The sequence below is a fragment of the Thiolinea disciformis DSM 14473 genome, from assembly GCF_000371925.1.
In the GTDB taxonomy this organism is placed as follows: domain Bacteria; phylum Pseudomonadota; class Gammaproteobacteria; order Thiotrichales; family Thiotrichaceae; genus Thiolinea; species Thiolinea disciformis.
In genome coordinates this window covers 1-56,783 of record NZ_AQVE01000010.1, presented here as the reverse complement: position 1 = coordinate 56,783, position 56,783 = coordinate 1, and the positions used below count along the sequence as shown (strand labels likewise).

The following is a 56,783-nucleotide window of genomic DNA, read 5'->3' as shown; positions in this document are numbered from 1 at the left end:
GTTGGCTAACGAATGTATCAGTGAATAACAAAAATGCTAAATTGATTGCTCGTACCCCAAAATTCAAAAACTCAACGCGTCGTGAGCCAACCACTAATTACAACGAAAATCTTTCAGCGCGTGGTATTCGCGTCAATAGTTGTATGCGTCTGAATCATAATCAAGTGGAAGAGCGTACCGCACCTCATTTAGATACGATTAGAAAGTATGCTACTCAATATGGTGTCGAAGAAAGTTTAGTCCGCGCTATTATTCGCCAAGAGTCTTGTTTTAATCAGCGTGCACGCTCTCACGTAGGTGCCACCGGCTTAATGCAATTAATGCCCGGCACAGCGGATTTATTGGGTGTGAATATACACGATTCACAGCAGAATATTCGCGGTGGCGTAAAGTATATTGCGCAAATGTTGCGTAAATTTGATGGCGATAAGCGTTTGGCTTTAGCCGCTTATAATGCAGGTCCTGGTGCAGTTATTAAATACGGTGGCGTTCCACCGTATCGTGAGACGCAAGATTATGTTGTTAAAGTAATGGCTGAATATAAACGCCTAGAAAAAACCAATCAGGTTGCAACAGTAAATTATGCACGTAGCTCGTATCAGACCGTCGGTTTACGTCGCCATCAAGGCGGTTTTCAAGCGGGTGGCGCTGATCAGTATCAATAGATAGTTCTAGGTTCTTTTTCCGTGTAACGCTAGTCTCATTTTCGGACAACATGGTATCCTTGTTGTCCTTTATTAGTTTAGGCGTTACCGGAGTTTGCAATGTCAATGAGTGATCGCGATGGCCTAATTTGGCTAGATGGCGAAATGGTGCCTTGGCGTGAGGCAAAAGTTCACGTTTTAACCCACACCTTACATTATGGCATGGGCGTATTTGAAGGCGTGCGCGCTTATAATAGTGAGCTTGGCACGGCGATTTTCCGTCTGAAAGAACATACTGATCGCTTATTCAATTCTGCCAAAATCATGCGTATGCCAATGCCATTCAGCAAAGAAGTACTGAATGAGGCACAGCGTCAAGTCGTGCGCGAAAATAATTTAAAAACCGCATATCTGCGCCCTATGTGTTTCTATGGTTCAGAGGGTATGGGTTTGCGTGCGGACAACCTGAAAGTTCACTGTATGGTTGCTGCATGGGAGTGGGGTGCTTATTTAGGTACCGATGGTTTGACCAAAGGTATTCGCATTAAAACTTCTTCCTTCACACGCCATCATGTCAATATTGCGATGTGTAAAGCTAAGGCCAATGGCAATTACATCAATTCAATGCTCGCGCTGCGCGATGCGTTGGATGATGGGTATGACGAAGCTTTATTATTAGACACGGATGGTTTCGTGGCGGAAGGCAGTGGTGAAAACTTCTTTCTCGTAAAAGATGGTGTCATTTATACGCCTGACTTAACGTCGGCTTTAGATGGTATTACGCGCCGTACTTTATTAGCAATGGCGAGTGATTTGGGTATCGAAGTACGTGAAAAACGCATCACGCGCGACGAGGTCTATATCGGGGACGAGGCATTCTTTACTGGTACTGCTGCGGAAGTAACACCCATTCGTGAATTGGATAGACGCCCAATTGGTGAGGGTAAACGGGGCCCGATTACTGAAAAATTACAAAATCTATTTTTTGATATTGTGAATGGTCGCAATGAAAAATATCACGATTGGCTAACGGTGGTGTAATGATGGCAACAACCAGCACAAAAGATTATGAACGTTTGGGCACGAGCCGCGAAGTAATCGTCACCCGCAAAGATTTACCTTTACATTGCCCCACTGATACAACAGCCCTGTGGTGTTCACATCCACGCGTATTTTTGCCAATTGATTCCAACGATGGTGCGAGTTATCGCTGTCCTTACTGTGGTACTTTGTATCGTGTTTTAGGCTAAGTTGCGCATTCTCAAGGCTTTTGTCCTATTATTCAGTAGGATAATGGTTTTTGAAAGGATGCCAAACAATGCGAAAAACACTCTTAATGGCGGCTATCTGTCTCAGCATGGCCGCTTGTGGCGGTAAAGAAAATACGGCCGCAACCTTTCCTTCTGAGCTTATTCCACAGGCCCTCGCTGCTAGTGACGCAAATCATGCGGCTATTGTGACGAATGATGCGGAACGTGCAGTCTTAGTAAAGCAGGCCATGCAGGCGGGTCAAGCCTTTAGCGCACAACTGCGTAATGAATTACAAATGGCGATGAAATCTGGCGGCCCTTTAGCAGCGATTAATGTGTGCCACACTAAAGCGCCTGAAATCGCTCAAGCCGTTTCCGCAGAGAAAAATGTCCAAGTCTCACGCGTCAGCTTAAAAAATCGCAATCCTGACCAAGGTCAGCCGCTTGCGTGGCAAAAGGCCGTTTTAGAGGGCTTCGATCAGCGTAAAGCGGCAGGCGAGGCTGCGGACGGCTTACTTTATGCTGAAATTAATGGCTCAGAATTCCGCTTTATGAAAGCCATTGCGACGGACAAAGTTTGTTTAACCTGTCATGGCACCGATATTAAGCCCGAAGTATCAGCGTTAATTAACAAGCTCTACCCAGCTGATAAAGCCACTGGTTATCAAGAGGGCGAGTTACGCGGTGCTTTGGTGGTCATTAAGAATTTAGCGCAATAACACATAGCCCTGTTGGCATAACTGTTGTATTCGTGCGTCTTCTGATATATAGCATCATGGGATTATTGGAATCAGATTTACGAGCGAGGCAGCAGTTATGTCACATATTCAAGGCAGGGGGCAGTGTCGTACTTGTCATATTCGCCATCTGAGTATTTTTGCACGTTTACCTGAAGCGCGCTTTGAGCAAATTCAAGGTTTTCATCCTGCCGTATTGTCGTTTCAAACCGATGAGACAATTTATCATCAAGGCACTATAGCCGCCCATGCTTATACCCTACGTAAGGGTATTGTGAAACTGACTAAAATGTTACCCAATGGTCGCACGCAAATTCTACGTGTGCTACAAAGTGGTGATTTATTTGGTTTTGAAGGCTTTGCCGATCAGCCTTATAATCAAACGGCTATTGCTTTAACGGCTTGTGAAGTTTGCCGTTTACCTTTAAGTGAACTGAATGATTTAAAGCGTCAGCATATTGAAATTGAACAGGCCATGACCAATCGTTGGCTGCAACATTTGCGCGAAGCGGAAGATATGATGCTGGAATTGGGCGCGAAAAAAGCAGGCGAGCGACTAGCCTCATTTTTAATGCGCTGGTGTGAACACGGCCCTGTCCATAATGGCTGGGTAGACTTGCCGTTATCGCGTGCAGAAATTGGTGAGCTATTAGGTTTAACCATTGAAACAGTGAGTCGGTTTTTATCCGATTGGAAGCGCCAAGGTATGATTGGTGAACAGCGCGGTATGATACAAATTCAGGATGTGACTGGTTTACGCGAGCTGGTTTGCTCTAGTGGTAGTTGTTAGGTAAGTACGATGACGGCAGATGCATTAGAACTGTATATTACGGCTGCGCATGAGTGTCCTTATTTACCTGAGCGTCGTGCTACTAATCTCCTAGTTGATCCTGCTTTTAATATGTCTGCGCCTGTTTATAGTCAGTTATTGGACAAAGGGTTTAGACGCAGCGGTGGGGATGTTTATCGGCCTTGTTGCCAACGTTGCCAATTATGCGTTTCCACTCGTATTGCGGTGAATGCTTTTAAAGCGTCGCGCAGCCAAAAGCGCACTTGGAAGCAAAATCAAGATTTGACGGTACGAGTTAATGAGAATGGCTATCGACGTGACTATACTGCCTTGTATTTAAGCTATGTAAAAGCACGTCATGCGGGGGGGGGTATGGACGATGATACCCCTTCATCATTTGCACGTTTTATTTTAGCGCCATGGTGCAAAACGGTTTTGCTGGAATTTTGGCTGGGCGAGCGCTTGATGGCGGTGGCCGCTACCGATTGGCTTAAACAGGGTTTATCTTCTGTTTATACATTTTATGATCCTTCGGAAGGGAGTGCGCGTGGACTAGGGACTTTTGCCTTGTTGTGGCAGATAGAATGGGCTAGATCCTTAGGTTTGGCTTATGTTTATCCAGGTTATTGGATCGCAGAATCGCCGAAAATGCGCTATAAAATTAATTTTCAGCCGATTGAAGGTTTGGTTGATGGACAGTGGGTGAGTCTTCCCAAGCCTACATGACTATAAGTGTCAAGGACAAAAAAGGCGGGTGATAAAACCCGCCCAGTGTTTGAGGAAGCTGGTTGCTAAAACACAACTCTTGTTATTATCTGAGTGCCTTCATGAGACTTTAGTATCATGAGGCAAGTGCTGATCATTATAAGTGGGCTAAATTAACAACGCTTGAATCTATTAGATTTATTTATTGTTAGACTAGACGAAGACTTATTGACTAGAGCAAGGCCGTATTGTACGTGCGCGACTGTGCTAAGCTGAATAAATCAGAGTCCTACTAAAAGTGTCCTATGTGTTAATATAGATAACTTGTGTTTAGCTTCCGGGAGGCAGCAATGGGTAATTTATCACCATTACGTTCAAGTAAAAAAGCTGCGGTAGCTTGTAATAATTGTAGTTTAAGTGAGCTATGCTTACCTCGCGGCTTAACCCAAGAGGAGCTAAACCGCTTAGAAGCCGCTATTGAAAAAACTATTAAAATTACTAAGAAAGATTACTTGTATCGGCGTGATGATGCACATCAAGCGATTTATGCCGTTAAATCAGGCGCTATTAAAACCTGTCTTTCGACTTCAGATGGGGAAGAGCAAATCTTAGGGTTTTATCTACCGGGCGACTTAATAGGTTTTGATGCGTTGGCGCATAATCATCATACCTGTGATGCTCAGGCCTTAGAGGACACCTTGGTTTGTGAGCTAAAAATGGATGCGTTTCAGGATTTATGTGGCAGTTTGGCAAGTTTAAGGTTAGGGATGATGCGCCAAGTTGGGATAGAGATTGAGCGTGAGCATCATATGCTACTCACCTTAGGACAGATGCGTACCGAAGAGCGTTTAGCGACCTTTTTGATTGGTATTTCTGAGAGAAATCAAGCACGTGGTTTCTCCCGTAAAGAGTTTTATTTACCGATGGCGCGGCATGATTTGGCCAATTATTTAGGCATGGCCGTTGAAACCTTGAGCCGCATGTTCTCACGTTTACAAGAAGACAATATTATCACGGTGCGCCATCGCCTCATCGATATTTTGGATATGGATAAGCTTAAGGAATTAGCACATTACAACTGTCGTAATACCTAGACCTTTGGCTAAATGACTCGTGAAAAATGTTGCTCAGGGACTTTTTTTCGTAAACTAACGTCAAATACCATACAAATATTGCGAATTAAGAAGCGTCCGCGTGCCGTAACACGGAGGTAGCTCGGCTCTAAAATGACCAAATTATCGTCTGCCATAGTGCGAAGCAGAGCTATTTCACGCTGGAAATAGTCGGCAAAAGGAATGTTAAAAGTATGCTCAAATTGCCCAATATCCAGTTCGAATTGGCAAGTGAGTTTCTGAATGAGTGTACGGCGAATTTGATCATCTTCATTGAGGATCAGTCCTTTGCAGACTGGCAATTTCCCTTGGTCGAGTGCTGCATAATAAGTGTCTAGCTGTTTTTCATTTTGACTATAGCATTCGCCAACACTACTAATCGCACTCACGCCCATGGCCACCAAATCACAATCCGCGTGTGTGGTATAGCCTTGGAAGTTGCGATGCAGACTACCGTTTTGTTGTGCTAAGGCCAGCTCATCATCCGGCTTGGCAAAATGATCCATGCCAATATACACATAACCCGCTGCGCTTAAACGCTCTACCGAGCGCTGTAGAATTTGTAGCTTTTCATCAGATGAAGGTAAGTCTTCCACATTAATGCGACGCTGTGGTTTGAAGAGATGGGGTAGGTGCGCATAATTAAAGAGTGATAAGCGATCCGGTGCTAAAGCAATCACGGTATCGAGCGTACGCATAAAGCGCTCAACCGTTTGCAAGGGCAGGCCATAAATCAGATCAATACTAATCGACTTAGCTTGCTGTGCGCGGCAAGCTTGGATAATTTCCATGGTTTTGCCAATCGGCTGAATGCGATTTACCGCGCGTTGTACGCTCTCATCAATATCTTGTACGCCCAAGCTGAAACGATTGAAACCGACTTCTTTTAATAGGGCAATAGTTTCACTACTAACAGAACGCGGGTCGATCTCAATAGAGAAATCGCGTGAGTCAGAGTTATCGAGCGTAAAATGACTGCGTAATTCAGCCATGAGGGCGCGAATTTGATCATGATTCAAAAACGTGGGAGTGCCGCCGCCCCAGTGTAATTGTTCTACTATCCGGTCACGATCATATAACTTTGCTTGTAGGGCTATTTCGCGAAACAAATACGTTAAGTACGTTTCTGCTTGCCCATACTGTTTCGTCACCACTTTATTGCAGGCGCAATAAAAACAGACGGTGTCACAAAAAGGGATGTGCACGTACAAGGATAAAGGCAATGGAATGAGATCTTCATTGCTCAAATGCGCTTGGGTTTGATACTGCTCGGGAGTAAAGGCTTGAAAAGCCAGCGCGCTGGGGTAGGAAGTATAGCGAGGCCCCGTGGTATCGTATCGACGAATCAAATCGGCATCAAATTGGATATTATTCATGGCTATTGATACTCAGACTATTGGCAAGTACAGGGTGCTTAGTCCATGTTACAATAGCGTGTTTGCTCTGCTGCGTCTTAATCTAAATCAAGATTTAGCCGCTTCTTAGGCACTGCTCAGGCGTTTGTCGGATGATTTTAATCTGGGTCAAAAAATCTAGGATCAAACATTTCGATAAAACGCTTCGCTTGAGGCGTAAAAAACTTGCCCTTACGTACAATCAGACCATACTGACGTGAAGGAAAGTAAGCATCCATTAAAATAGCGACAATATTTTCTTTGCCGGTTAAGCAGACATCGGTGACGATAGACACGCCCAGCCCCATTTCCACATATTGCTTCACGATTTCCCAGCCCCCAGCCTCCATACTCACTTTATAAGGCACATTATGTTGTCGGAATACGGTATCTACCATGCGCCAAGTACTTTGCTGTTTGGGCGGCAGGATCAAACCGTAAGGGCTAATATCTTGAAGGGTCACCGTCGAGTGGCGGGTCAATGGGTGGTTTTGGGGTACTATTAATATAGAATGAAAAGTGGCAAAGGGGCGATAAATAATATGTTCAGGCACTTGCAATAAAGGACCAATCGCCAAATCGACTTGATCTTCTAATAATAGTTTCATACCGCTTTGGCCTTCGACAGTATGCAAATGTATTCGAATCCCGGGATAGGATTTTTTAAAGCGCTTTATAAAATCGGGGAGAATATAAAGTGAAGTCGACTGACCCGCCGCAATATGTAATTCACCCATTTCCATTTTGCCAAGACTCGCCGCAAAGGTTTCGCGCAGATTATCAATGCCCGAGGTAAGTGGCTGTACTAATTGATAAAGTATTTTTCCTTCGGGCGTTAAGCGTACGCTAGGGCCACGCCTTTCTAATAGTGCCACCCCCATTTCGCGTTCTAACGCTTGTACTTGTAAAGAAACAGTGGGTTGGCTGATATGCAATGCCTCTGCCGCATAAGTAATATTTTCTTTTTGCGCCACGATTGAAAAAGTTTTAAGTAATTTGTAAGGGGCTTGTTTGTAATAGTGTGTGGCCATGCCTAATACTTAAATTAACTTGGGATATTCAAGTATTGTGTCATTCAATAGTAAAAATTAAAACAATTGATTTTAAAATTATGGTTATTTGTTGTTAAGCTTCGCGCACTAAACATCGACACAACGGTGTTTATCTCATGCTAACTGTGGTGCTTGCGGCGTTCTTTCGGATGCCGCTCTTTTTTTACCTACCTATTTGACGCGTATCGATGCAGACTTGCTGATTTTTCGATACTCTACCTGCCTAAATACTTCTTCTAAATCCGGTTTCGACGGAGGAAACTTCACGATGGCTGATTATATTTTGTGGTTCGACCAACTGAGAATGCATGACGTGGGCATTGTCGGCGGTAAAAACTCGTCTTTGGGTGAAATGATTAGCAATTTATCCAGCAAGGGCGTCAGTGTGCCCAATGGCTTTGCGACAACCACACAGGCTTATCGTGACTTTATTCAAGCGGATGGTTTAGACACGCGTATTAATAAATTACTAAAAAGTTTGAATGTGGATGATATTCAGGCTTTGGCTGACGCTGGTAAAACGATTCGTGGCTGGTTAATGAATGCCGCTTTGCCACCCGCTTTATTGAGTGCTGTCAAACAGGCTTATGAAAAATTAGCAGCTGGTTCAGGTGATGCGGCTTCTTTTGCAGTACGCTCCTCTGCTACCGCTGAAGATTTGCCCGATGCCTCTTTTGCAGGCCAGCAAGAAACGTTTTTGAATGTACGTGGATTGGATAATGTCATTGCCGCGATTAAGGAAGTGTTTGCTTCTTTGTATAATGATCGTGCCATCGCTTATCGTGTGCATCAGCACTTTGATCACGAAAAGGTGTTTTTATCCGCCGGTGTGCAAAAAATGGCACGCAGTGATCTCGGTGCCAGTGGTGTAATGTTCACGCTTGATACGGAGTCGGGTTTCCGTGATGCGGTATTTATCACGGGGGCTTATGGCTTGGGTGAAACGGTGGTGCAGGGCGCGGTCAATCCCGATGAATTTTATGTTTACAAGCCCAATTTAGTCGCCCAGCGCCCTGCTATTTTATCACGTCGCTTGGGTGCAAAAGCGATTGAAATGATCTATGCAGCCAGTGAAGGAGCGCACAATCGCGCCACTTTAACCCGCGAGGTAGAGGCTGAGCGTCGTAATCGTTTTTGTTTAACGGATGCACAGGTTGAGTCCTTAGCCAGTCAAGCGCTGATTATTGAAAAGCATTATGGTCGCCCAATGGATATTGAGTGGGCACTGGATGGAGCCGATGGCAAGCTTTACATCGTTCAGGCTCGTCCGGAGACGGTAGAAAGTCGTGCGAGTAGCACAACGGTAGAACGTTATGAATTAGCCAGCAAAAGCCAAGTCTTGGTAGAAGGTCGGGCAATTGGTCAGAAGATAGGCAGAGGCAAAGCACGCATTATTCATAGCATTAGCCAAATGCACGAAGTACAGCCCGGCGATGTTTTAGTGACTGATATGACCGATCCCGATTGGGAACCCATTATGAAACGTGCCTCAGCGATTGTGACTAATCGTGGCGGACGTACTTGCCACGCAGCCATTATCGCACGTGAAATGGGTATTCCGGCGGTCGTGGGTTGCGGTGATGCTACCGAGCGCATTAAAAATGGCGATGAAATTACCGTTTCTTGTGCAGAAGGTGATACGGGCTTTATTTATGCCGGTTTATTGAATTTTGAGCGCCTTAGCGCCGATACAGGCAATTTACCTAAACTACCCGTCAAAATTATGATGAATGTCGGCAATCCTTCGCGTGCGTTTGCTTTCTCACGTTTGCCGAATGCGGGTGTTGGCTTAGCGCGTCTTGAATTCATCATTAATAATATTATTGGCATTCATCCCAAAGCCTTATTGGGCTTTAGTGATTTGCCGGATGAACTAAAACAAGAAATCCAACAGCGCACGGCTGGCTATGCTGATCCAGTGAGCTTTTATGTAGAGAAGCTGGCGGAAGGTATTGCGACTTTAGCGGCTGCTTTTCATCCTGCGCCTGTCATCGTGCGCATGTCTGACTTTAAATCGAATGAATATGCCAATCTTTTAGCCGGTAAGCGTTATGAGCCGCACGAAGAAAATCCGATGATTGGTTATCGGGGAGTATCGCGTTATTTGTCTGAATCTTTCCGCGATTGCTTTGAGCTAGAGTGCCGTGCCTTACGTTATGTGCGTGAAACCATGGGCTTAACGAATGTTGAAGTCATGTTGCCTTTCTGCCGTACCTTGGAAGAAGCACAGCAAGTCGTGAATTTATTAGCCACTCAAGGTTTAGAGCGCGGTAAAAATGGTTTACGGCTAATTATGATGTGCGAGTTGCCCTCTAATGCAGTCTTGGCGGACGAGTTTCTTGAGTATTTTGACGGCTTCTCCATTGGCTCGAACGATATGACGCAATTATCCTTAGGTTTGGATCGTGACTCGGGTTTAATCGCGCATTTGTTCGATGAACGTAATCTGGCAGTGAAAAAATTATTAGGCATGGCGATTAAGGCTTGTCAGAAGCAGGGCAAATATGTCGGGATTTGTGGACAAGGACCCTCCGATTACCCTGATTTCGCCGCTTGGTTATTGGAGCAGGGTATTGATAGTATTTCACTCAACCCTGATACCGTAGTGAGTACATGGTTGCATTTGGCCAGTATGTCTAAATCGGCTTGAGGTAAGCGATGAGTCGTCAGCAGCGTTCGGTATTTTATTTGTCGGATAGAACCGGTATTACCGCTGAAATGCTCGGGCATAGTCTGCTGACGCAATTCGACGGCATCGACTGGGTTAAAAACAGCGTGCCGTTTTTAGATACCGTCGAAAAAGCGCAGGAAGTCGCGCAAAATATCAATCAATTAGCGGAACAAGAAGGGGTGAGGCCTTTGGTATTTAGTACCTTGGTGCAGCCCGAAATTTTGGAAGTGATTAAGCAATCTAATTGCGTGGTATACGATTTCTTCAGCACCTTTTTGGGGTCGATGGAGACGGAGTTAGGTCAGCCTTCGGCGCATGTGGTCGGGCGTTCGCATGGTATGCAAAATACGCCTTCTTATTTCAGCCGGATTAATGCGGTTAATTTCACCCTAACCAATGACGATGGTGTCAGTACCAAACAATTTGGTGATGCGGATATTATCTTGATAGGGGTATCGCGCTCTGGAAAGACGCCGACTTGCTTATATTTGGCGCTCCAGTATGGCATTGCGGCTGCAAATTATCCTTTGACCGAGGAGGATATGGAGCAGCTTAGCTTGCCTAAAGTTTTAGACGCGTATCGTAATAAATTATTTGGCCTAACCCTTAGTCCGGAGCAGTTGCAACGTATTCGCCAAGAACGTCGTCCGAACAGCCCTTATGCGTCCCTAGAGCGCTGCCGCCAAGAATTACAATGGCAGGATGCTTTATACAGAGCTTGTCAAATTCCTTATATTGATACCACCAATATCTCGATTGAGGAAATCAGTACCACTATTCTGAAACGTAGTGGTTTGAAACGTCAATTATATGGACGGTGACAGGCGCTAGCTTGCGTGCCAAAATTGCCATCTATTCGATAAACGAAGGATGGCGCATGACAGCAAAGATTATTGATGGCAAAAAAGTTGCCGCAACGGTACGCGAACAAGTGAAGGCTGCGGTCGATGCGCGTTTGGCTCAAGGTAAACGTCCCCCTGGTTTAGCGGTGATTCTCATTGGTAGTGAACCTGCCTCCCAAGTCTATGTGCGTAACAAGCGTAATGCTTGTCATGAAGTGGGGATTGAATCACGTTCTTATGATTTACCCGCCGAGACCACGCAATTCGAATTATTAAAAATCGTTGATAAATTAAATGCGGATCATACCGTTGACGGCATCTTAATTCAGTTGCCTTTACCCGCCCATATTGATGCTTCTTTAGTCATTGAGCGTATTGATGCAGGCAAGGATGTCGATGGTTTTCACCCTACTAATGTTGGCAAATTAGCGTTACGTATTCCGGGTTTGCGGCCTTGTACGCCTTATGGTGTGATGAAGCTTATTGAGTCCGAAGGCATTGCTGTTAAGGGTAAACATGCCGTGATTGTGGGTGCTTCAAATATTGTCGGTCGTCCAATGGCACTAGAACTATTATTACGTGGTGCTACGGTTACGGTTTGTCATCGTTTTACAAAAGATAGTGCTGCTTTAGCACGCCAAGCGGATATTGTGGTAGCCGCTGCCGGTAAACCGGGCTTAGTGAACGCAGATTGGGTAAAAGAGGGAGCCTTGGTTCTGGATGTAGGGATTAATCGTCTCGCCACGGGTAGATTAGTCGGTGATGTGGACTATGAGTCCGTCAAAGAGAAAGCCGCTTGGATTACGCCTGTGCCGGGCGGCGTAGGGCCCATGACGGTCGCTATGCTAATGTATAATACGCTGCAGGCGTGTGAGAAAAACCCATTCTAATTAGCAAAAAGGCATCGCAAGGATGCCTTTTTATGTTATGCGTACCGCCTATTTATTGTTTTGATTAATTATTTGGGTTGCTGAGCTAATTTACGCAATACATCTTCGCTTAATGCACCACTTTCACGTAAACGGCGAATGACAGAGGCGGGTAAGCAGACAACATCTGATTGTGCGGCTGGTAATAATTCTTTACCACCGCTGCAACGACGACGTTTTTCATCGCCTTCTTTTGTTTTCTCAGGGTCAAGTACTAAATATTCATTATTGACCCAGCCGTTTTGACCAGCCCAACGCACCAGTTCGAACTCAACTTTGCCACCTTTAGCGACTTTGCCTAATTTAGTGACCCAAGTGCCATTGTGTGGAATCTCAACGGCAATCGCTGAATCCGCTTGTTCTTTGTACATAATTAAGCTTTGACCGGCGTTCAATTGCTTAACAGAATAGATAGGCACAGAGCGGAAGGGTACACCTTTCGCCGTTTCTGGATAACCACAGCACATTTTGTCGGTAACAGCTGGGTTATTTAAGCATTCGCGGCGTGCGCGTGCGATTTCAGTGGCTTCAGGGTCATACTTTAAAGAGCTAGAGTCCACCCAACCTGTCTGATTATCCCAACTTACTTTTTCCCAAACCGTGCCATTAGCTTCTTGTTGCGCATTGCGACGCACTAGCCATGTGGCATTGTGAGGAATATTGACCACGATGTCAGAACCCGGCTTCGCATACATTTTGAGCACATCGCCCGGCTTGCGGCCAGAAACTTGGTAAATCTTCGAGCTATCGGCCGGTAAAGTCAGCGGCGCTGCACTCACTAAAGCGCTAGCAAATAAGCATAGGCTGGTTAATGCAGCGGGTAATATGATTTTCAATAAGGGGTTTTTCATGAAAATTTCCTCAGGGATTTGGCTAAAGACCGCATTAACGGGCGTCCATTTTCAAACAGCAACAAGCAATGAAACATTGGGGGGAGTTTAACATTTCATTAACGACTTGCCTTTCCCTCTAAAGTGTAGTCAGGAATTGCACAACTTGTATCGGTCGCCACGATAATTTCACAACAAATAGCATACTATATGTTGTAAAAAACTCACACCAAAACCAGCGATAGGGATAATTATTTAATCGTTAAGCGGTAATAAACATGGCATCACCGTAACTAAAAAAGCGGTAGCGCTGATGAATGGCATGAATATAAGCAGATTTAATAAGGTCGATTCCGGCAAAAGCGGAAACTAGCATGAGTAACGTTGATTGAGGTAAGTGAAAATTCGTCACCATGGCATCAACGACCTTGAACGTATAACCAGGTGTAATAAAAAGACGCGTGTCACCCGCGAAGGCTTGTAGTGATCCTGATTGGGCAGCGCTTTCTAAACTGCGTACTGAGGTCGTACCGACTGCAATGACTCGGCCTTGTCGTTCGCGACAGGCAGCAACCGCATTACATGTGGCGGGTGATACTTCGGCGTATTCAGCGTGCATAATATGTTCGGCTAAATTAGCGACTCGTACTGGCTGAAAAGTGCCCGCACCTACATGTAAGGTCACATGAGCGCTTTGTACGCCTTTTGCCGCCAAGGCATTCAGTAGCGCTTGATCAAAATGCAAACCCGCCGTTGGTGCCGCTACGGCTCCAAGGTGTTGGGCATATACGGTTTGATAGCGTTCGCGGTCTGCTAATACATCAGGCCGTTGAATATAAGGCGGCAGAGGGATATGCCCATAACGCTCCAAGGCTTGTAAAACTGGGTAGTCACTGTGAAAGCGTAATTTGAATAAATCGTCATGGCGTGCGATAACTTCTGCATCAAGTTGCTGTTCTAAGACGAGGCAAGTGCCGATTTTGGGGGATTTGCTAGCACGAATATGCGCTAACACATGGTGCTCATCTAGAATACGCTCTACTAATATTTCAAGTTTTCCGCCGCTAGCTTTTTGCCCATACAAACGTGCTGGAATGACGCGTGTGTTATTAAATACTAATAAATCCTCTGGCTGGATTAAGTCCAGTAAGTCAGTAAAGCTCTGATCTTTCAAGGATTTTTTACTTGCACTGACTGAGAGCAAGCGGCTGGCTGAGCGTTCGGCAAGCGGCTCATGAGCAATAAGTTCAGGCGGTAATACGTAATCGAAGTCAGATAATTGCATAGGTGCGCATCATAGCACGCTAGAAAAAATCGCGGAATGCGTTGTAAAAGACTTTTCAAATGCAAAAAAAACGGTAGAATGGCGGCCTTCACACCTTGCCGGGGTGGCGGAATTGGTAGACGCAGCGGATTCAAAATCCGCCGCTGGTAACAGTGTGCGAGTTCGAGTCTCGCCCTCGGCACATCTTTCAAAGCCTTGAATGTAAAATCGTTCAAGGCTTTTTTGTATTAAGCGAACTGCACGAATGATAGTGCGTCACGTTCCTTAGTGGGTGCTTGACTAGGGGCTGGATTAACAGCACGGTTGTAGGGTGACTTTTCCAACCAATGTTTAACCAAATGCAGTAATTCTTCTTTTTTCACCGGCTTTGGCAAGTAGTCATTCATGCCTAGCTTAATACACTTCTCAAAATCTCCCTGTAAAGCATTGGCCGTGAGGGCCAAAATAGGCACTTGACTTAAGCCATTCCCTTTTTCCCATTCACGTATAGCCTCAGTCGCCATATAACCATTCATTTCTGGCATATTAATATCCATCAGAATCAAGTGATAAGGATATTGGGTCATTGCATCAAAGGCTTGTTTGCCATTCACGACATGATCAATGCGATATTTTAAACCTTCAAGCATCGTGGTAGCGATTAAGGCATTCACCGGATTATCTTCGGCTAACAAAATCGCGGGTTCGTGCGTTGGGATTATGGGCTTCGTAATCAGCTCAAACTCTGGCAAATCGGATTGCTTACCTAAATTCTGCAGGAGTAATTTTTTTAAGGCTGAGGTACGCACGGGTTTGGAAATCGTGGCTTGGACGCCGGTGCTGTCAGAGTGTTGATAAGTAGGTGGTGCCATTAAAATAATCGGCATGTGATCATAATGATGATCAGAGCGCACACTTCTAGCCCACGTCAGCCCATCCATGTCAGGCATCGACCAATCGAGTAAAATTGCATAAAACGGTTCATTTAACGTAATGCTATTGCGCATCATTTGCAGGGCTTCAAGTCCGCTGCCGGCTATAATCGGATTAGCTTTCCACGATTTTAAATAGTTGCGCAGAATAAATTGGTGCGTTTTATTGTCATCCACCACCAAAATATAACGTCCTTTAATAGCCTGAAGATCTTCATTGGGTTCGGTATAGTGCTCAATCGTATTCAGTTTGAGATCGAACCAGAAATGGCTACCCACGTTCGGCGTGCTTTCAAATTTGATCGTGCTATGCATCATTTCGGTGAGTTCTTTAGCGATTGCTAAGCCCAAACCAGCACCGCCATTTTTGCGACCTATAGCATCGTCAGTATGCATGAAGAATTCAAAAATCTTGTCATGCTGCTGCACAGGAATACCACAACCACTGTCGCGCACCTCAAAGCGTAGGGTGACTTGATGATCAATAATATCAAGAATTTCCAACCCCACAAAAACTTCACCCTTTTGGGTAAATTGAACCGCATTACTGCATAAATTCAGCAGAATTTGTCGAATGCGGGCGGGATCACCGCTAACTTTTTCCGGAATGTCTTCAGGGATAAAACATAGAACTTCAATAGCTTTATCACGCGCCAACGTGGTCATTAACTGGCTAATATTTTCCAGCATTTCGCGCGGCGAAAATTCGCTATTCTCTAGGACTAAACTGCCAGAGCGAATCCGCGTGAAGTCGAGAATATTCTTGACGAGATCGAGCATGGCTTCGCACGACGAATAAGCGGTATCAACGAATAAGCGTTGATGCTCGGTCAAACTGGTTTCGCGTAAGACTTCAAGAGAGCCTAAAATGCCATGAATCGGCGTGCGTAATTCATGACTCATATTGGTCATGAAGCGAGTTTTTTGCTCAGTCTGATGCAGAGCTTCAATGCGTTGCTCGCTTTCACGGCGTAGATTTTCGTGCACTTCATTCATTTCGCGCGACGAAATTTCTAGCGATCGCTCCAACAAGCTTTGCGCCTCGGTATTACTTTCGTAAGTCCGATTAACGATATGTAAAAAATGACGCCAATTTTCAAGATTATCCGGTAGTCGTTCGCAAGATACCTGTGATTTGCGACATTGTACCTGTAAACGTTTGTGGAGTTCGCGTTGCGTCACGGGCGTTTCAGCGCTGTTGGCAAGCTCAGAATCACTGCTCATAGAGTACCGTTAGTGTCATTGTTTGATTATGTAGAGCACTTACGCCAGTTTCAGAGCGCGGTGAGATTTCGCCATGCGAATAAAAGCCAACTTGGCTTGTATTGGGCGGGAAGGCTTCAATCGTATTCGTTAATTCCGCTTCAGTATCTTCTGCTAAAATTACACGCCGAGCGCCACAACTGACTGCGAGTAATAATAAAGTCTTAGGCGTCGGATTGGGCAAACGAGCCGCTAAACGGATAGCTGCTTCCTCAGCACCATCGAGTAAATTATCCACGCCCCCATACATCAGCTGCACGGTGCTGTTATTCGATAGGTCACCAGCAAAAATAATAGTTTTTGTTTGGCGGTCAACGGCTAAGGGTGTGCGAATAACCGGTTCAGTACTGTCCTGCTCTTGCATGAGTAATGGAAATTTGACGCATTCATGTTCGAAAATTTTGGCTTGTTCTGCCAAATATTCTTCATAGATATCTAACGCGGAAGTCCCATCCATCTCAAATAATTTATTGTTGTGTGCATAGGTGATGGTGCGTTGTGGGCCAAAAGGGCGTGCGCCATGGCGTGCTTGGCTTAAAAAGCCTATCTGTTTGCCATAAAATCCAATGGCACAAGCGGCTTTTTCATGTGGAATGCCTTGTTTGATGACCCATGTCGAAGCATGAGTAGGAAAGCCTCCGGATAAACCCCCTGCAATTGGAATAGTGCGTCCGAGTGCAGCATAAAGGCCATTGGTTAAATCGGTGCCATTCGTCGACCAACCGTCACTTAAGACGAAAATAGCGCTGAGGTCTTTTTCATCCAAGTCACTGGCTAGGCGATAGCCCATGCGCCATGACTCTTGGCGATTATCAAAACTACTTTGTGCAAGTCGTAGCTGCGTTTTTTCAAAGCGCGTAATGGAAACCACAAGGGCTTGATCATGTAAGGCATGATGCAGAATTTGCCCATTACCGGAACAGCCCGCGACAATGGCTTTAGGAAAATGTTGTTTTATATCAAAGAAGGCGTTTTGATAGTCATTCCACTCAGCAGGACCGAAAACCAATACGAGGGTTTGTTCAGAATCCAGCGCGGAAGGTAGGGCTGGTTGCCAGCCAGTACTGTGAGTGTAGCAGGATACTAAAGTTTCCATGCTGTGCTTAACCTATTGTTATTTTTATCATAAATGAGTTAACAAAAACTTAGCACAAGACTAGGTTTTAATGAACTATTATTTCACACTCCACTAAAATAAGTAGTTCCTTTTATCGGTTATTACTTACTGGGAGCTGTGGCTAAGAAAGTCTGTGCTAGTCAGTTTCTTTCTTCGACCTAGAACATGGTCTATACTGAAATAATAGCTTATAGGAATTGTAAATCAATTTGACTACTGTTGAAAAACCGCTGGCAGCAACTGACAGAACGACTGTCCAGTTTGAATTAACGCCTGTCGACACTGAGCGCCTGATGAATTTAAGCGGGCAATTCGATAAACATCTACGCCAAATTGAAGATCGTTTAGGTATTGAAATCCACAATCGTGGTCATCAATTTAGCGTGAAAGGTAAGCCTGATACGGTACAAACCGCCATTAATTTATTGCGTGATTTGTATGAAGAAACGCGGACTGCCATTCTTGCTCCCGAACATATTCATTTGTTCATGCAAGAAGCTAATCTTGATAAAAAGCCCAACGCTGCCAAGTACGATGACATTCGGATTCGCACGCGCAAGGGTTATATTAAGCCCAAAGGCGATATGCAGGCGCAATATATTCACCACATTCGCACCCATGATGTGAGTTTCGGTATTGGCCCTGCTGGCACGGGTAAAACATGGTTAGCGGTGGCGTGTGCGGTCGAAGCACTAGAACGCGATGAAGTAAGGCGTTTGGTGTTAGTCAGACCTGCGGTTGAAGCGGGCGAGAAATTAGGTTTTCTACCTGGTGATTTAAGCCAAAAAATTGATCCTTATTTGCGCCCTATGTATGACGCTTTATATGAAATGTTGGGCATTGAGAAGGTTAATAAATTAATTGAGCGCAATGTGATTGAAGTGGCACCACTGGCTTATATGCGCGGTCGTACCTTAAATGATGCCTTTATTCTATTAGATGAGGCGCAAAATACGACGGTTGAGCAAATGAAAATGTTCCTCACACGTTTAGGTTTTGGTTCGACAGCGGTAGTCACAGGAGACATTACGCAAATTGATCTACCACGCCAGCAGTTATCGGGCTTAAAGCATGTTATGACGATTCTAAAAGATGTGCCTGGCATTAGTTTTAGCCATTTCGAAGGGCGTGATGTGGTACGCCATGCTTTGGTGCAGCGGATTGTCGCGGCTTATGAAAAACATCAAACGAACGAGCCTAACACATGACCTTATTGGTGCAAGTGCAAAATCCCTATGATTTTACAGCGCTTCCTTCAGAGCAACATTTTACGCACTGGGCGCGTGCTGCTTGGTTGGATGAAAGTGATGCAGGGGTGGTCATTCGGATTGTGAATGAAGAAGATAGCCAGCAACTAAATTTACAATTTCGCGGCAAAGATTATCCTACCAATGTACTATCGTTTCCCTATGAGCCGGACTTTGATTTGCAGGATGTACAAGAAGAAGACGAGCTAGAAATTGATTATTTAGGGGATATGGTACTTTGCAAAGCCGTGGTTGAGCGTGAAGCTAAAGAGCAGGGCAAAGTACTCGAACAGCATTGGGCACATTTAGTGGTGCATGGCCTCTTGCATTTGCAGGGGTATGATCATATTAATGAGACGGAACGGGAGTTGATGGAGTTGCGTGAACTCGATATTTTGCGCGACCTCAATATTCCTAATCCTTATTTGATTGATTGATATTTTATTTTTAATTGAGTTAATAATTTAAACAAGCGCATGAAAACAAGTGAGCCTCCTAGGTCGCAGCCACGACCGCGTTGGAAACAGTGGCTGATTGATAATTTGGATCTTTATTCACAAAACCAAACCGAATTATTAGACGATTTACAGCGAGCGAATGATAAAAAAATTCTCGATGAACATGCAGTCGACATGATTCAAGGTATTTTAGCCTTTGATTCACTCAAAGTGCATGACATTATGATTCCGCGCTCGCGCATTAACTTCCTCCGTCATACGGATGATTTTTCTACAGTCTTAGAGAGAATTGCCGAAACCGAACATTCACGTTATCCCGTGTTTAATGAGGATCGTGATCAGTTGGTCGGTGTATTACTCGCGAAGGATTTGCTGAAATATATCGGGCATGAGCAAGACTTCGTATTAGCCGATGCGATTCGTCCAGCCTTAATCGTTCCCGAAACTCAGCCCTTAAATCGCCTTTTAACCGAATTTCGTGATAATCGTAGTCATATGGCGGTGGTCGTTGATGAATATGCAGCCGTAGCGGGTTTGGTGACGTTTGAGGATGTGCTGGAGCAAATTATTGGTGATATTGATGATGAGCATGATGATGAAAAATCCGAAGTGTTAATCAAATCGATTGGCGACCAACACTTCTTGGTCAATGCGACCACTCCGATTGAAGACTTTAATGAAACATTTGCTACCGATTTTCCAGACGATGAATTTGATACCATTGCGGGTTTGATTATTAATGAGTTGGGTAAGATTCCACGTGAAGGTGAGGAGCTAGAATTGGAGGGATGGTTATTCCGTGTGAGCCAATGTGATTCTCGGCGCATTTTACAATTGGAAGTACAGCAGGCTGCGAATCAGAATAACTATGCAAACGCCGTGGGTGTCTGACAAAGACGTTAGGTTCAGGCACACTCTGTGAAAATGTGAATGAACAGGCCACTTATTAGAAATTATTGGAAAGGAGAGCACTATGGATTTAACAGGTTTATTAAATCAAATGTTAGCGGGTCAAAGTCAAGGACAGGCTAATCAAACTACGCAGCAACAAACCCCTGCATTGAGCCAAGGCGCGGGGTCTGGCTTGTTAACAGGTGCGGCCGCCGCTGGTGTGATGGCTTTGTTATTAGGTACAAAAAGAGGCCGCTCAGTTGCAGGTGCGGGTGTCAAGTTAGGGAGTTTAGCGGCTTTAGGTACTTTGGCTTATCAAATGTATAACCAATGGCAAAAGAAAGATGCTAGCGCAGATACGTCTTTACTAGCTGCACCGGCTGCTCAAGAGCCTAGCTTAGATAGTACTGCTATTTTAAAAGCGATGGTCGCTGCAGCAAAAGCAGATGGTCATGTGGATCAGCAAGAAATTGCTGCGATTCGCACGAAGTTAGCTGAATTCCAGTTGGATGAAGATGTGAATTCGATGTTGCTGAAAGAATTAACCACGCCAACTAATGCACAAGATGTTGCCGCTTTAGCGAAAGGTGATGGTAAGGCAGCCGTTGAGTTGTATCTGCTTTCTTCGATGTTAGTGGATCCGAATAATGCGGCCGAGAAGGCTTACTTGGCTGATTTACAAGCGGCCTTAGGTTTGCCAGATCACGCGGTACAGTTAAGCTAATTTAATTGAAAAGGCGTGGCGTGTGAGGGTGGCTGGGTTATAATCCAGATTTTTGTGAATCTGGCTAACCCATGTTGTCTTTTAGCGCCTCGTCTTTTTCCCGTTGGGATTATTTGATTGCCCTGCTTGCAGGTTTATCACTGGTCTTCGCCTTTGCCCCTTTCGGCTTTTATCCGATTACGTGGTTAGCCACCGCCGTATTCTTCTGGCTCAATCTCAAAATTATGACTCGCTGGCAGCGCGTGCGGCTCGCTTGGGTATTTGGCATTGGTTTATTTGCCGGTGGAGCGCACTGGATCTTTTATAGCATCTATTTCTTCGGTGGTGCGAATGGCTTTGTCGCCGTCTTAATGACCAGCTTGTTCGTACTCGGTATTGCTTTAACGCTTATGCTATTTGGCTGGCTATTAAGCTGGTTTGCTACACAGTCCCATCTGTTAAAACTCTTGGTTATTTTTCCGGCTGCTTGGGGCCTAACCGAGTGGTTTCGTAGTTGGTTTTTGACCGGCTTTCCATGGTTGCAATTGGGACATGCGCAAAGTGAAAACTGGTTTGCGCACTATGCTCCTATTATTGGCTCTTTAGGTATTAGTTGGGTGGTGGCTTTGGGCGCGGGCGCAGTAGTACTGTTAGCGCTTGGTACACAGCGTGAGCGGATGATTGCTGTAAGCTTATTGCTAGTCAGTGTGGCGCTCGGTTTTGGTTTAGGCTGGATTCAATGGACTAAGCCGGTGGGTGATAAATTATATGTGAGTATGATTCAAGCGAATATCAAACAAGAAGAAAAGTGGGATCAAAGCTTAAATGTGACCCATGTGCAAAAGCATCTCGATATGATGGAAAGGCATATGGAAAACTCGCATGTGATTATTTGGCCCGAAACGGCCATTGCCGATACCTTTCAGCAGTCGATGAATGATTTAATTTTGCCCCTACAACAAAACTTTGCCACGCAAGAAAATGATTTATTAGTAGGCGGTTTTGAATACGATAAAGACACAGGCGCCATGTATAACGCGATTATGCGCATTGGCAAAGAGCTTGATGTCTATGGTAAGCGCCATCTGGTGCCATTTAGCGAATATATTCCCTTTTTGAAATACCTGCGTTTTTTGGAAAAGATTGTTATTTTGCCCTATGACAATGTGACGCCATGGAAAGGAAAGGTTAACTTGATGGTCGCCGGTCAACCGATGCGTATGTCGGTATGCTATGAAGATGCCTATGGCGAAGAAATGCGCGATGGTTTACCAGAAGCGACCATGCTAGTCAATGTCAGTAATGATGGTTGGTTCACAGGGTCGATTGAAGCCCAACAACATGCGCAGATTGCACGGTTTCGAGCGATGGAGACGGGGCGTTATTTATTACGTTCTACTAATAATGGTGTAACTGAAATTATTAATCCTCAGGGCAAGAACGTTGCTGATCATGTGTATGATGCGGAAGGCAAACCTTTACAAGGTTCGACACAATATAAAGAAGCGGTTATTGCCGGTTGGGCACAACCCATGCAAGGTTCAACGCCTTATATTTTCTGGGGTAATGGGTTTATCGTGATACTGCTATCTCTTATGCTAGGTGTTAGTGCTTGGCTCGGACGCGGTACAGTGCGTGAAACATTCATTTGAGGATTTAACCATGAAAGCTGTACTTGCCTTGACCTTCATTGCTGCTAGTGGTTTCGCTGCTTTACCGGCTTGGTCGGATGAAGTTTGGGATACTAAAAGTGGGCGTGTAGTCTACGAGGATGAAATTGGCCCTACGGCGGTTTGGACTTATGGTTCGGCAGATAATCCTGGCGTAATTTATCTGTTGGGCTTAGCGAAAGTTTATGAAAATCGTGCTAGTTACACTGGGTATTGGGCAAAAAATCAGTCGAAAAAAGCATGTGACACACAACGACCCGGGATTCAGGGCAAAATGACCTCGTATTGGGGGCGTTTCAATGTCAAATTCTTAGATAAAAATTTTCCTTCACGTTGGGAGGCGACTTGGAGTTATTGTGATGATGCTGATGAAGCTGAAAAATTGATGGCGACCCCTGTGTTTGGTAATACACAGGCCGCACCGACCGCTGCTGTGCCGCCACTCAGAAAGTAAAAGTAACAGTCTATCAATAAAAAAGGTTAATACATTATGGCAGGTGCTGGTCTTCTCGCGTTATTGGATGATATTACCACCGTTTTAGATGATGTGGCGGTGCTGACCAAGGTGGCTGCCAAGAAAACCGCGGGTGTATTAGGTGATGATTTAGCCCTCAATGCGCAACAAGTTTCTGGTATCCGTGCTGAGCGTGAAATTCCTGTGGTTTGGGCCGTTGGCAAGGGTTCGTTTATTAATAAACTGATTCTTGTGCCAGCCGCCTTGGCGATTAGCGCTTTTTTGCCGTGGTTGATTACTCCTTTATTAATGGTGGGCGGCGCTTATTTATGTTTTGAAGGATTCGAAAAAGTTTTACATAAAGTGCTTCATGAAGATGAGCACGATGAGGAACAAGCTGTCACGGAGGCATTGCTAGATCCTGATGTGAATATGGCTGATTTTGAGCGAGATAAAATTAAAGGTGCGATACGTACTGATTTTATTTTATCCGCCGAAATTATCGTGATCGCTTTAGGGTCGGTCAAGGATCAGCCTTTTATGACGCAAGCGGTGGTAGTGGCTGGCATTGCGATCTTAATGACTTTTGGTGTCTATGGTTTAGTGGCTGGCATCGTCAAAATGGATGACCTGGGCATGTATCTGGTACGCAAGGCGGAAGAGCAGGGCAGTGCAGGTTTTAAAATGAGTTTGGGTAAATTCTTACTCGCTTTTGCCCCCAAGCTGATGAAGTTTTTGTCAATTGCCGGCACGATTGCGATGTTTATGGTGGGCGGTGGTATTGTGCTGCATGGTTTGCCGCTGGGTCATCACATTACCGAAGGTGCAGTCGCTTTTGTGCACCAGATTCAAGGCTGGTTTGGTAATTTACTCGCAGCTATTACCCCTAGTTTACTAACGATTGTCTTAGGTTTACTCATTGGTGCTGTGGTGTTTATAGTGGTCGAGCCGATTATCAAAATCGTTGGCAAATTCCGCGCCAAAAAAGACCTAGATGTTTCAGTCTAAATCCGTTTTGACAGGTTGGATGCTTAAGCAGGGTTGAGTGGTGGTTTTGGCATCTTGCTAGGGTCTCACTAGCTGGCAAGGTGCTAAAATTAATAAGCTGCTAAACTATTGATTTTAATGGTGGCTCCAACAGGACCACAGTTAAATAGTAACTCATTAATAAAATTGACATATTTAAAAAGAAGTCTGTAAAAAAATGGAAAAACAACCAAAAATTCCATGCTTTTAAAATAACTAATAAATTTGATGGGTTGTATAAAGATTAATCATATTTTTAGGATGAATCCTAAATTTTGTTCCATGATTGTGACCTGTACGTGCATCAAAATCTATATAAATTAGTCCAGCCTCTAGCGCATCAATTGTCTTATCCAGAGATAAATCCTTCAGCATTAGAATGTCTTCATATTTGAAAAAGTTTTTGCCGTTTTCCTTCTTCTCAATAGCAGTAACATAAAAACAATTATGTAGCTTAGAGCCTAGCTTATGAAAGAAGTCGTTAAAGCCCCAATAGGGCGCTGGATCAAGTTCTAATTTGCCGCTAGTTCTGATCGATGTTAGCCAGTCGCCCTGAATAGATAGATCAACTTTGGTAGGGTCAAAATGCACTTCTATTTTTTGCTCTGCTTTATTGACTCTTATTGAAAATCCTCTATTCGAATATACTCCAGCACGTATAGTTTGTCGAAAACTTTTTTCATTTATTGTGTAATTGATACCAGCATCTTGATGTGTCCAACCATAATGGGGCAATAGGATTTTAGGAACAAATTTTAGAGCTCTGGGAGAGGGCTCCATATGAAAAAGGGTTAGTAAAGAGTTACTAGCCTTGCGTTGAGTTTTTAACTCCCATTCTGTTGCATTGGGTATGGGTAAGTTGTTTTCATCGATGCCCAGAAGGTCCTCTAATAAATTTCCCACATTTCCATCATTAAGAGGTCTTGTTGTCTCGATCCAGCCCTGACCACGTATTTTTTGCAGCTCTTGGATTAATCCTTCTTTAGTAAAGGTTTTGTCACTCATAGCAATTTACCCTGCTGAGCTGTAGATGCTGGTTCCCTGTAGATGCTTGATGGGTCAATCAAACGAAGTTTTGCCATTTCGCAATATTCTGGAGATATTTCTATTCCTATAAACTGTCTCCCCAGCTGTTTAGCAACGTAAGCTGTTGTACCCGAGCCCATAAAGGGATCCAGAATAATTTGTGCAGAAGTTGATGATATAATTCTTTCAACTAATTCTACGGGGAAGGGGGCCGGATGTTGATTATTTAGGTCTTGACCAAACTCCCATACATCTCCATAAGCGTTTGCTTTAGGTGCTAATTTAAAGTCTTTTTTTGCTATTAAATAAATTACTTCATAGGTAGGTAAGAAGTATCCAGCATTAAAGTTGATACCACCTTTTCTTCTCCAGATAATAATTTGGCGAACAGGAAGGCCAGCAACTATATCACTACGGTCTTGTAGTAACCCATTTTGCACACGCCATTTATGATTGTAGAAAATCGCACCATCATCTTTTAGAACCCTCATCATCTCTTTTAAGCAAGTCTGCTGCCAAGCTACATATTCTGCATGAGGCATATTATCATGATGGTGTGAGTAGCCTTGTATTAGAGCAGCTTTGGACCACTTACCTCCTCTACCATCTTTCATTCCATTGCCAGTAGAGTTTTTAAGATTATAGGGTGGTGAGGTAACTACTAGGTCTACGCTTTTATCAGGTAATTGAGCCATGACTTGCTCTGAGCTACCACATATAAATTGGTCAATAAAATCATTCGGGTAATTCATAGCAGTTAGGACTTAGAGTTTAAATCTTTCAAACATGGTTAAGTGTACCGGTCAAGCCAAATCTCATATTTCTATTTCAGACTGTTTAGCTGTGCTCTTATCTTGCTCACAGACACCTTGACAAAATTATGATTCTGTTGTGATGTGTTTAGCTCTATTAGACTACAACATTATATGGTGGCCCCAACAGGAATCGAACCTGTAGCTATCCCTTAGGAGGGGCATGTTATAGCTTGTAAAATATTGTTTTCGTTGATTTTTTTGGTTTTTCCTGTGTCAATACCAACGCAATTGACACAGATTCTACTCTGATCTAGATATATCTGGATATACAAGATTAAGTATTTTATTTCCCAACTCATTACGCACTCGTTGAGTAGCGATGAGTGTATTCAAATCGCTGGCCTGTGGTTGCACGCTCAGCACACCCTTAAATTGAGATATAGCCACAATCAATACCTCCACATCCTCTTTGCGCATATCCTTTTCAAAAACAACCGTTAAAGCACTATAACTATCACTCACGATTCGCTCCTTTATTTCGGCTTGCGCGCGTACTTAATAACATAGTCCGGTGCATTCATGCCCTGACTATACTCCCACAATTGCTGTGGCCAAATATGAAACTCCCCTACCTCCGTCGTTCCCACTTTAAAACCGTCGATCCACTCATCAAGTTGGCTTTCATCGGGCCACGGCTGGTACTGCTGATATTTGCCCAGCAACCAGCCCGCGCCCCAAGCGTCATAATCACTCATCTTTAAACACTCCCAAGACTGGAACGATTTCTTGTGGCGCGCGTCCAGTCATAATCAGGAACCTACGCCAAATACCATAAGGCACTTTGTATTCACCGCTGCGCCACTCTCTAACACGTCGATCCGACTTAATACCCAATAGATAGGCCATTTTCTGATCACTGTCATAAGCAGGAAATTGCTGCTTGAAGTTATCAAAGTAAAGTCGCACGACATCAGCACTTGGTGCTTGCCAGCCTTCTTGCTCCCTGAGCAAATGACTAGTGTCGGTTATTTTCACACCAGATTTAAGGGGAGCGGTCACCGTCGCTTGAATTTGTTGAATAGCTTCCTCGTTCGCTTTTTGCAAGATAAAAGCCTGCTGTTGAGCAATGGAAGGCAATTTAATTTCCATAATGCACCTTTAAGTTTTAAGGGTTGGGGGTCGAAAGACCCCCTTCCGTTACGACGGTGACAGCTCTATGTTTTTGACATCAGAGACTGTGATGTGAACCAGGCTCAGTGTGCCCCTTGCTCTCACCTTCCAAGCGCCGATGCTGTGTAAGTGCATCATCACATAGTAAAGGTAGTCAGGAAGCAGAATCTCAGTTCGGTGGACTTTTATCCCAATGTGATACGGTGAATATTCCCGTGTCACTTGCCCAACTGAATCCTCTGAGCCTCGACGGACTAACCAAAAATCGGCTTCTGGGTAGTCTGTCTTAACGGTTGCAGCATCTTTCAGCTTCATATCTGTCTCCAACGATGGCGACTAGCCTTCTCGGAAACAAGCGGCTTTCTGCGCCACCGTTGAAAGCAATTATAGGCGGATTCCGCCTATTAAGCAATAGTTTTAAATAAAATAATTAATTATTTTTTAAATAAAAACCTATGGGAATAATCAATCATATCTTTTAAAGTGTCCGTATCTGTAGCTGGTTCAAGATGCCCAATCTGCGCCTTAATCGCGTTAAACTTTGCCGCATAATCCTTTTCTAACAACACCTGCACCAGTTTTCCATCATCTTCAAGAATCCGCTTACGCCGCTGTTTAGAGGTCTCATTGCGCAGGTTGCGGCTATGTTCCGTCATGCTATTCGGCATTAATTTCCCTTCGTTTATATTTATGTCATGACATAATAGTATAAGTATACCTAAGCTATTAGTCCAATAATTACTTTTAGTAAAATACTGTTTTTAATCTGTAAATAACGAAATTATAGACAGTTACTAAAATATTTCTGCACTGTCTATAATATTAAGAGTTTATAGACAGAACAGGCACAAAAAAGCCGCGACGTGCGCGGCTCTTGGTTTATTTTGTACCAAGCCAACTATCGATCTCACTACCCCACCAATCGACCAGTCGTTGCCGCTCGCCAAGGTATATGGATTTATTATAAATACCGCGCACGCCGGATATTTCGTGCGACAACTGTGTCTCTATGGCATCCACTGACCACAGCCCGCTTTCATGGGCGTGGGTGCTAAATATTTTTCTCACACCGTGCAGAGTCATTTTGCCGGTGTAGCCGGTGCGGCGGATTGACTGCCAAATCATCCACCGATTCATGGGTCGATCCTCCCGCGAGGCGTGCGGGAATATGTATTGATTGCGGCGCTGCTCATTGCGGCGCTGGAGCACTCTTATAGCCGATGGTGATAAGGGGCAAGCATGAGGCTTGCCTGTTTTAGTGCGCTCAGCAGGGATTTGCCAAAGCGATTTTGCAAAGTCAATCTCACTCCACTCGGCAAATGCTACCTCGCTACGGCGCTTGGCTGTATAAACAATTAATAGCCAGGCATCGTAGTGTATTTCGTTTAGCTTGCCTCCATCCCGTACCGCTCGTAAAAATTTTTTAAAGGCGGTGGTGTCAGCATTTAAAAACGCATGCCCTTTTACCTTATGAGGTTGCAACGCATCAACTAGCCCGCAGGCTGGATTGTAGGCGGTGTATCCGCAGGCAATGGCGTAGCGGTACACTTGATCGATGCGTGCCCGTGTGCGTCGGGCGGTATTGATGTTGCCCCTGCCCTCTATTTTGCGCAAGAGCGCAATTAGGATCGGAGGTGTAATTTCGTTGATGTCCATCCGACCAATCACCGGATAAACATCGTTATTATATTGACTTACTAAGTCAGTATAGGTTTCTGGGCCCCAAAGTGAGCGCTTCACTTTGAGGAACTCGTTCATAAGTTCCTCATATTTCATTTTTTACGACTCCGCTTTAACTAAGTCGTAAAAGCATTGATCCTCATCCGACCAGACTTCTTTTTCCGCCAGAATATTTTTGATGGCTTCGCGCTTGCTTTGGTGATAGTAATTGTCCATTACTTCTATCACCGCCTCCAACTGCTTAGAGGTAAGCATATCCACTAAAGTATCAGGGATAGCCTTGCTTAAATGTGCGTGTTTGGAGGGTAAGTAGTTTTTATTTTTGAAGGCGCGGTTGCGCTTTATGTTGCTCATGCTCTTTTCCTCTAAGTATTAGTGGACTGACAGAATTAATTTACTGTCCCAGTGTGTTGATTAGTTTTCAGCAATAGCCCGCTGAATTTTTTTCAATAAAACTAAGTAATTTGCATCATCTGAGCCATAACCGTCGATGAATGTAAACTCATCGCGTTCTATTTGGTACAGCACACCGTTTAAATACGGTTCTGTAGAAAATGCCTTTTCAACAACGTTCTTAGCTGCGTTATATTGTTTGTCGGATACAGTGTGAGCAATATTGATTGTGATCATGTTACTTTCCTCTAAAAATTAGTGGTCTGGTTTCAGGCTTGCGCTTTTCGCTACCTGATGAAATATATAATATACCCGTTTTGGGTATATGTAAAGAATTAAATATTACTTTTATTAAAAATTTCTGCCCATTTAGCGGCGGGCATATCCCGCCAGTTGCTGGGGTCAATGCCATCGTGGCACCACTTATTAAGTGTCGCCGGTGGTATGTTGTGGAGCTTGGCAAATACTTCGCGTCCGCCTGCTAGCTTACACTCGTGACGGAGGTTGGCAGGGGTATATCCATATTCACGATTTGTGAGCATGACTAATTCGCTGAGTGCCTCCATCTCCACTCCCAAGCGCTCATACTCTCCAGCATCCACTATTTTCTGGGCTAGGAAAATTATAAGCGGGGATTTAGAGTGAGTTTGCACCCGTTTTAAAAATAAAGTGAGTGCCTCCTCCGGCATTTCAGCGTAGTTTTTCCCCCTGCTGCCCCACGCCACCACTTTTGATTTAGATACCGAATATCCTGCCTCGGTCATAAAACTTACTCGCTCATCGGTGCTGAGCTGCATAGCAGCACACAGGCGATTAAAGATTTCGTTAGTTTTTTGCACGTTGTGGGTCTTTGTTGTCATAAGAGCATCCTTTTTATCGTAACGTGATAAAAAAAGCAGCCCCCACTGGAGCTGCCGTTTTGTTTAGAAGAAGGTGTCAGATTCGGCAATTGCCCCATAACCCTCTTTTATTGCTTGGGTAGAACTATCGTAAATGGCTTTTGAGGTGCCAACGGCATCGCTGCCGTTGTATATAATGTATCCCCACAGCCCGCTATCCTCGTCCTGATAAGTGTCGACACTCATATTAAACTCCTTTACTTTTGTAGTATTCGTAGGCAGCTTTTTTATCAACTGATTGCAGCTCACCATTGCTACCTACGATGTACCACTCATTGTAGGTGTTGTTGCTGCGGTTATCTTTGCGACCAAACGCCACAATGTCACCGGCCATGCACTCAATAACAACATCGCCCGCATCGCCAGCCTTTCCCATGTAAGTTCCGACAAAATCATATTTGGCTTTTGTGCCATCAAACGTGATAACAGCGCCCCAAGGCTTGCCATAGCGACGCTCGTTATAAGCTGGGAAAGAGTCAGATACAGTTACTTTAGTTGCAGTCATTTTCTTAGCTCCATTGATAATAATTTTTAGAGCCACTGAAAAGGTAACATGGTAGCAATCGCCTGTTTGGTGGACAGATTTTGCTAACTGATGAGCCATTTTGAAGATAGTTGACTTGTTCATTTTTGTTACCTCTAAATATTAGTGGTCTGGTTTCAGGCTTGCGCTTTTCGCTACCTGATGAGATTAATATTATACCCGTTTTGGGTATATGTAAAGAAAATAATAAACAAATTTAGAAGTTAAACTTCGGCAACTTCCCCACCACCGCCGCCCGACCTTCCGGCGACAAATGCGCATAACGCTCTGTGGTCTTCACTGAACTATGGTTGAGTAAATCCCCAACTTGCAACAATGGCACACCGTCCTGCACCAACCAACTGGCGACCGTGTGCCGTGTGGTATGCACCCGCACACCCTGCACCCCTAACGCTTTATTAGTAATCGGAATACCCGCCCGCACACACGCGCGCCGAAACTGTGGATAGATCGTGCGAATGTGCCCCGCTTTGGGTGACGGAAATAGCCATTGGTTATTGCTCAGCGCCAAACACCGCTGCACCGCCGCCACCACACCTTGCGTCATGGGTATACTGTGCGGCTTATCGCTTTTTGAAGTTGATAGCCGAATCACTTGCTGCACTAAATCCACATCCGTGCGCTGCAATTTCAGAATTTCCGACATGCGCATTCCCGTGCCTAAGGCAATACACAGCCAATTATATAATGTTGGTTTTTGATGATGCGCGAATTTGCGCTGATTGAATCGCGCTGCCTCCAACAAAGCCAACGCTTGATCCTGCGTAATAAAAATCGGGTCAGGCTCAAAAACCTTCAGCTTTTGCCGCGTCAAATAGTTTTTAATCGCAAACTGCTGATCAATCGCCACATTCGCCGCTGCTGATAAAATGCCGATCTCAATATTGACAGTAGCAGGGCTAACTTGCTGCGACCGCTCCTTAATAAACTGCTTAAAGCTGCGTGGGTGGCGTACATCGCCCAACTCTTCCCACAACATCCCCGAAAAATACGCTAACAACAGCCGCCGTGCGGACAAATACCCACCCCGCTTTGACGATTGACCCCGCTCAAAATGATACAAATCCAACACATCCGCCACGCTGGGCTTATCACGCCTAGCAGGTGGCTGCTTAGCCGCAAATCGCTCCAACGCAATCGCGTGTTGTGTGGTGTCCAGCGATTCACGCTGCAATTTATTGTTTTGATCATAATAGCGACACCACCAAATAGCACCCCGCAAATACAGCCCTTCCTTGCGCTGCTTAGCCATTACTCGCTATTAACCTCCCGCGCCAAACTTAAGCCAAACTGCTCCAGCTTTTCCATGCTGAGCGCCAATAATCCCGTGACCCGACCCATACCAATGCGCTTTTCGCAATTTTCACGCAAAATAATCCCGCATGAGTTCATTTGTTCCTTAAATGTTTTTGCCTGACGAATTGGTAACGCTTCCAGCCGCTGCTTTAAATGATTCGAATGGCGAATATGCTCCATCATCTGCGTATGCCGAATCATTAAAACCCGCGCTGGCTGCCCTTGATGAATGATCTCATCGACTGAAAACGGAAACGGATAGCGCCGCGCATCAATCTCACTGAATATAATCTCCGCAATCCATACCCAGGGCTGGCGACTCGCTTCCGTTTCCTTCAGAAAACTATTCATCTCTCGAATCAAATCCTGTAAAAACTCGCCCTGTGTGGTTTGGATTGCTGCAAACTCACACAAATACGCCCACGCCAAATAAATCGCCGCAAAGTTCTTCACAATCCGCCGCGCATTCGCATCGCCTTCCCGCGTCATGGCTTGGCTCATCAAATACTTGACGCACCGTTCTAGGCTTTCTTCAACGTCACTGCGCTTTAACTTGGCCAAAAACTCCAACCATTCTTTAAGCGGAAACACCGGCAAATCGCCGGAAATTGGCACGCCCTGCAAATGCGCTTTAATCGACGTGCGTGTCAACTTGCCAATCAGTGAGTTCATATCCACTTCTTCGCCACCTAAAAGCACGGGTGCAGACGAAAGATAGGTCGTTTTGCCGCGCAAGGCTTGGCGGTAGTTATACGCCTCCTGCAAGCGATCATTGCCCGACTTAATTGCCTCTGGTGAATTGGTCCCAATCTCCTCCCACATCACCGGATGACCCGTGTAGCTCACGCTGTGCTGCGTGCGATACGACGTTTTGAGCATATCCGCACCAAAAATCTGCATCTGTAGCGTTCTGGCCAGCGCATCCATCAACGTGGATTTCCCCGACCCCTTTTCCGCTTCCATTTGCATATGCGGCCACCATCCCAGAAACACCTTTAAATGTGCACCTAATGCCCACACCACCGGCAGCGCCGCCGCATTTTGCTTAAACGTCGCTTGGTACGCCTGAATAATCGTGGCTGCATTCTCACGAGTTCCCGCATTAAAAATCAGCGCATGGTAGGGACACTGCACTTCTGCATCCTGAAAATAGCAATCCGGGCCATTATTAATCACCGGCTTACCTGCCTTATAAGCCAAGCCGACAAAATTCACCGCCAATTGCTCCGACTCATCCAATGTTTTTGAATAAATCGCCGTCAAGCGCATAAATTCCGCCGGTTTGTAAATATAGCCAAACTTCGCCCAGGTCTGCGGATTCGCAAATTGTTCGCTAGTCATGGTCATGCGTGTGAGGCTACGCCCTTGGTGTGCGGTTTGGCATGACACCTTAAACATGGTATCCGGCTGCCCATCCGGTGCATTCAACACCGTCGCCTGCCAGCTTTGAATCTTCATCCGGTCAACCTTAGCCACGCGAAACGCCGCCAAATCCACATATTCCGGCTGTTTGATTTCGCCATCATCCCCGCGCTCAAACTTGTCCAGATAGCGCGTAAAATCCGACTCTACCCGATAACGCCAATACCGCTGCCAATCATGCTCCGGCAAATAAAAGCGTGGCTTCCCTAAATTCTCTTTGCTCCAAAGCCCAGGGATAGCGTTATGCTCAACACTCGACAAACGCGCTTTGCAGCCCTGCACCCCTTCCTTTTTCAGAATGTCATTTATGTCCGTGCCTAATTCCCACTCCGACGTATCCACGATCTGGCACGGAATCCCCGCATGACTCAGCCGGTCATACAACAACCACGCCGCCGTTGCACCAGGTCGAATCCCAGCCAACTTGTGCCCTTTTTCGAAGGGAGCATCATGGTCTGGGCAAATCAGCACCTGCTTACCCTCGAATAGCGACTCAGACAAATTCGCCGCATTCGCCGTGCCACGTAATGCCAGCGCACTGACACCCTTTTTGACACAACTCAAAATACTCAACGCATTAATGGGTGACTCTGTAATATAAACCGTGTGCGCCTTGCGAAAATCTGCCCAACCCACCACCCACGGCGCATCGTTCTTTTCGCCTTGCGAATTAGTTTTGATTCCGCCATTCAGCTCCGGTGCTTGGTAACGTGTATCCACCCCAATCACCCGATTGCTTAACCGATCCCGCACCACAAACGCCACACCCTTGCCACCATGCCCCACTTCGCCCTCCGGCTTAGTTTGGCTGGTGTAGCTATTCCAGCCAATCGCTTTGGCATTCCAAGCCTGTTGTATAACCGGCTCAACAATGCCACGACTCACCAGATACGCGGTCGCGTCCGCCAAACCTTGCGGCTTTAATACTTGATCCGCGATATATTCAATGCGTGACTTTTCCACTGGTGCAGCTGGCGGCATATCCTTTTGCACCCCATACCACCCTGCTAAGGTATCGACCGCATCCAAAAACGGCAGCCCTTTGGTATATTTCACCAGCTCAATTGCATCGCCCGCATCATTCGTGCTGTGATCCTTCCACGCCAGCTCCCCATCTCTGGCTTTGAAAATAGACAGCGACGGTGTTTTATCAGGATGCGCCGGTGAGTGATAAAGCCGATTTTCCCCAGCTTGCCCCTTGCCCTGTTGTAACCCCAATTTGTTGGCCACATCGTGCAAATCCGATGCAGCTTTTTTTACGGCTGTTATATAGGCTGTTATATAGTTGTCCGTAGCCACTGCCTGCCCCTTTTATTAATGTATGGTGTTATTGCCAATCTGATGTATCTGCCAGCGACTCATAAAATCCGCCAGCGTTGACTGCAAGGCCCCCACCAACACCGGCAGGTCCTCATTACTCGCCACTAGCATCTCCACTGGCTCCGTGCCGCGTGTCAAAATCAGTGTGATGTGATAATCCGCGTAAAGCTTATCCACCACCGCCTGCACCTGTTGCAGCGTATCCTGATCAATCATCCGTTAGCTCCTTTAATTCCCTTGTCGTTATTAACCATTCCGCCCCAAACTCCTGTTGTAGTGCCAACACAAACGGGTCTTTAAACAATGCCGCTTTGGCTGGCTTGCGCTCCTTCATCCGTTGCCAGACCTTGCCCTTTAGTTCCGGCGTCAGCGTTTTTAGCGCAATAAAATCCTCAGATGCTGGCGCATCCACTTCATCAACTATTCGCCACCACCAGCGGTATGATTCGGGCTTACGCAATTCGCGCAGATTTAACTGCTCAACAAATCGCTTTGCCTCCGCCATCGGGCCATCAATCACCCGCTCCATCGGCGCCGCACCCGCTTTTTCCCCAACCACACTAAACGCCATGCTATGGCTCAAACATATCGATAGTTTTGCCACAACGTGCATTGCGTACACGGTTTGCGCGGTGATGCGGTTCGTCATACTGCAAATGACACCGACCGCACAAGACCCGCAAATTGCTGGGATCATTGTTGGTTGGATCGTGATCTAGGTGTGCCACCGTTAGCACAATAATGATTAATTTGTTTGGATAGTCACACCACTGTTCTAGGTGTTGCTTTGCTGCTATCGCGCTTTTATAGCTTTCTGTATATTCCAATTGATCATAAAAGCGGTTCCCCTTAATAAGCTGATAACGCCCCAAGCCTTCATCCCAAAAAGCTAGTCCATACTGTGGCATCCCACACCCTTGGCACTCCCAACCGGCCTTTGCTTTTAAATCAGTGCTTAATTGCTTCCAATTCGCCGGATAAAGCGGTTTTAAGTCTTTTCGGATTGGCATAGCCTACTTCCTAGTCAACTTGCATAAATTGCCGCATGGAATGACATACACAACTCCAGCGACGATAACACCGTGGTTTCTGGGCTTGCCCAGACCTACTACCGAAATAACTCCTTCCATACCCTGCAATGGCATAGATTTGTTCTTGTAATTAATCCGAACGGGCTGCCCAATTTTTGGATTTGCTAACATATTATCTTCCAATAGTTTGGGCAGGACGTGTGCCCTGCCCGTGATTGCTTACGCAATGATGTAAAGCGGCTTGCCCTTTGAGTAGTTAGGATCAAGCTGTACCAGCCCTTGCGCTTCCAAAGCGTGGCAGCCTAACTTGATGAGCTTTTTGAGACTATCTGAACTGGTAGGTAGACCGACCGCTTTCAACTCTTCTTTGAGCGAACCGAAACCTAGTGTTGTAACGCGACCAGATTGAATCGCAGATTTAATAGCAGCCGCAGCTATTTGGATCTGATCCTCGGTCAACTTGCCCATTTCCGCCTCACGCTCGGCTTGAGCACGTGCTTCAGCTTCCGCCGCTTCCCGTGCCAAGCGTTCGGCTTCCGCTTGAGCACGTGCCTTAGCTTCGGCTTGCTCCCTTGCTAAACGTGCCACTTCTGCCCGTTCGCGCATCTCAGCCGCAATGCGATCCCGCTCAGCTTTTGCTTGCGCTTCCGCTTTGGCACGCGCTTCCGCTTTGGCACGCGCTTCCGCTTTGGCTTTTTCCTGTGCCACTCGTGCAGCTTCTGCGTGTGCCCGCGCTTCCGCTTCCCGCTTGGCTTGTTCTGCTTTTAGTTGTTCCGCCAACTTGACCGACTCCGCTTCCCGCTTGGCTTGTTCGGCTTTTAATTGCTCCGCCAACTTGACCGAATCCGCTTCCAGCTTAGCTTTTTGAGCTTTCATCGCTTCAATTTCTGCCATTGCTTTGGCTAATTTTTCATCGTTCTCTGAGACTTGTCCGCCTACCTGACCGGACACTTGACCTACTTTTCGGTCAGGTTCAGCCACTTGACCGGTCAAGTTGTTTTCCGGCAGGGGGGCAGAACGGTCAAGTGGGGTAGCTTGACCGATAATACGCAGAATGCTGTCCTTATCTGCTGCTTTATCGAGAACCGGATCATCAGGGTAGGGGATACCAGCCCGTTGTAATTCCCTACCGAATGTAGATAGAGCAGCGTTGTTGCTCAAGGCATTCGCCATTTTATGGCTGAGCTGATCCCTAGATTGTTGCGCTTTATCTAGCTCGACAGCTAGGTGCTGTAATACACCTTCGGGTGGAGTAGACAGGGCAGGGGAGACTGATCGGGTCAGGTTGGGTGCAAACGCACTGACTGCACCGGACAACCCTCTGAAGGTCAGGTCAGGTTGTTGCGCCGATTCGGTCAGGTTCGATTTTGCACGGTCAGGTTGTTGCGCCGATTCGGTCAGGTCATCGTAGTCTTTACCCGTCAGATCGGCATACTGTCCGCGCAACGCCACTAACTGATTATCAATAGCCTCAATACTGCGCAAGGTGCGGTTATACATTGAGCTAAAATAACCATGGCAGATTTCAAAGATGATGCTAATGATCCCCATGATGATGGTAATCGCTGTGCCAATCCCTACGCCGGTCAACTCCTTCACGGAACGAATCGTCGGGTTATAATGCTTTTCTTCAATTTGGTTTAGTTGCGCATTGTGCATCGCTTGCGCTGAAGTCAGGTCAGTGGAATGCTTGGTGGCACTTTCTTTCTGCAATTGCTGGACCGCCGCAATTTTCCCTTCTAACGACTCCACCCGCTGGCGCTGCGTGGCACAGGTCTTCACACACGTGCGCTCCAACTCCATAGCTTTCGCCAGTTCGCCGCGTAGATTAATGAGTCGGTCCGCATAAGGATCAGCATAGCCTTGGCTTAGTGCGGCTGTCGGGGATTGCTGTAATGTGGCTTGATACTGTTGGCTGGATTCAGCACCGGCTCTCGCTTTCGTATCCTGTTGACCGCTGGACTGAAATATTTCTGCGGTCAACCCCATGATAATCACCACACCCACCATGATGAGTGCGCCGCCATGAATCCCACGGTATACATAAAAATTGTGCTTAAACTTGGCCAGTGCAAAAGCCGAACCGCAGGCAATGCCCAGATATAACCCAAACCCAAGAAAGCTACCGAACAAGCTATCGGCTAGGGTTTTTAAATTCATCACATCGCCAACATAGAGCGACAATGTAAATGCGAGGTACAGAAGTAGCGTGACCCAGCGAAACACATTCAAGCCAGTCAGAATGTCAATCAAGTGCGCCTGCAGATGGTGACGCTTTTTTTCTAACTGCTGAATCTGCCCTTTTAAAATGTATTGATTAGTCATATTAGCCCCCTTGCACCAACGTAGCGGCACAAAGCACGGCACCCACGCACGCCAAACTGCCTAAGATCGGGTGTGAAAAACTGAAATGCCATACAACATACGCTAAAGCGCACGCCACAGCGGTGAGTGGTGCATCTTGTTGTGCAACATGCAACCAAAGGAGGGGATTGATAGCGTCCAGTCGGGTAATCGGTGACACTATGCTATAAAACGCTGCGCTGGCGGCAAGCAATGCAATAGTGACACTGTAGACTCTGCGCCATTCAACTTGACCTGACTCTAGGGAGTCGTTACGATGATTTTGGTTATCCATTTAATTCATACCTTTATGGTTTAGCCACCTGAGCCACTGCTTCAACAGTGGCTTTTCGTTTTTGGGCTAATGTAATAAGCCCAAGCTGTAGCAAATAATTCAGCTTCTCATTGGTGCTTTGCCCTGTTTGTGCGGCCTCTTTCTTAATGACTCGCATGACTCGCGAGTCAATCCGTGCCGTAAACTGCACCGTTTCAACCGCAGCCATGTTGCGCCCGCACTAATTCAATCGGCTGCCCAGTCAGTTGGGCCACTTGAGCAAAAAACGAATCTCTGAATCTTGCCTCTAAATCAGGATGCTTCTTTTGCGCTTGTGGTGGCTGCTGCGCGATTGGCTGCGCCGATAACGCACTAATATCCAATGCACCGACCTTGGCGGCTTTGACCAAGGCACTGGCAAAGCGTAGCGGGGTAGTGCGTATCGAACCGTCTTGCATGGCTTTGCCCAGCAACTGGCAAACATGCTGTGCATCGGTAGGGCAAAGGGTTTTAAGGCTACGTTGTAGTGTGGCTGTGGTTTCATCGTCCAATCCCTCGGGCAAATTGATTTCCTGAGCAGGTCGACTCACGCGAGTCGGCTCCACCATCGGCACGGAATAAGTGAACTCATACTCAGCGTGTGGAACTTGCTGGAATAATCCAGCATCCACCACACCTTGAACTGCTTTCTTGGCGTGGTCTTTGCGCAATCCCATGAGCTTGGCGAGTCGGTTAAACGTCAACGCATCACTCACTTTGTTAAAACCAAGGGTCTGGCGTAATAGCGCCAAAAAGGCACGGTGTTCGGATTTACTCAAATCAGTGGCTAGCGCTTTGTCGAGTAGAGTGATTAGGCTCATACATTGTCCTCTTCAGTCTGCTGCTGTTGCTCATCGCAGTCAGGACAAATGTAACCATCTTCATTGCATAGCTTTAGAGCTAATTTGAGTGTAAATAGCGCTTCTTTTTTTGTTTCGCTAGATCGCCTAAGATGAGTTTTACCACATAAATCACACTGTAAAATTATGATTACGCTCATGCCGCCACCTCCTGCATCGCTTTCACTTTGGCAATTGCTGCGTTTTCATCGCGCTCATTCAGAGAGAAAAACGAGGTGTAAAAGGTGCGTTTACCAACGGGGTGTACCTGCACGCCATCCCAAATTTTCAACGAATCGCGATACATGATCGGCTGGGCATACAAATCAATACCGTTTTCGTTTTGTAGGCGAGCAAGGATGTTTTCCATATCATTGGTGACTGACTTGCCGCCGGTGTCTAGGTCAACAATGCACAGCACACCTTCCAAGTGATAAAAAACGAAGTTGGAACCACCAAATAATTCTGGCTCTACATCTTTCTTATTTTTAATAGTCATTCTGCATATCGGCCCCAAACCGACCTCCATTGAAAGCGGATCACTTAGTTTTTTGCCACAGCAAAGGCAGCGGTAATGAATTTTTAATGCCATCACGCCACCTCCAAAATCGCTGAATCCACCTCATCCTTATCCGGTTCCACATAAATCGCTGTGGTCGCAATGCTTTTGTGTCCCAACACCGCGCGCACAATGCCCAGCGGGTTGTTACTGGTGCTGCTAGCAATAATCCGTTTTGCTAAGGTGTGGCGTAACCAATGCGGGGTAATTTCCTCGGCACATGCCAACCCGGCTAATCGTGCCCATTTGCGCATGGCAATTTGCAAGGCACGCGGGGTAAGAGGCTGCAATTTGTCGCGCTTTCCTTTGATACTTACCAACAGGGGGGCATCAAAATCGCTATTGTCGCAGCCCATTTGCGCACGGATTTTCAGCAAATCGCGCAGCGCATCTTCAGTATTCCGGTGCAGTGCGTTTTCGCTTTTTACATGGCGTTTATTGATCTCCGCACGGATCACAAACCGCTTGGATGCTAGTGCTCTGCGTGCATCGCCGACCGTGAGCTTGGTTAAGGGCGATACCCGAATACCGGTATAAACCGCCAATTCCATCCAAGCCGCATCGCGCTGCGCATCCAAAGCTTTATGCTTTTTGATGGTCGCCAACAAGCTGCGCTGTTCGCTAGGAGTAAGGTATTTATTAAACATGCGTCGCCTCCAGTGCCTGTTTTGCTACTTCAATTTGTTGCTTAAGCTTTTCCACGTAATTTTTATGCGCGTCTTGCAACAGGCAGCGCAATAAATCCCGTTCGCCCGCTTCCCAAGCCTGTTGTGGCAGGAAAATGGTTGAGGTGGAGTAGTGTTTGTGACCCACATAAATCGACACATAAGCGTTTGGATCATGCAGCAACGCCAGCGCATCTTCCGCGCTTTGCAGCATGAATCGAAGGTCCATGAGGTTTTTTTGATTCATGTTTATGCTTCCAAGTGCTGTGCGATTTGGTTGGGTGCTGCCCAACGCAATAACTGTGCAATGCTGCGTGTGGTAGGACTGGACGGGGAGGGCAGGAAGTTGGAGCGATTGCCATCCCAATAAGTGCGGTGACGGGGTGTCAGCAGGGGACGACGTTTAAGGTCAGAAGTGTAATAAGTGCCATCACGTTGTAATGATTTCATTGTGTTTTCCCAATTGAGTTTGTTGTCGGAAAACACAGGCAAAGTAAGCCCGATTTGATATAATCTGGTCGGGCAGAGTGCTCGTTCAAAGTGTCTCTGCCTGTGCCGTTGTCGAAGTTAGTGCTTCGACTCGGAAGAGGGGATTAGGTAGTTGGTAGCTCCTAATCCCTTCGTCTTTTATGCCGCCAATTTTTCTTTTGATTGGCTTTCTTGCATCTTCTCTACTATCAAATCTCTGAGTACATCCACAGGTTTTACCATCTTATCGGGTGTACTGCGTCTGATTGCCTCAGCATTTAAAAAATGAAGTTGCTCACGAGTACAACGAAAGCTCACTCGTTCATCTTTCATACAAATTCCTTTCGTGTTTTAATGTCTGTCTGTCAACTTTTAAACATCGTAATACCATTTTGGGTATTTGTAAATCTTAAATTGAATATTTTAAGAAAAAACTTAATACCGAATCGCATATCGGAAATTTGCAAAGCAAAAAATTTGAACGTCAAAGAGCTGGCTGTTGAAGTAGGCATGGCTTATTCGACGTTTCACAACTATGCGAGTGGGCGATCAGAACCAAAATTAGATTTTTTTGCGTGCATGTATGACTACGACATCAACTTAGATTGGCTCATTACCGGAGAAGGGCAGATGTTTCGGGGGCAATCGGGGACTAATCAGACCGTAGTTACTTACGGTAAAGGATCAACGGTCGTGTCCACTGGCGTTAACCACGGCCATATCGTCGCAGAGGGCAAGAATACCTACGTAGAGAGCAGGGACGGCAGGGCGGCGGTGATCTGTGATTTTGTGCGCGCTTTTGCATCTGAGCATGGTGCGGACGATGTGGTGTGGTTGGAAAAGCAACTAGAGCGGGCTGTGCCAGAGTTTCGCGATTGGAAGGAGGGGAAGTGAAATTTAATCTCGAATCAACTACGGAAGATTTCACAAAAATTCGTGCTTGGACAAAAACGCGCTTGGGCATTGCGTTGAGCAAAAAAGACGATACCTGTTTGTACGTGAACTTCAAAGAAGTACCACCTTTGTTAGCTGAATCAGCCGCCTTAGGAGTCGTGATGAATATCAGTCGACTCTCTGATCATGGTGTTTCGATTACGTTAATGGCAATTCCATTAATTGGTGTTCCTCAAGTTGAGTTTGATGCTCACTATATTGATAGTGTGGTGTTTGTCCCCATGGCAAATATCAGTTCAATAAGTTCTGTTGGCCTTGTAACTCGGAAGGGCTAAGTCAACACACACTGTGTGTAGTGTTTACTACTGTGTAAGGTATATATATGTATGTTACCAAGTTTAGGTAAGCGATTTACCCAAGTTTGGGGGAAAAGCTAACCAAGTTTTGGTCAATCCCACCCAAGAATGGGAATCCTCACCACACCAAAAACTGATTCATCAACTCTTGAAAAGGGCTTCTTATGCGGATTTTTGTGACGTTATTCACGGCAGGTGTGCTGGTATCTTTAACGGCTTGTGAGGGGAGAAAATCCACCAGCTACAGCGATGAACCCGCACCCACCGCAGCACCTGCCGATCCTGCACCCTCTGAAAATACCCAACCGCTTGCCGTACCCTCTGATCCAAACGCCAGTTTTTATGTCTTGGATAAAGCCAAAAAAGGTGAAGATAGCGTGATCATCACCAAGCGTGTGGGCATTAGTGGAATCAGCTATTCATCCAGATTGTATGATTGCGCTGCTGGAACCTTCAAATATCTAGGAACGGGCGAAACCCGCGCCGCGATGGAACAATCCCAACCTGATCCAAACATGACTGCCCTTACCGCCGGTTCAATCGCTTATTACGTTGGTTTGGAAGCGTGCAAATAACACACAAAGGAATAGCCAAATTACCTTCAACACCCGCCGCAATGCCTAACCTATTGACAGATTGGCGGAAAATCAGCGCTTCGTCTGAATAAAACACATAAAATAAAAGGTGCTAGCAGCAACTAGCACCTTTTTTGCGAGGGACTATGGTTCACACCACATTGACAATTCAAGAACAAATGCTATGCGAACGCATCCGTGATATTCGCATAAGCAAAGGTTATGGGCAAGATGATTGGGCAGCGCTACTCGGCGAAACCCCACGTCACATCCGCGCCATGGAACGCCTAGAAATAACCGTCACCAGCCACATGCTGCAACGGCTCATCGAGCTTTTCGACTACTCCGGCCACTACCTACTCACCGGCGAAGGCCAGTGGAATAGGGCAGACTAGACGTTTGCTACTTTTGCACCAATGGCACCAAGATCTGGGGCAGATTCGTAAGCTGATCAGCAGGCACTTCCAGCGTTAGCTTATAATCCTTATAAGTTCCAACCGGCATATTCGTCGTATCGACCCGAAAATTCTGCGAATCAAACTCCAAATCATACTCCACGCTCAACTTCCCCGACACCGGCAAGCGCGTCAACCGATGGTAACCATTATCCCCGATTAATAAATCGCCATTATCCATCACCGCTATACCCCACGGATTCTTTCTATCCAGTGGATTAAGCGAACTAGCAGCCCCTTGCGACTGCAACACCCATTTAAAGCTATAAGAATCTAAACTTAGACCCAGAATATGATGAGTATTATAAACCGCAATAACTAAGGTATTACTTTTCTTATCAGCGTAAACTCCATAGGGATTCATCACTAAATTTAAGAGCGAATATTCAGTAGGGGCAGTAATTACACTTAATAACGTTAACGTCGCTGCATCCAAAACCCCAATCTGTTGCCCGCTATAACTGGATACATAAATCTTATCCTCAGTTTGATGTAAATACGAAGGGTTTTGAACTCTAGCATCAGCTAGACGCAAGATATTATGTCCCTTAAATAGCGTGCGAATAAATGCGCCCGTCTGCCCATTATACAAACTCACGTGCCCATAGTTTCCGCTGGTTGAAATATCATTACCGGAGTAACTAGCCACCAGAATATTACCGTCCTTGGTCCAAATAGCGCTGTAAGGGTGATATAAACAGTTAGTATTAACATAACCTGCGGTGTTCCACGTGCCAATATCGAATAAACGGGTTAATCCATCTGCACTAAAAACCCGCACTACATGGTGCAAATCCATACACACCAGCCCACGGCCATCGGCCGCAAAATCAACCGCATTCAAGTAACCTTCATAGCCATTGCTAGTAGCTGTAATCGTAGTGATGGATTGATTAATCCCCCATTGTCCTTGTTTATTAAGTTGCTCATCGTATATAAAAATCCAACCGCCGCCAGCAACATAATACCGACCATTTTTTTTCAAAATTCCGCGATGGTAGGATGATGCTCCATCTATCGGACTTCCTGTCATCCTAATTCGCTGTTGCGCCGCGCCCACGCTTTCCGCATTCGGCAGCGTCAATACCCACGACTTTGCACTATTCGCCAATATCGTGTTTTGCGCTTCGGTGATTTCTGCCTGCATATCCTGCACCCGCTCTAATTCAATACAGCAAGGGGAGGATAATGGTTCGCGGTCTGGATTGGCTTCACGCCAGTCAATATGCCGTTTTAATCCAGCCATAAAGGATTGAGTATGATTGAGCGGTTGCATAGGTTTTCCTTATTTTTTCATTTTAATAATGCTGATGTTGCTGGTTTGCGTCGTGCCACCCGCCACGGGCGAATAAACCTTTAACCAAACATTGCGTGCGCCAGTATAGTTAGACGGGATCTGAAAATAATCGGATACTCGATAATATTTGCGTGCGGTGCCCACTGCACCGCTACCGTAACTTTCTGGTATTGTTTCACCATAGATGTAAACACGCGCTAATAGTTCTGTATCAACATACATGCGCACCTCGATAGTCGGAAACGTTGTCGTATAATCCCCCCCGCTAAACGTTTGAGTATAAGGCCTCAGTCCTTCAATTCGGAAAAAACACAGCATATTTTCGCCGCCGTCAAACGTAGCATTATTAATAGCGACCTCTCCGACGCCAAAACTTCCCACGGAATTATTTGTGCCGCCATACAGCGTACTAATGCCGTTTTTAATGAGAGCGGTGTCGATAATAGCCGTCGTGGCCACTAATTCGGTGACTTCGACTTTGCCCTTAAAATACGCGTCACCATTGGCATTAATGCGCAACACATCCTGATCTAACGTATTTTTCAGATGGATAAAATTCTGTACGCCGGTTGCATCCAAATTAAACAACGCCCGCCCGGTAGCGTTCTGCAAGCGTCCTGTCGTGAGCATGCCCATCGCTGCACTAATCGCCGATAAATTGGCAACTGATATTTTTCCCGCAGTGACCGCATTGGCCATAATATTGTCAGCCCCAATCGCATTAGCCGCAATCTTGTCACTACTAATAGCACCCGCTTGGATCATCGCCGCCGTTATTGCATTAACTTCAATCGGCCCCGCTGTCACCGCCTTCCATATGCCAGACACCAGCTTATAAAGCTTGCCGCCAAATGACACAGTTGTGTAGCCGTTATAACCCACTGGATTAGGCAATGCTGCTACGACAGGAATAGGATCAAGCCCGCCTACAATATCAAACGGATTGAACTTGCCTGCTGTGGCCGTGAGCTGGGCTGAATACGTGAGACTATCTGCCCCCCAAAAGTCATATCCCGCCACGCGCAAGTATTGTGTGGTTTGCGTGCTGGCAGGGATCCCAATCACTGCGTCCGTGCCGTCATAAACCTGCGTCGTACTATTTGGTGTAAAGCCCGAAGTAGGGGACATAAACACCAGCACGCCCGCCGCATCCGGTTGATTCGCGGGCCAATCGTATTCGACCATAATCATGCCCTGAAAGCCGGTGGCAGTAACATTCGCCAGCGCCCCGACTTGCGGGTTGCTGACTTGCACCTGCGTATACGTAGCCGATTCATTGCCAGCCGCATCAATCGACCAAAGCCGAAACGTCAATTGGCGCCACGGTCCACCATCATCCGTCGCCATCAAGTAGCTGTAATCGTAACTATTTGTCGCCAAATCAACCGTGCGCCGCAAAGTGAGGGTACTCGTGTTATAAATACGCAGCCGGTATTTACTAATGCCACTCACCAAATTCCAAGCAATCCGACAAATCGACCCCGTAAATGCGGCTTGCAAACCCAAACCCGAAGGAGGAGGGGAGACATTACCGCCGCTGCCCACTGTGTAATTGAGTGTGTACCACGCACCGCGCAGTGTTTTAATCGCCGCGACACGAAACACCAACGCCTGCGGTTTGGAGTTATAAAGCGTTTGAGTCGCAGCACCGGTATAAATGCGCGTCCAGCTTGATCCGCCATTGCTCGACACTTCCAAGGCATACGAACTAGCTTCAGCCACTGCCGACCAGCTTACGGTCAACTTATAATCGGTGTTATCCACCAGCTCCGCCACGCGCAACCACGTAATATTAAGCGCTGCGGACGGATCGACCACTGATCCGCCACCGCCAGTGTTACTGTTGGCAGGGGCATTACCAGCCGGTGTATAAGCGCTAGCATCTTCAACGATAAAGGTTATTTTGACGTAATCATCAGCCTCCGGCTCAATCGACCGCACCCGACAATAAACCAAATCACTATTCGCAGCGCCCAGCATGTAATACGTCGGCTCAGCGCTACCGCCTGCGGTCACACCCGCCGGTAAACTAGCCACCGTCACACTGGAACCTGAACCAGAAAAATCATACGTTCCCGTGCCCAAGGGCTTGCCATCCCGACCGCGCAACATGATTTTGCCGCTAGAAAGGCTAGTAGGATTCGATAAAGTAAGCGTATTGCCCGCCACTGCCAACACGCTGCCCCATTCCCCCCAATCAATCCCATCCGGGCAAACTGCAATCAAATCATTAATAACCGGTATGCGCCCTTCCATGCCCGTCACTAAATAACCCGACTCGCGCCGCGCTTCCGCCCGCGCTAAATACGTGATCTCTTCCCAAGCATGTTGCCTGCCAGTGATTCCAGTGAGCTGAACCGTTTCAGGATTGACGGGTGTCGTTACACCGGGGCGTGGAATGGTCACGGTATCCGCTTGCCACGTATCGGGCCGAATAAACTGCCCCACAATCCCATCCGGCTCACCGGCCTGTGGCAAGGTAATATCCAGCCGAAAATCCCGAATATTATCCGCAGTAAACATCTGCACTGGTGCGGTGCGCGGATCGTCACGGGTGATGCGCCAATATCCCAAATGATTGAATAACGCACACCGACCGGCACGCGCTGCAATCTGCATCGCATCCAATAACTTCGTGCCACTTTGATCAAAGCGATAATCAAAATAATGTGTCAGGGTGTTTAACTTGTCGTGCATCGCCTGCAATTCAGACAATAGCAGCGTGTTTTCCGCTTGCCGCCCTGCGGACTGGTTTAAATAGAGATCAGCCAATGCCCACACAATCGACCGTGACGGTTTTAAGGCACTCCACGTGGTTGCCCATTCGCTTAAATGACGTGTGGCCACAATATTGAGTTGCTGCGTGGATTGTTGGCTTAACAGCTCATTAGCCCGCAAGCGCACCGCTACCACCGTCACATCCCCATAGTTAGGGTGTGTTTGACCATAGCCGCGCAAGCCACCCCAGGTACACTTATCCCTAACTTTGCTATCAGTAGATGGTGTAGCAGTGACACGGGTACGTACTTCGTAGCGTGCACTGGTGACATTGATTTTGATCGTGTCGCGGATCGTGTCCACGGTTTTATAAGTATAAGTTTTGCTGGATACCACCGCCCACGCCGTCAATGCCGTATTCGCGTCATTAACTTGACGCGCTTGCACCTCCACCGTCACCGATTGGTTTTGCATAGCGCCCGCATTGTCAAATCGCACCAGCCCCGTGAAGGCAAAATCAACACCCAACTGCGTCACCTTGGTCGCCGGTGGATTAGCATAAGCGGATGCGGAAAACGAGTTGGTCAGTTCAGTGCCCGACAATGTTGCCGAATACACCACAGCAGGGAGTAAAGTAATGGCTTGCCCCGGATAAGCCACTTGATACTGCACCACCGAAGCGCCCAAGCTCGTAAAATCCATATCTCCGAATTTCCACGACTCCGGCACAATCTTGCCCACGCCCAGACAGCACAGCATGTGGTAATACTGCTCGCTGCCTTCATACTCATACCACGGCTGCACAATCATATCCGGCCAAATAATGTGCCGTCCGTAGTGCATCGGGATCGGCTGCCCCAAGCGCGGTGTATTGGATTGCCCGCGCAAACTATACGTCGGGCTAGGCTCAGGCACTTTGGCTGGATCAGGTGGCTGGGGTAGGGGCAATAGCTGATTAACTAGCATACTACCCGCCATCACAATGCCCATTTTGACCACGCTGGCCATCATGCCCGTGAGTGACATTGCACCCACAGCCCACGCTGCAAAACTCAACACTGCTAACATGAGCAATACCCGCATTGGATTCGACCCACCGCCGCCACCGCGTGGACGCACCACAAACAGCACCACATCTTGCGCTTGTAAGGCTTTATCCCAATCCGCCCGCAACACCGGCTCACGATTGACCACACAGATAACCATGGCATCGTGTAACTCAGTATGTGCTTCAAAAAAAGCACGCGGTGTATCGCCCACCTGTACCGGATAACAGGTGGCATCGTTTATATCGCGCAGTGGATTGGTATTAACAAAGATATTAGGCATACGTTAAACACTCGCGCACGGTCCAGCCACTGAGCTGTAAACTGACCCAGTCATCAAGCTGGATCGTGCCGTTTTGGGGTGCATGCAACACACCGCCCTGATTCGCAGCACACCACACCCCAATATGATGCAGCTCACCCATGCGACCCGTCGGACGCATTAACACCGCATCCCCTTCTTGCAATTGATCTATGCCCACTCTGCGCCAGACCTTAATTCGGTGTTCAATTAAGGCTAATGCCTTTTCTTGTTCCGATCCCGTCACAAACGGTGTCGAACGTCCAAACTGCGTGCGCTGAATAGTGCTGAACCAATAGTAACAATCCTGCTCAGGTGTCCAACGCTTACCCAAATACTGTTCTGACCAGTGCATCATGAGCGCAGCCCCGGAAAGCGTTCCAGCGTGTAATACGCGCGATGTAAAGGCAGATTGACGATATTAGTAGGCTCACAGGTTAGCGTAATGAACTCACCCCCTGTCGGGATACTAATACTCGACACCGGCAACGGTATTTGCATGTATTCGCCCAACACGTTTACCCCAGCCACTTGCCGATACTGGCGATACTGTACTGTGGCCGGTGTGCTAGCTTTTGCGGCTTTGCGCAATTCTTCCCGCAGCGCTTTATTCAAATTATTAATTTTGACTAAGAGTTGCGGCAGTGTACCTGCTTCTACTGTGGGCAGTTCCAAATCAAAGTAAAATGGTTGAAACGTTAATCCATCTGCTGCTAATGGCTCAAATGAATTACAAACCCGCAAGGGCGCTGAAAATGCCGCATGTGCCACTTCCAAGGTATCAATGAGCACGGTATCATTCGGCGCACTAGCCGCCGCCTCTGCCCACGCTTGATCAAACGTTGCCACACGTCACCCCCTCAAATTTCACATCCCACCAATAGTCTTGCCGTGTGGCTTCCCATGGCTTGGAAAATTTAAAATAGTTTTGATTGCTCACCAGTGCTAACCAAGGCGCACTAATAGCCGGTAGTCCCGACTGGCAAAGCACTTGCCACCAGTTTAAAAAAGCTTGAAATTCCGTCGGATCAATCCGCACATTGCCGCTGATTTTCTCAAGTTGTCCAGCCGCGCGTGGAATCAAGCGTGATCGCTTACTGCTGAATTGTTGCTGCTGGAAGGTATAAATAGGTGTCAAACTGAAGCCGTCACGATCCGGGCAACGACGAAACGGCCAAGCGGCTGAAAGCGTCCCCGTGACGGGTGTTGTGGCATGTGCTTCCACGTCCAAACTCGCCATAAAATCGTTTCCGGCCGCACGCACATTGCCCACTTTCGCCAGCCGATATTGCCAGCCGGTGCTAATGCCAGATGACGCTAGCCACGCGCTATTATCCCAAGCGCCGATCTGACTAGGGAGTGAGCTGAGTTGTGCTTTATTAACCCGCACACTGCACGACACATCCGCCCACAAATTCGCACCAATCACCCGCCCATTCGGATAATGTTCCCCATCCACCAAAATGAGCTCACGCGGCTTGAACGTGACTTGGCTTTTCTTAGTTGGCAAGGCCATTAGCGTTTTCCTTGAAACACAGTAGCCAATCCCGCGCCGCGCCGTGCCTCATTGATCTGGGCATCAGTCACTTGACGCACTAATAGTTTTAGATTGACGTTGCCCGCTTCATCGCGCTCGCTTTGTTGCGTGACTTCCACCCCTTTGGCCGTATTTTCGATATGGATATTAACCACGGGTGCAGCACGGGCATCGGATGCAGCTTGATTGGCAGCCGGTTGCATCAGCAATTGCGGGGTAAAACTAATATTGATCGGTGGAGTAGGGGCATTCAGCATCTGCACACCCAAATCCCCATTCCCCATCCGCACCAGCGGCATAATCGCTTCAGGTCCCGCTTCACCCATGACACCCATACGATTGCCCGACATGGCAAAGGAGGTTGCCCGCGATACCACGCCGCCGGTGGCAAAAAATTGCGTGCCATTTTGAAAGGCGCCGCCGCTAGCGAATAAATTGCTTAACAGATTACTTAGAAAACCCTCACTACTGTTTCCGCCCATCCCGACCGTATTACTGACGCCATTTCCCATGCTATTAAACATTTGCTGCATGGATTGCGTGGTAAGCATAGATTCAACAATTTTGTCGAGTAGCGAATCTAAAATGCTATTGCCGGTGTGCAGCATGTCTTGCAGTGCGCCAGTCACACCATCCTTAAACACCCCGCCCAAATCCTCAGCCAGCTTACGCGAGTGCGCCAGTTTCTCGTTTTGCTGGGTATAAAGCTCGATCTCTTGCGTTAAACCTTGGCTATATTGTTCACGCGATAAACTCAATCGCCGATAGGCTTCATCGGTCATGGTGAGCTGTTCATGCTGTTGCTTCAGCTCGTTTAAGCGTTTGCCACCTTCCAAATCGGCTTTGCGCTGTGACAGGTCGCCCGTATCCTTAGGATTGAAACCCGCTTGTTGATAATCCAATGCTGCGTTAGCGCGTGCGCCCACGGCGTTGAGTCGCGCCGCTTCATCCCGTAACTTGTTCTGTTCCGCCAGCAAACTATTCGCATAATGCAGCCCCGACGCTTCACGCACCTGTGCTGCATTCAATCCCGCCGCCTGTTGCGCCGCAGCAAACTGTTCCTCTGCGTTCTGTTTCAGCGCTTTATTCTGCTCAAGAAGCTCTTTTTTGACCGTAGCAAAGGCCACTTGCTGCTTTTTGGCCACCAACACTTGCACATCGGCCCGATTGACACCCACTTCATCCGCTAACTGTTGCCCATATTGTTGGATCGGATTCAGATTGACCGCCGCCAATTCCTGCGCCAGCTTTTTGTGTTCGCTAGTGAGTGTGTAGTTGTAATGCAGCGCCTTTGCTTGCTCTAAATAAGCCCCCGTTAAACCAGCAGCTTTTTGCGCTGCTACGAACTGTTCTTCACCGTTTTGCTTCAGCGCATCTGTTTGTTGTTCCAGCGAGAACTTAACTTTTTCAAAATCGACGCTTTGCTTTTGCGCGGCCAAACTCAGTATTTGCGTATCACTTAAACGCTTTTTGGCCAAGTCACTTTTATAGGCTGCATTCGGATCACGAATCGCGACCAGCTGCTCACGCAACTTTTGCTCTTCCGCTAAGTAGTCTGCTTGGCTTTCACGCTGCAAGATTTCTTGACTTAAATCAACGGTAAGCTGTTTTTGGGTGAGCTCATTAGCCCGCAGCACAATCCCGTGCTGTTGAGTGGCATCAATTTGCGCCTGTGCATTTAATAACAGCTTATCGGCTTCATTGCGCAAATGCTGTGTGATCAAACTATTGCGGTCATTGTCCGTCATGCGCCGACCGTCAATCTGACCCTGATACTCCGCAACCTTCACCGTTTGCTGCTTAATATCCTTAATTTGCTGGCTACGCTGTGCCACAGTAGTGAGCGGTACGACATTGGCATGAGTCGCGGCCGTGGTTTTGGTGACTGCTTGCGTGACATTCGATTGCGCACCCGAAACTAGCTTAATGCCCGCTTCAATCGCGTTGTATTTAGCACGCCAATGCTCCAAAAATGATGCGGAATCGCTACTAACTTCCTTGGGCAGGTTGTTGCGCATATTCGCCTGAATAGTGCGATCATCTTTAGATTGTGTGAAAGGTTTTGCACCGCTCGCATCTTCATAAATGCGCTTTAAGCCGTAACTGCCTTGCTGATGCGCCAAATAAGTATTGGCCCCATTAATCTGCAAGCCATACTTTTTCAGCGCCGCCGTATTGTCTTGCAACAAACGCACATAAGCGCGGGTATTGGCTTCAATATCCAGCTCTTGCCCCGCAATGCCATACTGGGCTGCGGTAGGAGGAGTGAACTGGTAAGCACCTTTAGCGCCTTTAGGACCACGATTCGCCGACGCATTAAAGCGTGATTCAATCCACGCTACCGTGCGCATTTGTGTGGCATCAACACCCGATTCGGCCGCAATGCGATTAATGACTGCCAATGACTCCGCATGCTTCTTACTTTGCGCCCGCATATCCGCCAGCATCTTACCCTGCACGCTGACTTGTTTGACCGCTGCCTGTTCCGTTTGCTGTGTGTGGGTAGCAGTCAACCCCTGTATTTCACGGAAATAATCGCCGACACTTTGGCGTGCAGTGGTCCAAACTTGGCTTAAGGCTTTTTTGGTGTTTTCAGCGGATAGCACCACACTTTGAGCCGCGTCTTTGCTGGACTGGCCTTGTTCTGTGAGTAATTTAGCGCTCTCCTCAATAGAGCGTTGATAATCCAGTTGTGCCGCGATGGCCTTACGTGCTTCAGCTTCTGCTGCGCTAAAGTTCAGTGCACCAGCATCTAAGCCCGCATCCCGTAACTTGACATTAAACTCATCCACCAACCCGCCGCCCAGCGTTTTATGCTCATCCATGAGTTGCTGGCGCAAACGCAAGAAAGACGTATATTGATCCGAACCGGCTGCCAGTTTGGCTTCTTGCTCCTGCAAACCCGCCAAACGATCAGCAAAATACTTCGCAGATTGCGCATTCTGTTCAAACTCAAGGCGCTGGCGTGTTAGTTGTTCTGTCGTGCTTTTGAGGGTGTCGGCATGTTTTTTCGCCACATCCTGTGCTTTTTTTGCCGTATCCGAATAATTCAGCAGTTCTACTGCTGTACCTTTAGTAGATACTGTGTTTTTTTCGTTCGCCGCATCAATCTCTTCCTGTGTTTTGCCCAAATTGGCAAACGCCGTGCGCAACTTCTGCAAACTGTCTGACGTTTCCGCCACGATCGCTTTATTGTCTTTTTCGTTGCCGTTCCAGAACTTAGATCCCAGTTCCTCTGCCCAGCCGAATACACCGACTTTTTCCCGCGAATTAAGTTGCGCTAAGTGTTTGAGCTGCTGGTCGGCTTCCTTCTTGCGCGCTTCAGTTTGCGCGATGATTAATTCAATTTCGGCGCGAATTTCTTTCTGACGGCTTTGGCTCGCGGTGCGGTATTCATTGGAAATGGTAGAGACATATTGCAGCGATTCCGCAAAGCTGTATTCAGACCCATCCGCCAACTCGACCGAATGCCGCGCTTCATCATGAGCGGTTTTCAGGTAGTACAAACTACCGGCCGCAATCATTGCAACCCCAAGCGGACCACCTAACAAGGCCAGTGTGCCAGATAAAGCACGGCTGGCCAGCGAGGTCGACACCAGCCCAGCACGTTGCGCCGCCAAGGCTTCGGTGTGTGCATTGGCCGCCATCATCGCTTGTATCTTGGCCGGTGTCAGTTGCCTAGTACTAATCACCGCTGCATTAATCGCAGTCGAGGAGGCCATTAATGCTTCAATTTCAGTTACAATCGCATTACGATGCGCCAACTCAGCCTGAGCCGCTGCCACCGCTGAATTGAGTTTGAGATTATTGGATTGCGCTGCGTGTAAATTAGCAGTGATTTGCGCACGCACCGCTGCCACATAACCAATCACCGCCGACAAGCCCGAACCTGCCAAATACGTACCCAGCATCGCTGCTGGCACAGCCACGTATTCTAAATTTTGCCCCAGCCCTGCAATCGTTTTGGCGAGTGTTTCACTCACATGATTGGCTTGATCAAACTCACCAATCGTTGTTAAGACATTATTCCGCAACACCGTAAACGATTGGCTAATCGTCATCGGCATTTTTTCAAATTTGGTCGTCAGCTCATCGTTTTGTTCAATGAGCGCCGCAATCACCACATTGCTAGTGAGCTTGCCTTGTTCGGCAAGCATGCGCAGTTGACCAGTATCTTTGCCCAATGCCGTAGCTAAGGCATCTGCAATACCTCGCCCATTTTCCATGATCGAATTAAATTCATCGCCGCGCAGAACACCTGAGCCAAGAGCCTGAGTGAGTTGCAGAATGGATGCGGCTGAACCTTGTGCAGTAGCGCCACCAACCACTAAACCCTTATTCACCGAATCCACGGCTTTCAGGATTTCAGCTTGTGAGCGTCCCGCTTTTTGCATTGCGGGTTCGATACCCGCATAAAGATTAACTGTTGCAGATAAAGACTGGCGATTAGTGTTCGCCATTTGATCCAGTCGCGTTTGAACGCTCAGCATCTCGCTACTGGAGTCAGTGACTAATTTGAGGCGCGATTGCAGATTCGTGTATTCGTCCGTCAAACCCGCTAGCTGCGTGGCACCTTGCGCAATAGACCCAATGCCCAGCAGGGCAAGGGTACTATTTCGCACTTGGTTAATGGATTGAGCTAGCGCATCAGCTTGCTGACGCGCCACCCCCAAGCCATTGTCAGTGTCGGTGCTAATTCGCAGCCGCAACCGCATGTCACTCATGACTGCCCCTTATTATTTTTTGTTAGCGGCCAACTGCTTAGCTTGTGCCTCGATCACACCGGATGCAATGTGGCACAGGTCTTGCCAAAGCGCGCGCCGCTCCGTCGGGTCAGGCTCGACCAGCTCCAAGTAAGGAGCAATAGCGCCCAAATCGAGCCCCAATAAAGCCCCGTTGCTCGCCAGCCGCCACTGTTGACAGACCTCGGCAAATACACACCAACATGCCCAATTTTCCGGCCAGATTTCAAAGGTGCTCGCATCACTGCCATCTGATGCACCCCAACCCTCGCCCAATGACACACCCAATTTCGCAGCTTCAGCCTGCGCAAGGTTGTGATCATGATCATGGTCTAAACTACCGCTGATCCATTGGTATCCGGCTGCATGAAGTTTCCCGCTTTATCAATAGCGATATTCCGCACCCCCGCAAAAAAACCACTAAGTAACTCTGCCCGATAACGCGGACTATCTAGCATCAACGGTTTAGCCTCAGCAAAGGGCAGGGGTTTACCCTGATCATCTATTTGCTTTTCAGTATTCACCAAATACCTAGTAAGCGTCGCAATATCCAACGCTTCCGCCGCTGCATCCGCATTCGGTGTATTCGGCTGAGCAAGCGCTGAATACGCTTCGATCAGTTGCTTGCGTTCTGCATTGCTTGGGCGTTCGAACACAGCGATAAATGCATCCGACTCATCAAAACCCCGCACCTCAATCGGTGCTTTAAACTCTGCTTTTTCTGCACGTAAAGCCATATTTCACCCTGTTTAATACTTAAATTAGTTACTTGAATAATAACGACATACCAGACAAGAAACGGACATCCACTTCCATGCCCAAATTGCCATTGCTTAAACGCACTTGCTTGGGCTTAGTGGCTTGCGACTGGGTGACGGTCAAGTTGATGATTTTCCCCGCAGTCTTGCCATATGCCAACACAAAGGGAATACGAGTCATGGCACGCGGATCAGCTACCACCCACGGATTAAACTCCGCCGCTGCGGTCCAATCTGGCATAGTAAATTGCAACTTGCCGACAGGGGTCACGGGTGTTCCCATCGTGCTACCACCGTTACAAAGATCATATTCCCGCTTCATGTCGAAGCCGCTTAGGTTATCTACAATGAGGGAATAGGCGCATAATGGTTTGCCGTTCAGCGTGTAGGTCGTGAGCGTTTCTTTTAACAGCTGGTCAGATAGATTGGTTTTCTGCGTACCGTAAGCCGGTGCAATCGCTGGCACTTCCGCTGGCATATTGAACGAACCCATCATATTGGTGATTTTGAATACCGCACGCTTACCCGATACGATTTCTAATCCCAATTGACCGCGACACCCACCCGCAACATATTCCAGATGCGTTGTAGCATTTTTTTCTTGCCGCAAACGCATGGTCAAACTATCTAAGGTAGACGCATTCCCGGGTGTGTAAGTCACGCCGGTTGTGGCCACAATTTCATTAAAACCGCACCCGCGCAGAATAGGGGAGAGTGCACCTTTTGTACCCACTGCACCGGATACGGTCACAGGGCAATCAAAGCCAAATTTCCAATGAAGATTAGAACCTTGCTCCATGATGTCGCGCACATCAGCGCCGATGCTGTCGAATTGCAATAGTTCAGCGTCATAGACCAAGTCTGCTGCTTGCAGATTGTTGGTCAGAATGACATTAGCCGCTGCTGCTGCAACTAAGGTATTTTCAGTGGTTTCCACCGCTGCCAAAACGACGCGGTTTACCTCAACGGATTTAATAGGCATAACTAGCTTCCTGCTTTTGGAGTCGTCGGCGCTGGCGCTGCTGGCGCTGGCGTAGGCATTGGAGCCGGTGCGACGGGTTTGCTTGGCTCGGTTTGTGGTGGAGGTGGCGCTGGCGGTTTCGTCGCGTGCACTTCTTTCAGCGTCCCATCTTCTTGTACTTCGTAGCTAGGCATAAAAGCTCCTAAGCTACTGAGGGCGAACCCTCAGTAGGGGTTTATTGTTATGGATTAAGGTTAGGATCGTTTGGGTCAGAACCGGACAAATCCGCATTCGGATCAGGCTCAGGCACTGGGTTAGGGTCAACCACCGGATCAGGGTCAAACACTGGGTCAGGCTCAGGTGCTGGATTAGGATCAACCACCGGATCAGGCTCAGGTGCTGGATTAGGATCAACCACCGGATCAGGCTCAGGTGCTGG

Annotated in this window: 63 protein-coding genes, 2 tRNA genes and 1 pseudogene (1 of these 66 running past the window's edge); 22 read left to right on the top strand and 44 right to left on the bottom strand. The window is 47.0% G+C overall.

The genetic code is table 11. From position 1 onward, the window contains the following. From A3IE_RS23270 to fnr, 7 genes are all read left to right on the top strand, one after another. Positions 1–665: the 3' portion of a lytic transglycosylase domain-containing protein gene (locus A3IE_RS23270; protein WP_020395413.1), read on the top strand. The gene continues 133 nt to the left of window position 1, outside the view; the window shows 665 of its 798 coding nt (coding positions 134–798); the start codon falls outside the window, past its left edge; it ends in the stop codon at positions 663–665. 99 nt (positions 666–764) lie between these two features. Continuing rightward, on the top strand, positions 765–1,685 hold the full coding sequence (locus A3IE_RS0109650) for a branched-chain amino acid transaminase (RefSeq protein ID WP_026154861.1): 921 nt from the start codon (positions 765–767) through the stop codon (positions 1,683–1,685). Next, a complete protein-coding gene (locus tag A3IE_RS0109645; RefSeq protein WP_020395411.1) occupies positions 1,685–1,894 on the top strand; it encodes a zinc-finger domain-containing protein in 210 nt (69 codons plus the stop codon). Before A3IE_RS0109650 ends, A3IE_RS0109645 begins: the two co-directional genes overlap by 1 nt. A gap of 68 nt (positions 1,895–1,962) precedes the next feature. Continuing rightward, positions 1,963–2,613, top strand: a complete 651-nt coding sequence (locus A3IE_RS0109640; RefSeq protein ID WP_020395410.1) for a Tll0287-like domain-containing protein — start codon at positions 1,963–1,965, stop codon at positions 2,611–2,613. A gap of 97 nt (positions 2,614–2,710) precedes the next feature. Further along, entirely contained in the window at positions 2,711–3,421 is a 711-nt protein-coding gene (locus A3IE_RS0109635; protein ID WP_020395409.1) for a Crp/Fnr family transcriptional regulator, read from the top strand. 9 nt (positions 3,422–3,430) lie between these two features. Continuing rightward, on the top strand, positions 3,431–4,147 hold the full coding sequence (locus A3IE_RS0109630; protein ID WP_020395408.1) for an arginyltransferase: 717 nt from the start codon (positions 3,431–3,433) through the stop codon (positions 4,145–4,147). 329 nt (positions 4,148–4,476) lie between these two features. Next, complete coding sequence (gene fnr, locus A3IE_RS0109625) at positions 4,477–5,220, top strand: fumarate/nitrate reduction transcriptional regulator Fnr (protein ID WP_020395407.1); 744 nt, start codon at positions 4,477–4,479, stop codon at positions 5,218–5,220. Between the two features lie 8 nt (positions 5,221–5,228). Here fnr and hemN read toward each other — a convergent pair whose 3' ends face one another. Both hemN and A3IE_RS0109615 read right to left on the bottom strand, forming a co-directional pair. Next, the gene (hemN, locus tag A3IE_RS0109620) at positions 5,229–6,614 is read right to left on the bottom strand and encodes an oxygen-independent coproporphyrinogen III oxidase (RefSeq protein ID WP_020395406.1); all 1,386 of its coding nucleotides are present in this window, start codon (positions 6,612–6,614) and stop codon (positions 5,229–5,231) included. 137 nt (positions 6,615–6,751) lie between these two features. Further along, entirely contained in the window at positions 6,752–7,663 is a 912-nt protein-coding gene (locus A3IE_RS0109615; RefSeq protein WP_020395405.1) for a LysR family transcriptional regulator, read from the bottom strand. A 289-nt stretch (positions 7,664–7,952) separates the two neighbouring features. On the opposite strand from A3IE_RS0109615, the gene ppsA reads away from it, so the two are divergent. From ppsA to folD, 3 genes are read left to right on the top strand one after another with little or no spacing between them, the layout of a single operon-like run. Further along, positions 7,953–10,334: a phosphoenolpyruvate synthase gene (gene ppsA / locus A3IE_RS0109610; RefSeq protein WP_020395404.1), complete on the top strand. Its 2,382-nt coding sequence runs from the start codon at positions 7,953–7,955 to the stop codon at positions 10,332–10,334. A gap of 8 nt (positions 10,335–10,342) precedes the next feature. Next, positions 10,343–11,176: a posphoenolpyruvate synthetase regulatory kinase/phosphorylase PpsR gene (ppsR, locus tag A3IE_RS0109605; RefSeq protein ID WP_020395403.1), complete on the top strand. Its 834-nt coding sequence runs from the start codon at positions 10,343–10,345 to the stop codon at positions 11,174–11,176. Positions 11,177–11,232: 56 nt separating this feature from the next. Beyond that, positions 11,233–12,087 carry a bifunctional methylenetetrahydrofolate dehydrogenase/methenyltetrahydrofolate cyclohydrolase FolD gene (gene folD, locus A3IE_RS0109600; RefSeq protein ID WP_020395402.1) on the top strand — a complete coding sequence of 285 codons (855 nt, stop codon included), beginning with the start codon at positions 11,233–11,235 and terminating at the stop codon, positions 12,085–12,087. Positions 12,088–12,155: 68 nt separating this feature from the next. Here folD and A3IE_RS0109595 read toward each other — a convergent pair whose 3' ends face one another. Then, the gene (locus tag A3IE_RS0109595; RefSeq protein ID WP_020395401.1) at positions 12,156–12,977 is read right to left on the bottom strand and encodes an SH3 domain-containing protein; all 822 of its coding nucleotides are present in this window, start codon (positions 12,975–12,977) and stop codon (positions 12,156–12,158) included. Between the two features lie 241 nt (positions 12,978–13,218). Next, complete coding sequence (gene queA, locus A3IE_RS0109590; protein WP_020395400.1) at positions 13,219–14,241, bottom strand: tRNA preQ1(34) S-adenosylmethionine ribosyltransferase-isomerase QueA; 1,023 nt, start codon at positions 14,239–14,241, stop codon at positions 13,219–13,221. 97 nt (positions 14,242–14,338) lie between these two features. Here queA and A3IE_RS0109585 point away from each other — a divergent pair. Next, positions 14,339–14,422 (top strand) — tRNA-Leu (locus A3IE_RS0109585). 46 nt (positions 14,423–14,468) lie between these two features. Here A3IE_RS0109585 and A3IE_RS0109580 read toward each other — a convergent pair. Both A3IE_RS0109580 and A3IE_RS0109575 read right to left on the bottom strand, forming a co-directional pair. Further along, entirely contained in the window at positions 14,469–16,376 is a 1,908-nt protein-coding gene (locus A3IE_RS0109580) for a response regulator (RefSeq protein WP_020395399.1), read from the bottom strand. Then, positions 16,366–17,511: an FIST signal transduction protein gene (locus tag A3IE_RS0109575; protein WP_020395398.1), complete on the bottom strand. Its 1,146-nt coding sequence runs from the start codon at positions 17,509–17,511 to the stop codon at positions 16,366–16,368. Before A3IE_RS0109575 ends, A3IE_RS0109580 begins: the two co-directional genes overlap by 11 nt. A gap of 230 nt (positions 17,512–17,741) precedes the next feature. On the opposite strand from A3IE_RS0109575, the gene A3IE_RS0109570 reads away from it, so the two are divergent. The 7 genes from A3IE_RS0109570 (at position 17,742) to A3IE_RS0109540 (ending at position 23,963) form a co-directional block, all read left to right on the top strand. Continuing rightward, complete coding sequence (locus tag A3IE_RS0109570) at positions 17,742–18,740, top strand: PhoH family protein (RefSeq protein ID WP_020395397.1); 999 nt, start codon at positions 17,742–17,744, stop codon at positions 18,738–18,740. Further along, positions 18,737–19,216, top strand: coding sequence for an rRNA maturation RNase YbeY (gene ybeY, locus A3IE_RS0109565; RefSeq protein ID WP_020395396.1), 480 nt, complete (start codon positions 18,737–18,739; stop codon positions 19,214–19,216). Before A3IE_RS0109570 ends, ybeY begins: the two co-directional genes overlap by 4 nt. A 39-nt stretch (positions 19,217–19,255) precedes the next feature. After that, positions 19,256–20,128 carry a CorC family transporter gene (locus A3IE_RS0109560; protein WP_020395395.1) on the top strand — a complete coding sequence of 291 codons (873 nt, stop codon included), beginning with the start codon at positions 19,256–19,258 and terminating at the stop codon, positions 20,126–20,128. Between the two features lie 82 nt (positions 20,129–20,210). Next, a complete protein-coding gene (locus A3IE_RS0109555) occupies positions 20,211–20,852 on the top strand; it encodes a tellurite resistance TerB family protein (RefSeq protein WP_020395394.1) in 642 nt (213 codons plus the stop codon). 71 nt (positions 20,853–20,923) lie between these two features. Then, positions 20,924–22,483: an apolipoprotein N-acyltransferase gene (gene lnt / locus A3IE_RS0109550; RefSeq protein WP_020395393.1), complete on the top strand. Its 1,560-nt coding sequence runs from the start codon at positions 20,924–20,926 to the stop codon at positions 22,481–22,483. Positions 22,484–22,493: 10 nt separating this feature from the next. Further along, positions 22,494–22,955, top strand: coding sequence for a hypothetical protein (locus tag A3IE_RS20330; protein ID WP_020395392.1), 462 nt, complete (start codon positions 22,494–22,496; stop codon positions 22,953–22,955). A gap of 36 nt (positions 22,956–22,991) precedes the next feature. Next, entirely contained in the window at positions 22,992–23,963 is a 972-nt protein-coding gene (locus A3IE_RS0109540) for a DUF808 domain-containing protein (protein ID WP_020395391.1), read from the top strand. A gap of 234 nt (positions 23,964–24,197) precedes the next feature. On the opposite strand, the gene A3IE_RS0109535 is transcribed toward A3IE_RS0109540, so the two are convergent. From A3IE_RS0109535 to A3IE_RS22850, 27 genes are all read right to left on the bottom strand, one after another. Then, positions 24,198–24,986, bottom strand: coding sequence for an MvaI/BcnI family restriction endonuclease (locus A3IE_RS0109535; RefSeq protein WP_020395390.1), 789 nt, complete (start codon positions 24,984–24,986; stop codon positions 24,198–24,200). Continuing rightward, the gene (locus A3IE_RS0109530) at positions 24,983–25,759 is read right to left on the bottom strand and encodes a DNA-methyltransferase (RefSeq protein WP_020395389.1); all 777 of its coding nucleotides are present in this window, start codon (positions 25,757–25,759) and stop codon (positions 24,983–24,985) included. Before A3IE_RS0109530 ends, A3IE_RS0109535 begins: the two co-directional genes overlap by 4 nt. A gap of 175 nt (positions 25,760–25,934) precedes the next feature. Further along, positions 25,935–26,003: transfer RNA gene (locus A3IE_RS22860), tRNA-Arg, on the bottom strand. 59 nt (positions 26,004–26,062) lie between these two features. Continuing rightward, positions 26,063–26,284, bottom strand: a complete 222-nt coding sequence (locus A3IE_RS0109525) for a hypothetical protein (RefSeq protein WP_020395388.1) — start codon at positions 26,282–26,284, stop codon at positions 26,063–26,065. 11 nt (positions 26,285–26,295) lie between these two features. Further along, positions 26,296–26,517, bottom strand: a complete 222-nt coding sequence (locus A3IE_RS0109520) for a hypothetical protein (protein ID WP_020395387.1) — start codon at positions 26,515–26,517, stop codon at positions 26,296–26,298. Beyond that, positions 26,510–26,911, bottom strand: coding sequence for a hypothetical protein (locus A3IE_RS0109515; protein WP_020395386.1), 402 nt, complete (start codon positions 26,909–26,911; stop codon positions 26,510–26,512). The genes A3IE_RS0109520 and A3IE_RS0109515 overlap by 8 nt, the downstream gene beginning before the upstream one ends. Positions 26,912–27,366: 455 nt before the next feature. Continuing rightward, positions 27,367–27,588: a hypothetical protein gene (locus A3IE_RS0109505; RefSeq protein ID WP_157832859.1), complete on the bottom strand. Its 222-nt coding sequence runs from the start codon at positions 27,586–27,588 to the stop codon at positions 27,367–27,369. Positions 27,589–27,811: 223 nt separating this feature from the next. Further along, on the bottom strand, positions 27,812–28,708 hold the full coding sequence (locus tag A3IE_RS0109500; protein WP_020395383.1) for a tyrosine-type recombinase/integrase: 897 nt from the start codon (positions 28,706–28,708) through the stop codon (positions 27,812–27,814). Positions 28,709–28,711: 3 nt separating this feature from the next. Continuing rightward, positions 28,712–28,966 (bottom strand): hypothetical protein, encoded by a 255-nt coding sequence (locus A3IE_RS0109495; RefSeq protein ID WP_020395382.1) that lies wholly within the window; start codon positions 28,964–28,966, stop codon positions 28,712–28,714. A gap of 60 nt (positions 28,967–29,026) precedes the next feature. Then, positions 29,027–29,242 carry a hypothetical protein gene (locus tag A3IE_RS0109490; RefSeq protein ID WP_020395381.1) on the bottom strand — a complete coding sequence of 72 codons (216 nt, stop codon included), beginning with the start codon at positions 29,240–29,242 and terminating at the stop codon, positions 29,027–29,029. A 98-nt stretch (positions 29,243–29,340) separates the two neighbouring features. Further along, entirely contained in the window at positions 29,341–29,865 is a 525-nt protein-coding gene (locus A3IE_RS0109485) for a DUF1456 family protein (RefSeq protein WP_020395380.1), read from the bottom strand. 63 nt (positions 29,866–29,928) lie between these two features. Further along, positions 29,929–30,090, bottom strand: coding sequence for a hypothetical protein (locus tag A3IE_RS22855; protein WP_020395379.1), 162 nt, complete (start codon positions 30,088–30,090; stop codon positions 29,929–29,931). Between the two features lies 1 nt (position 30,091). Next, on the bottom strand, positions 30,092–30,532 hold the full coding sequence (locus A3IE_RS0109475; RefSeq protein WP_020395378.1) for a hypothetical protein: 441 nt from the start codon (positions 30,530–30,532) through the stop codon (positions 30,092–30,094). Positions 30,533–30,644: 112 nt separating this feature from the next. Continuing rightward, positions 30,645–31,700: a tyrosine-type recombinase/integrase gene (locus A3IE_RS0109470; protein WP_020395377.1), complete on the bottom strand. Its 1,056-nt coding sequence runs from the start codon at positions 31,698–31,700 to the stop codon at positions 30,645–30,647. After that, positions 31,700–34,465, bottom strand: coding sequence for a toprim domain-containing protein (locus A3IE_RS0109465; RefSeq protein ID WP_020395376.1), 2,766 nt, complete (start codon positions 34,463–34,465; stop codon positions 31,700–31,702). The genes A3IE_RS0109470 and A3IE_RS0109465 overlap by 1 nt, the downstream gene beginning before the upstream one ends. A 15-nt stretch (positions 34,466–34,480) precedes the next feature. After that, positions 34,481–34,702, bottom strand: a complete 222-nt coding sequence (locus tag A3IE_RS0109460) for a hypothetical protein (protein WP_020395375.1) — start codon at positions 34,700–34,702, stop codon at positions 34,481–34,483. Then, positions 34,695–35,057, bottom strand: coding sequence for a hypothetical protein (locus A3IE_RS0109455; protein ID WP_020395374.1), 363 nt, complete (start codon positions 35,055–35,057; stop codon positions 34,695–34,697). Before A3IE_RS0109455 ends, A3IE_RS0109460 begins: the two co-directional genes overlap by 8 nt. Before the next feature lies 1 nt (position 35,058). Continuing rightward, positions 35,059–35,496 carry an HNH endonuclease family protein gene (locus A3IE_RS0109450; RefSeq protein ID WP_020395373.1) on the bottom strand — a complete coding sequence of 146 codons (438 nt, stop codon included), beginning with the start codon at positions 35,494–35,496 and terminating at the stop codon, positions 35,059–35,061. Positions 35,497–35,736: 240 nt separating this feature from the next. Next, on the bottom strand, positions 35,737–37,842 hold the full coding sequence (locus A3IE_RS22010; RefSeq protein WP_020395371.1) for a hypothetical protein: 2,106 nt from the start codon (positions 37,840–37,842) through the stop codon (positions 35,737–35,739). 1 nt (position 37,843) lies between these two features. After that, positions 37,844–38,155 (bottom strand): hypothetical protein, encoded by a 312-nt coding sequence (locus tag A3IE_RS0109435; RefSeq protein ID WP_020395370.1) that lies wholly within the window; start codon positions 38,153–38,155, stop codon positions 37,844–37,846. 13 nt (positions 38,156–38,168) lie between these two features. Further along, positions 38,169–38,363, bottom strand: coding sequence for a hypothetical protein (locus A3IE_RS0109430; protein ID WP_020395369.1), 195 nt, complete (start codon positions 38,361–38,363; stop codon positions 38,169–38,171). Continuing rightward, on the bottom strand, positions 38,350–38,994 hold the full coding sequence (locus A3IE_RS0109425; RefSeq protein WP_020395368.1) for a replication protein: 645 nt from the start codon (positions 38,992–38,994) through the stop codon (positions 38,350–38,352). The genes A3IE_RS0109430 and A3IE_RS0109425 overlap by 14 nt, the downstream gene beginning before the upstream one ends. Positions 38,995–39,169: 175 nt before the next feature. Beyond that, positions 39,170–39,604, bottom strand: a complete 435-nt coding sequence (locus A3IE_RS20320; protein ID WP_110721425.1) for a DUF6011 domain-containing protein — start codon at positions 39,602–39,604, stop codon at positions 39,170–39,172. Next, positions 39,604–40,218: a tyrosine-type recombinase/integrase gene (locus A3IE_RS0109410; RefSeq protein WP_020395365.1), complete on the bottom strand. Its 615-nt coding sequence runs from the start codon at positions 40,216–40,218 to the stop codon at positions 39,604–39,606. The genes A3IE_RS20320 and A3IE_RS0109410 overlap by 1 nt, the downstream gene beginning before the upstream one ends. Beyond that, entirely contained in the window at positions 40,211–40,483 is a 273-nt protein-coding gene (locus A3IE_RS0109405) for a hypothetical protein (protein WP_020395364.1), read from the bottom strand. Before A3IE_RS0109405 ends, A3IE_RS0109410 begins: the two co-directional genes overlap by 8 nt. A 2-nt stretch (positions 40,484–40,485) precedes the next feature. Beyond that, positions 40,486–40,686, bottom strand: coding sequence for a hypothetical protein (locus tag A3IE_RS0109400; RefSeq protein ID WP_020395363.1), 201 nt, complete (start codon positions 40,684–40,686; stop codon positions 40,486–40,488). 177 nt (positions 40,687–40,863) lie between these two features. Further along, a complete protein-coding gene (locus A3IE_RS22850) occupies positions 40,864–41,037 on the bottom strand; it encodes a hypothetical protein (protein WP_020395362.1) in 174 nt (57 codons plus the stop codon). Positions 41,038–41,118: 81 nt separating this feature from the next. On the opposite strand from A3IE_RS22850, the gene A3IE_RS0109390 reads away from it, so the two are divergent. The 4 genes from A3IE_RS0109390 to A3IE_RS0109375 all read left to right on the top strand — a co-directional run bounded on the left by A3IE_RS0109390 (position 41,119) and on the right by A3IE_RS0109375 (position 42,924). Then, positions 41,119–41,598 (top strand): helix-turn-helix domain-containing protein, encoded by a 480-nt coding sequence (locus A3IE_RS0109390; protein ID WP_157832858.1) that lies wholly within the window; start codon positions 41,119–41,121, stop codon positions 41,596–41,598. Beyond that, a complete protein-coding gene (locus A3IE_RS0109385) occupies positions 41,595–41,933 on the top strand; it encodes a hypothetical protein (protein ID WP_020395360.1) in 339 nt (112 codons plus the stop codon). The genes A3IE_RS0109390 and A3IE_RS0109385 overlap by 4 nt, the downstream gene beginning before the upstream one ends. A 185-nt stretch (positions 41,934–42,118) precedes the next feature. After that, a complete protein-coding gene (locus A3IE_RS22845) occupies positions 42,119–42,529 on the top strand; it encodes a hypothetical protein (RefSeq protein ID WP_020395359.1) in 411 nt (136 codons plus the stop codon). Positions 42,530–42,675: 146 nt separating this feature from the next. After that, entirely contained in the window at positions 42,676–42,924 is a 249-nt protein-coding gene (locus A3IE_RS0109375; RefSeq protein ID WP_020395358.1) for a helix-turn-helix domain-containing protein, read from the top strand. Between the two features lie 7 nt (positions 42,925–42,931). Here the strand turns inward: A3IE_RS0109375 and A3IE_RS0109370 are convergent, their stop codons facing one another. The 11 genes and pseudogenes from A3IE_RS0109370 to A3IE_RS20305 form a co-directional block, all read right to left on the bottom strand. Then, positions 42,932–44,260, bottom strand: coding sequence for an NHL repeat-containing protein (locus A3IE_RS0109370; RefSeq protein WP_020395357.1), 1,329 nt, complete (start codon positions 44,258–44,260; stop codon positions 42,932–42,934). Between the two features lie 9 nt (positions 44,261–44,269). Next, positions 44,270–48,328 carry a host specificity factor TipJ family phage tail protein gene (locus tag A3IE_RS0109365; RefSeq protein ID WP_020395356.1) on the bottom strand — a complete coding sequence of 1,353 codons (4,059 nt, stop codon included), beginning with the start codon at positions 48,326–48,328 and terminating at the stop codon, positions 44,270–44,272. Next, on the bottom strand, positions 48,321–48,704 hold the full coding sequence (locus A3IE_RS0109360) for a hypothetical protein (RefSeq protein ID WP_020395355.1): 384 nt from the start codon (positions 48,702–48,704) through the stop codon (positions 48,321–48,323). Before A3IE_RS0109360 ends, A3IE_RS0109365 begins: the two co-directional genes overlap by 8 nt. After that, complete coding sequence (locus A3IE_RS0109355; RefSeq protein ID WP_020395354.1) at positions 48,701–49,195, bottom strand: DUF1833 family protein; 495 nt, start codon at positions 49,193–49,195, stop codon at positions 48,701–48,703. The genes A3IE_RS0109360 and A3IE_RS0109355 overlap by 4 nt, the downstream gene beginning before the upstream one ends. After that, the gene (locus A3IE_RS0109350; protein WP_020395353.1) at positions 49,182–49,862 is read right to left on the bottom strand and encodes a hypothetical protein; all 681 of its coding nucleotides are present in this window, start codon (positions 49,860–49,862) and stop codon (positions 49,182–49,184) included. The genes A3IE_RS0109355 and A3IE_RS0109350 overlap by 14 nt, the downstream gene beginning before the upstream one ends. Beyond that, positions 49,862–54,607 (bottom strand): tape measure protein, encoded by a 4,746-nt coding sequence (locus A3IE_RS0109345; protein WP_020395352.1) that lies wholly within the window; start codon positions 54,605–54,607, stop codon positions 49,862–49,864. Before A3IE_RS0109345 ends, A3IE_RS0109350 begins: the two co-directional genes overlap by 1 nt. A 12-nt stretch (positions 54,608–54,619) precedes the next feature. Then, positions 54,620–54,907: a DUF1799 domain-containing protein gene (locus A3IE_RS20310; protein ID WP_245539189.1), complete on the bottom strand. Its 288-nt coding sequence runs from the start codon at positions 54,905–54,907 to the stop codon at positions 54,620–54,622. 50 nt (positions 54,908–54,957) lie between these two features. After that, positions 54,958–55,362: a hypothetical protein gene (locus A3IE_RS0109335; protein ID WP_020395350.1), complete on the bottom strand. Its 405-nt coding sequence runs from the start codon at positions 55,360–55,362 to the stop codon at positions 54,958–54,960. A gap of 28 nt (positions 55,363–55,390) precedes the next feature. Further along, positions 55,391–56,365 (bottom strand): hypothetical protein, encoded by a 975-nt coding sequence (locus A3IE_RS0109330; RefSeq protein ID WP_020395349.1) that lies wholly within the window; start codon positions 56,363–56,365, stop codon positions 55,391–55,393. Between the two features lie 2 nt (positions 56,366–56,367). After that, complete coding sequence (locus A3IE_RS22840) at positions 56,368–56,538, bottom strand: hypothetical protein (protein ID WP_020395348.1); 171 nt, start codon at positions 56,536–56,538, stop codon at positions 56,368–56,370. Positions 56,539–56,585: 47 nt separating this feature from the next. Further along, positions 56,586–56,783: pseudogene (locus A3IE_RS20305) on the bottom strand (adhesin); the annotation flags it as partial.

Bases quoted from the DNA above. Each gene is read 5' to 3' on its own strand.
- A3IE_RS0109650 (WP_026154861.1), top strand. From the start codon at position 765: ATGTCAATGAGTGATCGCGATGGCCTAATTTGGCTAGATGGCGAAATG.
- A3IE_RS0109645 (WP_020395411.1), top strand. From the start codon at position 1,685: ATGATGGCAACAACCAGCACAAAAGATTATGAACGTTTGGGCACGAGC.
- A3IE_RS0109640 (WP_020395410.1), top strand. From the start codon at position 1,963: ATGCGAAAAACACTCTTAATGGCGGCTATCTGTCTCAGCATGGCCGCT.
- A3IE_RS0109635 (WP_020395409.1), top strand. From the start codon at position 2,711: ATGTCACATATTCAAGGCAGGGGGCAGTGTCGTACTTGTCATATTCGC.
- A3IE_RS0109630 (WP_020395408.1), top strand. From the start codon at position 3,431: ATGACGGCAGATGCATTAGAACTGTATATTACGGCTGCGCATGAGTGT.
- fnr (WP_020395407.1), top strand. From the start codon at position 4,477: ATGGGTAATTTATCACCATTACGTTCAAGTAAAAAAGCTGCGGTAGCT.
- hemN (WP_020395406.1), bottom strand. From the start codon at position 6,614: ATGAATAATATCCAATTTGATGCCGATTTGATTCGTCGATACGATACC.
- A3IE_RS0109615 (WP_020395405.1), bottom strand. From the start codon at position 7,663: ATGGCCACACACTATTACAAACAAGCCCCTTACAAATTACTTAAAACT.
- ppsA (WP_020395404.1), top strand. From the start codon at position 7,953: ATGGCTGATTATATTTTGTGGTTCGACCAACTGAGAATGCATGACGTG.
- ppsR (WP_020395403.1), top strand. From the start codon at position 10,343: ATGAGTCGTCAGCAGCGTTCGGTATTTTATTTGTCGGATAGAACCGGT.
- folD (WP_020395402.1), top strand. From the start codon at position 11,233: ATGACAGCAAAGATTATTGATGGCAAAAAAGTTGCCGCAACGGTACGC.
- A3IE_RS0109595 (WP_020395401.1), bottom strand. From the start codon at position 12,977: ATGAAAAACCCCTTATTGAAAATCATATTACCCGCTGCATTAACCAGC.
- queA (WP_020395400.1), bottom strand. From the start codon at position 14,241: ATGCAATTATCTGACTTCGATTACGTATTACCGCCTGAACTTATTGCT.
- A3IE_RS0109580 (WP_020395399.1), bottom strand. From the start codon at position 16,376: ATGAGCAGTGATTCTGAGCTTGCCAACAGCGCTGAAACGCCCGTGACG.
- A3IE_RS0109575 (WP_020395398.1), bottom strand. From the start codon at position 17,511: ATGGAAACTTTAGTATCCTGCTACACTCACAGTACTGGCTGGCAACCA.
- ybeY (WP_020395396.1), top strand. From the start codon at position 18,737: ATGACCTTATTGGTGCAAGTGCAAAATCCCTATGATTTTACAGCGCTT.
- A3IE_RS0109560 (WP_020395395.1), top strand. From the start codon at position 19,256: ATGAAAACAAGTGAGCCTCCTAGGTCGCAGCCACGACCGCGTTGGAAA.
- A3IE_RS0109555 (WP_020395394.1), top strand. From the start codon at position 20,211: ATGGATTTAACAGGTTTATTAAATCAAATGTTAGCGGGTCAAAGTCAA.
- lnt (WP_020395393.1), top strand. From the start codon at position 20,924: ATGTTGTCTTTTAGCGCCTCGTCTTTTTCCCGTTGGGATTATTTGATT.
- A3IE_RS20330 (WP_020395392.1), top strand. From the start codon at position 22,494: ATGAAAGCTGTACTTGCCTTGACCTTCATTGCTGCTAGTGGTTTCGCT.
- A3IE_RS0109540 (WP_020395391.1), top strand. From the start codon at position 22,992: ATGGCAGGTGCTGGTCTTCTCGCGTTATTGGATGATATTACCACCGTT.
- A3IE_RS0109535 (WP_020395390.1), bottom strand. From the start codon at position 24,986: ATGAGTGACAAAACCTTTACTAAAGAAGGATTAATCCAAGAGCTGCAA.
- A3IE_RS0109530 (WP_020395389.1), bottom strand. From the start codon at position 25,759: ATGAATTACCCGAATGATTTTATTGACCAATTTATATGTGGTAGCTCA.
- A3IE_RS0109520 (WP_020395387.1), bottom strand. From the start codon at position 26,517: ATGAGTGATTATGACGCTTGGGGCGCGGGCTGGTTGCTGGGCAAATAT.
- A3IE_RS0109515 (WP_020395386.1), bottom strand. From the start codon at position 26,911: ATGGAAATTAAATTGCCTTCCATTGCTCAACAGCAGGCTTTTATCTTG.
- A3IE_RS0109505 (WP_157832859.1), bottom strand. From the start codon at position 27,588: ATGACGGAACATAGCCGCAACCTGCGCAATGAGACCTCTAAACAGCGG.
- A3IE_RS0109500 (WP_020395383.1), bottom strand. From the start codon at position 28,708: ATGAAATATGAGGAACTTATGAACGAGTTCCTCAAAGTGAAGCGCTCA.
- A3IE_RS0109495 (WP_020395382.1), bottom strand. From the start codon at position 28,966: ATGAGCAACATAAAGCGCAACCGCGCCTTCAAAAATAAAAACTACTTA.
- A3IE_RS0109490 (WP_020395381.1), bottom strand. From the start codon at position 29,242: ATGATCACAATCAATATTGCTCACACTGTATCCGACAAACAATATAAC.
- A3IE_RS0109485 (WP_020395380.1), bottom strand. From the start codon at position 29,865: ATGACAACAAAGACCCACAACGTGCAAAAAACTAACGAAATCTTTAAT.
- A3IE_RS22855 (WP_020395379.1), bottom strand. From the start codon at position 30,090: ATGAGTGTCGACACTTATCAGGACGAGGATAGCGGGCTGTGGGGATAC.
- A3IE_RS0109475 (WP_020395378.1), bottom strand. From the start codon at position 30,532: ATGAACAAGTCAACTATCTTCAAAATGGCTCATCAGTTAGCAAAATCT.
- A3IE_RS0109470 (WP_020395377.1), bottom strand. From the start codon at position 31,700: ATGGCTAAGCAGCGCAAGGAAGGGCTGTATTTGCGGGGTGCTATTTGG.
- A3IE_RS0109460 (WP_020395375.1), bottom strand. From the start codon at position 34,702: ATGATTGATCAGGATACGCTGCAACAGGTGCAGGCGGTGGTGGATAAG.
- A3IE_RS0109455 (WP_020395374.1), bottom strand. From the start codon at position 35,057: ATGGCGTTTAGTGTGGTTGGGGAAAAAGCGGGTGCGGCGCCGATGGAG.
- A3IE_RS0109450 (WP_020395373.1), bottom strand. From the start codon at position 35,496: ATGCCAATCCGAAAAGACTTAAAACCGCTTTATCCGGCGAATTGGAAG.
- A3IE_RS22010 (WP_020395371.1), bottom strand. From the start codon at position 37,842: ATGACTAATCAATACATTTTAAAAGGGCAGATTCAGCAGTTAGAAAAA.
- A3IE_RS0109435 (WP_020395370.1), bottom strand. From the start codon at position 38,155: ATGGATAACCAAAATCATCGTAACGACTCCCTAGAGTCAGGTCAAGTT.
- A3IE_RS0109430 (WP_020395369.1), bottom strand. From the start codon at position 38,363: ATGGCTGCGGTTGAAACGGTGCAGTTTACGGCACGGATTGACTCGCGA.
- A3IE_RS0109425 (WP_020395368.1), bottom strand. From the start codon at position 38,994: ATGAGCCTAATCACTCTACTCGACAAAGCGCTAGCCACTGATTTGAGT.
- A3IE_RS20320 (WP_110721425.1), bottom strand. From the start codon at position 39,604: ATGGCATTAAAAATTCATTACCGCTGCCTTTGCTGTGGCAAAAAACTA.
- A3IE_RS0109410 (WP_020395365.1), bottom strand. From the start codon at position 40,218: ATGTTTAATAAATACCTTACTCCTAGCGAACAGCGCAGCTTGTTGGCG.
- A3IE_RS0109405 (WP_020395364.1), bottom strand. From the start codon at position 40,483: ATGAATCAAAAAAACCTCATGGACCTTCGATTCATGCTGCAAAGCGCG.
- A3IE_RS0109400 (WP_020395363.1), bottom strand. From the start codon at position 40,686: ATGAAATCATTACAACGTGATGGCACTTATTACACTTCTGACCTTAAA.
- A3IE_RS22850 (WP_020395362.1), bottom strand. From the start codon at position 41,037: ATGAAAGATGAACGAGTGAGCTTTCGTTGTACTCGTGAGCAACTTCAT.
- A3IE_RS22845 (WP_020395359.1), top strand. From the start codon at position 42,119: ATGCGGATTTTTGTGACGTTATTCACGGCAGGTGTGCTGGTATCTTTA.
- A3IE_RS0109375 (WP_020395358.1), top strand. From the start codon at position 42,676: ATGGTTCACACCACATTGACAATTCAAGAACAAATGCTATGCGAACGC.
- A3IE_RS0109370 (WP_020395357.1), bottom strand. From the start codon at position 44,260: ATGCAACCGCTCAATCATACTCAATCCTTTATGGCTGGATTAAAACGG.
- A3IE_RS0109365 (WP_020395356.1), bottom strand. From the start codon at position 48,328: ATGCCTAATATCTTTGTTAATACCAATCCACTGCGCGATATAAACGAT.
- A3IE_RS0109360 (WP_020395355.1), bottom strand. From the start codon at position 48,704: ATGATGCACTGGTCAGAACAGTATTTGGGTAAGCGTTGGACACCTGAG.
- A3IE_RS0109350 (WP_020395353.1), bottom strand. From the start codon at position 49,862: ATGGCCTTGCCAACTAAGAAAAGCCAAGTCACGTTCAAGCCGCGTGAG.
- A3IE_RS0109345 (WP_020395352.1), bottom strand. From the start codon at position 54,607: ATGAGTGACATGCGGTTGCGGCTGCGAATTAGCACCGACACTGACAAT.
- A3IE_RS0109335 (WP_020395350.1), bottom strand. From the start codon at position 55,362: ATGGCTTTACGTGCAGAAAAAGCAGAGTTTAAAGCACCGATTGAGGTG.
- A3IE_RS0109330 (WP_020395349.1), bottom strand. From the start codon at position 56,365: ATGCCTATTAAATCCGTTGAGGTAAACCGCGTCGTTTTGGCAGCGGTG.
- A3IE_RS22840 (WP_020395348.1), bottom strand. From the start codon at position 56,538: ATGCCTAGCTACGAAGTACAAGAAGATGGGACGCTGAAAGAAGTGCAC.